This window comes from Mesorhizobium sp. P2_F8, assembly GCF_056403655.1.
Genome location: NZ_JBFUFB010000015.1, coordinates 1 through 55,436 on the forward strand (window position 1 = coordinate 1; position 55,436 = coordinate 55,436).

General features: G+C 63.2%; 57 protein-coding genes (1 of these 57 running past the window's edge). 34 read left to right on the forward strand and 23 right to left on the reverse strand.

What is annotated here, in order from left to right:
* From AC1DZP_RS28975 to AC1DZP_RS28985, 3 genes are all read left to right on the forward strand, one after another.
* On the forward strand, positions 1-255 hold a 255-nt coding region (locus AC1DZP_RS28975; RefSeq protein WP_477307141.1), incomplete at its 5' end, for an IMP dehydrogenase.
* Positions 206-829, forward strand: coding sequence for a hypothetical protein (locus AC1DZP_RS28980; protein ID WP_095085797.1), 624 nt, complete (start codon positions 206-208; stop codon positions 827-829). The genes AC1DZP_RS28975 and AC1DZP_RS28980, both read left to right, overlap by 50 nt.
* Positions 830-853: 24 nt before the next feature.
* Positions 854-1,273 (forward strand): MAPEG family protein, encoded by a 420-nt coding sequence (locus AC1DZP_RS28985; protein ID WP_477307143.1) that lies wholly within the window; start codon positions 854-856, stop codon positions 1,271-1,273.
* 213 nt (positions 1,274-1,486) lie between these two features.
* Here AC1DZP_RS28985 and rnd read toward each other — a convergent pair whose 3' ends face one another.
* The 7 genes from rnd to AC1DZP_RS29020 form a co-directional block, all read right to left on the reverse strand.
* Positions 1,487-2,638, reverse strand: coding sequence for a ribonuclease D (gene rnd, locus AC1DZP_RS28990; RefSeq protein WP_095085791.1), 1,152 nt, complete (start codon positions 2,636-2,638; stop codon positions 1,487-1,489).
* 75 nt (positions 2,639-2,713) lie between these two features.
* Positions 2,714-3,958, reverse strand: coding sequence for an MFS transporter (locus AC1DZP_RS28995; RefSeq protein WP_095085789.1), 1,245 nt, complete (start codon positions 3,956-3,958; stop codon positions 2,714-2,716).
* A gap of 157 nt (positions 3,959-4,115) precedes the next feature.
* Positions 4,116-5,123 (reverse strand): LacI family DNA-binding transcriptional regulator, encoded by a 1,008-nt coding sequence (locus tag AC1DZP_RS29000; RefSeq protein ID WP_477307295.1) that lies wholly within the window; start codon positions 5,121-5,123, stop codon positions 4,116-4,118.
* A gap of 153 nt (positions 5,124-5,276) precedes the next feature.
* Complete coding sequence (locus AC1DZP_RS29005; protein ID WP_477307145.1) at positions 5,277-6,290, reverse strand: zinc-dependent alcohol dehydrogenase family protein; 1,014 nt, start codon at positions 6,288-6,290, stop codon at positions 5,277-5,279.
* Positions 6,291-6,342: 52 nt separating this feature from the next.
* The gene (locus AC1DZP_RS29010) at positions 6,343-7,113 is read right to left on the reverse strand and encodes an L-iditol 2-dehydrogenase (RefSeq protein ID WP_477307147.1); all 771 of its coding nucleotides are present in this window, start codon (positions 7,111-7,113) and stop codon (positions 6,343-6,345) included.
* Positions 7,114-7,149: 36 nt separating this feature from the next.
* Complete coding sequence (locus AC1DZP_RS29015; protein WP_477307149.1) at positions 7,150-7,317, reverse strand: hypothetical protein; 168 nt, start codon at positions 7,315-7,317, stop codon at positions 7,150-7,152.
* A gap of 37 nt (positions 7,318-7,354) precedes the next feature.
* Positions 7,355-8,674, reverse strand: coding sequence for an ABC transporter substrate-binding protein (locus AC1DZP_RS29020; protein WP_477307151.1), 1,320 nt, complete (start codon positions 8,672-8,674; stop codon positions 7,355-7,357).
* Positions 8,675-8,985: 311 nt separating this feature from the next.
* Between AC1DZP_RS29020 and AC1DZP_RS29025 the strand changes: the two genes are divergently transcribed.
* The 3 genes from AC1DZP_RS29025 (at position 8,986) to aspS (ending at position 13,209) form a co-directional block, all read left to right on the forward strand.
* A complete protein-coding gene (locus AC1DZP_RS29025) occupies positions 8,986-9,972 on the forward strand; it encodes a tagatose kinase (RefSeq protein ID WP_477307153.1) in 987 nt (328 codons plus the stop codon).
* Complete coding sequence (locus AC1DZP_RS29030) at positions 9,969-11,252, forward strand: D-tagatose-bisphosphate aldolase, class II, non-catalytic subunit (protein WP_477307155.1); 1,284 nt, start codon at positions 9,969-9,971, stop codon at positions 11,250-11,252. The genes AC1DZP_RS29025 and AC1DZP_RS29030 overlap by 4 nt, the downstream gene beginning before the upstream one ends.
* A 166-nt stretch (positions 11,253-11,418) precedes the next feature.
* Complete coding sequence (gene aspS, locus AC1DZP_RS29035) at positions 11,419-13,209, forward strand: aspartate--tRNA ligase (protein WP_477307297.1); 1,791 nt, start codon at positions 11,419-11,421, stop codon at positions 13,207-13,209.
* 117 nt (positions 13,210-13,326) lie between these two features.
* On the opposite strand, the gene AC1DZP_RS29040 is transcribed toward aspS, so the two are convergent.
* Both AC1DZP_RS29040 and AC1DZP_RS29045 read right to left on the reverse strand, forming a co-directional pair.
* Positions 13,327-14,517 (reverse strand): hypothetical protein, encoded by a 1,191-nt coding sequence (locus AC1DZP_RS29040; RefSeq protein WP_477307157.1) that lies wholly within the window; start codon positions 14,515-14,517, stop codon positions 13,327-13,329.
* A 27-nt stretch (positions 14,518-14,544) separates the two neighbouring features.
* Positions 14,545-14,889: a hypothetical protein gene (locus AC1DZP_RS29045; RefSeq protein WP_477307159.1), complete on the reverse strand. Its 345-nt coding sequence runs from the start codon at positions 14,887-14,889 to the stop codon at positions 14,545-14,547.
* On the opposite strand from AC1DZP_RS29045, the gene parC reads away from it, so the two are divergent.
* Entirely contained in the window at positions 14,845-17,097 is a 2,253-nt protein-coding gene (parC, locus tag AC1DZP_RS29050; RefSeq protein WP_477228857.1) for a DNA topoisomerase IV subunit A, read from the forward strand. The genes AC1DZP_RS29045 and parC overlap by 45 nt on opposite strands.
* A gap of 197 nt (positions 17,098-17,294) precedes the next feature.
* Positions 17,295-18,509: an AI-2E family transporter gene (locus AC1DZP_RS29055; protein WP_477307161.1), complete on the forward strand. Its 1,215-nt coding sequence runs from the start codon at positions 17,295-17,297 to the stop codon at positions 18,507-18,509.
* A 73-nt stretch (positions 18,510-18,582) separates the two neighbouring features.
* Here AC1DZP_RS29055 and AC1DZP_RS29060 read toward each other — a convergent pair whose 3' ends face one another.
* The 3 genes from AC1DZP_RS29060 to AC1DZP_RS29070 form a co-directional block, all read right to left on the reverse strand.
* Complete coding sequence (locus tag AC1DZP_RS29060; RefSeq protein WP_095085762.1) at positions 18,583-19,479, reverse strand: DMT family transporter; 897 nt, start codon at positions 19,477-19,479, stop codon at positions 18,583-18,585.
* 118 nt (positions 19,480-19,597) lie between these two features.
* The gene (locus tag AC1DZP_RS29065; protein WP_477307163.1) at positions 19,598-20,362 is read right to left on the reverse strand and encodes an arginyltransferase; all 765 of its coding nucleotides are present in this window, start codon (positions 20,360-20,362) and stop codon (positions 19,598-19,600) included.
* 140 nt (positions 20,363-20,502) lie between these two features.
* Positions 20,503-20,973 carry an RDD family protein gene (locus AC1DZP_RS29070; protein WP_477307165.1) on the reverse strand — a complete coding sequence of 157 codons (471 nt, stop codon included), beginning with the start codon at positions 20,971-20,973 and terminating at the stop codon, positions 20,503-20,505.
* A 210-nt stretch (positions 20,974-21,183) separates the two neighbouring features.
* Between AC1DZP_RS29070 and sthA the strand changes: the two genes are divergently transcribed.
* Positions 21,184-22,572, forward strand: a complete 1,389-nt coding sequence (sthA, locus tag AC1DZP_RS29075) for a Si-specific NAD(P)(+) transhydrogenase (protein WP_477307167.1) — start codon at positions 21,184-21,186, stop codon at positions 22,570-22,572.
* A gap of 46 nt (positions 22,573-22,618) precedes the next feature.
* Here the strand turns inward: sthA and AC1DZP_RS29080 are convergent, their stop codons facing one another.
* Positions 22,619-23,281: an alpha/beta hydrolase gene (locus AC1DZP_RS29080; RefSeq protein WP_457153870.1), complete on the reverse strand. Its 663-nt coding sequence runs from the start codon at positions 23,279-23,281 to the stop codon at positions 22,619-22,621.
* 201 nt (positions 23,282-23,482) lie between these two features.
* Between AC1DZP_RS29080 and AC1DZP_RS29085 the strand changes: the two genes are divergently transcribed.
* Positions 23,483-24,685, forward strand: a complete 1,203-nt coding sequence (locus tag AC1DZP_RS29085; RefSeq protein ID WP_477307169.1) for an OpgC family protein — start codon at positions 23,483-23,485, stop codon at positions 24,683-24,685.
* A 4-nt stretch (positions 24,686-24,689) separates the two neighbouring features.
* On the opposite strand, the gene AC1DZP_RS29090 is transcribed toward AC1DZP_RS29085, so the two are convergent.
* A complete protein-coding gene (locus AC1DZP_RS29090) occupies positions 24,690-25,769 on the reverse strand; it encodes a LacI family DNA-binding transcriptional regulator (protein ID WP_477307170.1) in 1,080 nt (359 codons plus the stop codon).
* Positions 25,770-25,925: 156 nt separating this feature from the next.
* Here AC1DZP_RS29090 and AC1DZP_RS29095 point away from each other — a divergent pair, with 156 nt between their 5' ends.
* A complete protein-coding gene (locus tag AC1DZP_RS29095; protein WP_477307172.1) occupies positions 25,926-26,069 on the forward strand; it encodes a hypothetical protein in 144 nt (47 codons plus the stop codon).
* A gap of 59 nt (positions 26,070-26,128) precedes the next feature.
* Positions 26,129-26,278: a hypothetical protein gene (locus tag AC1DZP_RS29100; RefSeq protein ID WP_457154530.1), complete on the forward strand. Its 150-nt coding sequence runs from the start codon at positions 26,129-26,131 to the stop codon at positions 26,276-26,278.
* A gap of 16 nt (positions 26,279-26,294) precedes the next feature.
* Here the strand turns inward: AC1DZP_RS29100 and AC1DZP_RS29105 are convergent, their stop codons facing one another.
* On the reverse strand, positions 26,295-26,669 hold the full coding sequence (locus tag AC1DZP_RS29105; RefSeq protein WP_477307174.1) for a DUF423 domain-containing protein: 375 nt from the start codon (positions 26,667-26,669) through the stop codon (positions 26,295-26,297).
* A 41-nt stretch (positions 26,670-26,710) separates the two neighbouring features.
* Positions 26,711-27,967: a multidrug efflux MFS transporter gene (locus AC1DZP_RS29110; RefSeq protein WP_095085723.1), complete on the reverse strand. Its 1,257-nt coding sequence runs from the start codon at positions 27,965-27,967 to the stop codon at positions 26,711-26,713.
* Positions 27,968-28,150: 183 nt separating this feature from the next.
* Between AC1DZP_RS29110 and AC1DZP_RS29115 the strand changes: the two genes are divergently transcribed.
* Together AC1DZP_RS29115 and AC1DZP_RS29120 are read left to right on the forward strand one after the other, a co-directional pair.
* Positions 28,151-28,816 (forward strand): GntR family transcriptional regulator, encoded by a 666-nt coding sequence (locus AC1DZP_RS29115; protein WP_477307299.1) that lies wholly within the window; start codon positions 28,151-28,153, stop codon positions 28,814-28,816.
* Positions 28,817-28,935: 119 nt separating this feature from the next.
* Positions 28,936-29,169, forward strand: a complete 234-nt coding sequence (locus AC1DZP_RS29120) for a DUF982 domain-containing protein (RefSeq protein ID WP_244730396.1) — start codon at positions 28,936-28,938, stop codon at positions 29,167-29,169.
* A 54-nt stretch (positions 29,170-29,223) separates the two neighbouring features.
* Here AC1DZP_RS29120 and AC1DZP_RS29125 read toward each other — a convergent pair whose 3' ends face one another.
* Together AC1DZP_RS29125 and AC1DZP_RS29130 are read right to left on the reverse strand one after the other, a co-directional pair.
* Complete coding sequence (locus tag AC1DZP_RS29125; protein WP_477307176.1) at positions 29,224-29,370, reverse strand: hypothetical protein; 147 nt, start codon at positions 29,368-29,370, stop codon at positions 29,224-29,226.
* A gap of 404 nt (positions 29,371-29,774) precedes the next feature.
* Entirely contained in the window at positions 29,775-30,818 is a 1,044-nt protein-coding gene (locus tag AC1DZP_RS29130) for an aldo/keto reductase (protein WP_477307178.1), read from the reverse strand.
* Positions 30,819-31,088: 270 nt separating this feature from the next.
* On the opposite strand from AC1DZP_RS29130, the gene ppk2 reads away from it, so the two are divergent.
* Positions 31,089-32,009 (forward strand): polyphosphate kinase 2, encoded by a 921-nt coding sequence (gene ppk2 / locus AC1DZP_RS29135; RefSeq protein ID WP_095085714.1) that lies wholly within the window; start codon positions 31,089-31,091, stop codon positions 32,007-32,009.
* 99 nt (positions 32,010-32,108) lie between these two features.
* On the opposite strand, the gene AC1DZP_RS29140 is transcribed toward ppk2, so the two are convergent.
* The 4 genes from AC1DZP_RS29140 to AC1DZP_RS29155 form a co-directional block, all read right to left on the reverse strand.
* Positions 32,109-32,756 (reverse strand): dihydrofolate reductase family protein, encoded by a 648-nt coding sequence (locus AC1DZP_RS29140; RefSeq protein ID WP_477307181.1) that lies wholly within the window; start codon positions 32,754-32,756, stop codon positions 32,109-32,111.
* A gap of 203 nt (positions 32,757-32,959) precedes the next feature.
* Positions 32,960-33,991 carry a porphobilinogen synthase gene (hemB, locus tag AC1DZP_RS29145; protein ID WP_477228869.1) on the reverse strand — a complete coding sequence of 344 codons (1,032 nt, stop codon included), beginning with the start codon at positions 33,989-33,991 and terminating at the stop codon, positions 32,960-32,962.
* Positions 33,992-34,101: 110 nt separating this feature from the next.
* Positions 34,102-34,932, reverse strand: coding sequence for a DUF2066 domain-containing protein (locus AC1DZP_RS29150; protein ID WP_477307183.1), 831 nt, complete (start codon positions 34,930-34,932; stop codon positions 34,102-34,104).
* A 3-nt stretch (positions 34,933-34,935) separates the two neighbouring features.
* A complete protein-coding gene (locus AC1DZP_RS29155) occupies positions 34,936-35,427 on the reverse strand; it encodes a pyridoxamine 5'-phosphate oxidase family protein (protein ID WP_477307185.1) in 492 nt (163 codons plus the stop codon).
* A 188-nt stretch (positions 35,428-35,615) separates the two neighbouring features.
* Between AC1DZP_RS29155 and AC1DZP_RS29160 the strand changes: the two genes are divergently transcribed.
* The 4 genes from AC1DZP_RS29160 (at position 35,616) to AC1DZP_RS29175 (ending at position 38,423) form a co-directional block, all read left to right on the forward strand.
* On the forward strand, positions 35,616-36,659 hold the full coding sequence (locus tag AC1DZP_RS29160) for an enoyl-CoA hydratase/isomerase family protein (RefSeq protein WP_477307187.1): 1,044 nt from the start codon (positions 35,616-35,618) through the stop codon (positions 36,657-36,659).
* The gene (locus tag AC1DZP_RS29165; RefSeq protein ID WP_095081139.1) at positions 36,656-37,078 is read left to right on the forward strand and encodes a DUF6163 family protein; all 423 of its coding nucleotides are present in this window, start codon (positions 36,656-36,658) and stop codon (positions 37,076-37,078) included. The genes AC1DZP_RS29160 and AC1DZP_RS29165 overlap by 4 nt, the downstream gene beginning before the upstream one ends.
* A gap of 238 nt (positions 37,079-37,316) precedes the next feature.
* On the forward strand, positions 37,317-37,832 hold the full coding sequence (ldtR, locus tag AC1DZP_RS29170) for a transcriptional regulator LdtR (protein ID WP_013896002.1): 516 nt from the start codon (positions 37,317-37,319) through the stop codon (positions 37,830-37,832).
* A 189-nt stretch (positions 37,833-38,021) separates the two neighbouring features.
* Positions 38,022-38,423: a hypothetical protein gene (locus tag AC1DZP_RS29175; RefSeq protein ID WP_477307189.1), complete on the forward strand. Its 402-nt coding sequence runs from the start codon at positions 38,022-38,024 to the stop codon at positions 38,421-38,423.
* Between the two features lie 28 nt (positions 38,424-38,451).
* Here AC1DZP_RS29175 and AC1DZP_RS29180 read toward each other — a convergent pair whose 3' ends face one another.
* Positions 38,452-38,985, reverse strand: coding sequence for a hypothetical protein (locus tag AC1DZP_RS29180; RefSeq protein ID WP_477307191.1), 534 nt, complete (start codon positions 38,983-38,985; stop codon positions 38,452-38,454).
* Positions 38,986-39,359: 374 nt separating this feature from the next.
* On the opposite strand from AC1DZP_RS29180, the gene AC1DZP_RS29185 reads away from it, so the two are divergent.
* From AC1DZP_RS29185 to AC1DZP_RS29255, 15 genes are all read left to right on the forward strand, one after another.
* The gene (locus AC1DZP_RS29185; RefSeq protein ID WP_457153523.1) at positions 39,360-40,613 is read left to right on the forward strand and encodes a L,D-transpeptidase family protein; all 1,254 of its coding nucleotides are present in this window, start codon (positions 39,360-39,362) and stop codon (positions 40,611-40,613) included.
* 142 nt (positions 40,614-40,755) lie between these two features.
* On the forward strand, positions 40,756-42,396 hold the full coding sequence (locus AC1DZP_RS29190; protein ID WP_477307193.1) for a Na+/H+ antiporter: 1,641 nt from the start codon (positions 40,756-40,758) through the stop codon (positions 42,394-42,396).
* 183 nt (positions 42,397-42,579) lie between these two features.
* Positions 42,580-43,893 carry a serine hydroxymethyltransferase gene (glyA, locus tag AC1DZP_RS29195; protein ID WP_477228844.1) on the forward strand — a complete coding sequence of 438 codons (1,314 nt, stop codon included), beginning with the start codon at positions 42,580-42,582 and terminating at the stop codon, positions 43,891-43,893.
* Positions 43,894-43,965: 72 nt separating this feature from the next.
* Positions 43,966-44,604 (forward strand): hypothetical protein, encoded by a 639-nt coding sequence (locus AC1DZP_RS29200; RefSeq protein WP_477307195.1) that lies wholly within the window; start codon positions 43,966-43,968, stop codon positions 44,602-44,604.
* A gap of 159 nt (positions 44,605-44,763) precedes the next feature.
* The gene (nrdR, locus tag AC1DZP_RS29205; protein WP_095081151.1) at positions 44,764-45,243 is read left to right on the forward strand and encodes a transcriptional regulator NrdR; all 480 of its coding nucleotides are present in this window, start codon (positions 44,764-44,766) and stop codon (positions 45,241-45,243) included.
* A 2-nt stretch (positions 45,244-45,245) separates the two neighbouring features.
* On the forward strand, positions 45,246-46,364 hold the full coding sequence (gene ribD / locus AC1DZP_RS29210; protein WP_477307197.1) for a bifunctional diaminohydroxyphosphoribosylaminopyrimidine deaminase/5-amino-6-(5-phosphoribosylamino)uracil reductase RibD: 1,119 nt from the start codon (positions 45,246-45,248) through the stop codon (positions 46,362-46,364).
* A 64-nt stretch (positions 46,365-46,428) separates the two neighbouring features.
* The gene (locus tag AC1DZP_RS29215; RefSeq protein ID WP_095081155.1) at positions 46,429-47,046 is read left to right on the forward strand and encodes a riboflavin synthase; all 618 of its coding nucleotides are present in this window, start codon (positions 46,429-46,431) and stop codon (positions 47,044-47,046) included.
* Positions 47,047-47,158: 112 nt separating this feature from the next.
* The gene (locus tag AC1DZP_RS29220; protein ID WP_095081157.1) at positions 47,159-47,614 is read left to right on the forward strand and encodes a 6,7-dimethyl-8-ribityllumazine synthase; all 456 of its coding nucleotides are present in this window, start codon (positions 47,159-47,161) and stop codon (positions 47,612-47,614) included.
* A gap of 5 nt (positions 47,615-47,619) precedes the next feature.
* Positions 47,620-48,120 (forward strand): transcription antitermination factor NusB, encoded by a 501-nt coding sequence (nusB, locus tag AC1DZP_RS29225; protein WP_095081158.1) that lies wholly within the window; start codon positions 47,620-47,622, stop codon positions 48,118-48,120.
* Positions 48,117-49,334, forward strand: a complete 1,218-nt coding sequence (locus AC1DZP_RS29230) for an MFS transporter (RefSeq protein ID WP_457152669.1) — start codon at positions 48,117-48,119, stop codon at positions 49,332-49,334. Before nusB ends, AC1DZP_RS29230 begins: the two co-directional genes overlap by 4 nt.
* A 175-nt stretch (positions 49,335-49,509) precedes the next feature.
* Entirely contained in the window at positions 49,510-50,421 is a 912-nt protein-coding gene (osmF, locus tag AC1DZP_RS29235; RefSeq protein ID WP_477307199.1) for a glycine betaine ABC transporter substrate-binding protein OsmF, read from the forward strand.
* Positions 50,422-50,476: 55 nt separating this feature from the next.
* Positions 50,477-51,640 carry an ABC transporter permease gene (locus AC1DZP_RS29240; protein ID WP_477307201.1) on the forward strand — a complete coding sequence of 388 codons (1,164 nt, stop codon included), beginning with the start codon at positions 50,477-50,479 and terminating at the stop codon, positions 51,638-51,640.
* Positions 51,637-52,575: an ABC transporter ATP-binding protein gene (locus tag AC1DZP_RS29245; protein WP_457152672.1), complete on the forward strand. Its 939-nt coding sequence runs from the start codon at positions 51,637-51,639 to the stop codon at positions 52,573-52,575. The genes AC1DZP_RS29240 and AC1DZP_RS29245 overlap by 4 nt, the downstream gene beginning before the upstream one ends.
* Positions 52,572-53,321, forward strand: a complete 750-nt coding sequence (locus tag AC1DZP_RS29250; protein ID WP_477286297.1) for an ABC transporter permease — start codon at positions 52,572-52,574, stop codon at positions 53,319-53,321. The genes AC1DZP_RS29245 and AC1DZP_RS29250 overlap by 4 nt, the downstream gene beginning before the upstream one ends.
* Before the next feature lie 240 nt (positions 53,322-53,561).
* A protein-coding gene (locus AC1DZP_RS29255; protein WP_095081313.1) for a sodium-translocating pyrophosphatase crosses the window boundary here: on the forward strand, positions 53,562-55,436 show its 5' portion. Its footprint extends 267 nt past the window's final position; the window shows 1,875 of its 2,142 coding nt (coding positions 1-1,875); its start codon is at positions 53,562-53,564; its stop codon lies off the right edge, out of view.

Consider the following 55,436-nt stretch of genomic DNA (forward strand, 5'->3'; position numbering starts at 1 on the left):
GAGGTGCGCGACACGCTGAAACTGGTCCCGGAAGGCATCGAGGGGCAAGTTCCCTACAAAGGACCTGTGTCTGGCGTGCTGCACCAGCTTGCAGGCGGGCTGAAAGCCGCTATGGGTTATGTCGGCGGTCGCGATCTTGCCGATTTCCGCGAACGCGCCACTTTTGTACGCATATCCAACGCCGGACTTCGTGAAAGCCACGCCCATGACGTCACGATTACCCGCGAAAGCCCGAATTATCCCGGCGGAGCCTGATCCGTACGGGCTCTGGCGCAACCTGGCCGCAACGATCCTGCGGCTGTCGCGCCACGCGGCCGCGCTCTGTTTCCTGTCGGCGGCGGTTTTCATCGCCATGACGGTGCTGGAATTCTTCTATTTCCGCCAGTTGAGCGGCGGCCTGGCGTCACTTGATATGCGCTTTCTCGGCTTCACGCCGGACGAAGGCATGGCTTGGCTGACGGCGCTCGGCCGGCGCGGCGGCGAGATCATTCTCGTCTGGCACTATCTGACCTTTGATTTGCTGTTCCCGGCGCTGTTGTCGGTGACACTGGTCAGCCTGATCCTGGCCACCGGCCGGCGATTGAAGAATTTCCGCGTGTTGCCGGGGCAGTTGCAGTCGATCTTCGCGCTGATTCTGGTGCTGCCCTACACACTGGCCGATTATGCCCAGAACATCGCGGTGGCGAGCCTGCTGTCCGATTTCCTGTCGGCCAATCCGGATTCGCTGTCTCTTGCCTCGGCGCTGATCGTCACCAAATTCGCGCTTCTCGCCGTCCCGTTGACCGTCATCGCCGCTTTCTGGCTGGCGGGCCAGAAACACCAGGCTTGACGCCAAAACGGGGCAGGGCAGTTCATGAACCAGACCACGATCTTCTGGCCGTTGCTGGCGCAGGTGCTGCTGATCTACATCGTCTATATCGTCCTGGGCCACCGCAGATACGGGGCGGTCAGGTCAGGTGAAGCCAAGGCCGGTCAGTACAAGCTACGCTCGACCGAGCCGGCCTCCAGCATCACCGTTGCCAGCAATCTCATCAACCAGTTCGAATTGCCGGTGCTGTTCTACGTGCTGTGCCTGACGCTGCACGTGACCAACGGCGTCAACTTCCTGACCCTGGCGCTGATGTGGATTTTTGTCGCGTCGCGCTATTTCCACGCCTGGGTCCACCTGACCAGCAACAATCTGCGGCTGCGCAGCCGCTCTTTCTTCCTCGGTGCTACCGTGCTGGCGCTCGCCTGGATCTGGTTTCCGCTGCATCTGCTCGGAGCCGTGTAAGCATCGCCAGCCTCTCCTTCTCCCCCTGTGGGAGAAGGTGGCCGAGCGAAGCTCGGTCGGATGAGGGGTGTTGGACGGATCAATACCTTGAAGATGTAAGCGACTAAAAGTTCATCGATTTTTCACGCAGCGTTTCTTCCAGCACCCCTCATCCGTCTCGGCGCTACGCGCCGATCCACCTTCTCCCACAAGGGGAGAAGGGCGAGGCCGACGCTAAAGATCGAAAACCGCGATCTTGCGCTTGTCGAACTTGAAGCCGATCTCGCCGCGCACCAGCTTCAGCGCGGCCTCGCCGAACACCGCGCGCCGCCAGCCTTGCAGGGCGGGCACGTCGGCCTCCTCGCCCTCGGCCGCGATGCGGTCGATGTCATCGCTGGAGGCCAGCACTTTCGAGGCGACGCCTTCCTTTTCGGCGACGATCCTGAGCAGCACTTTCAACAGTTCCGACGCCGCGCTCGAGCCTTCGGGCGGCTGGAAATTCTTCGGCAGCTTCGGCATCTGCTCCTTGGGCAAGGCAAGCGCGGCGTTGACAGCGCCAAGCAGGGCCGTCGCCGTCGAGGAACGCTCCCAGCCTTTCGGCGTCGTGCGCAGCTTGCCAAGGGCCGCCGCGTCGCGCGGCGCCTGCTGCGCGACCTCGTAGATCGCGTCGTCCTTGAGCACGCGGCCGCGCGGTACGTCGCGTTCGCGCGCCTCGCGTTCGCGCCATGCGGCCACGGCCTGCACGATCGCCAGTTCCTGCGGTTTGCGCAGCCGCATCTTCAGCCGCTTCCAGGCGTCCTCGGGATGCGGATCGTAGGTCTCGCGCGAGGTGAGGACATCCATCTCCTCGTTCAGCCAGTGAGCACGGTTTTCCCGCACCAGCTCGGCGCTGAGGTGCTGGTAGACCTCGATCAGATGGGTGACGTCGGCCAGCGCATAGTCGAGCTGCTTGTCGGAGAGCGGCCGGTGGCGCCAGTCGGTGAAGCGCGATGACTTGTCGAGCCGCGCGCCGGTGATCCGCTGCACGAGCTGATCGTAGGAAACGCTGTCGCCGAAGCCGCAGACCATCGCCGCCACTTGCGTGTCGAAAACCGGATGCGGAACGAGATCGCCGAGATGGACGATGATTTCGATGTCCTGCCTTGCGGCGTGGAAGACTTTGACCACCGCCTCGTTGGCCATCAGCTTGAAGAATGGCGCCAGGTTGATGTCGGGCGACAGCGGATCGATCAGCGCCGTCACGCCGGGTGCGGCCATCTGGATCAGGCACAGGATCGGCCAAAAGGTCGTTTCTCGAATGAATTCGGTATCGACGGTGACGAAATCCGACTTTTCGAAAGCGGCGAGAACGGTCTCGAGTTCTTTCTGGGTGGTGATGACGTGCATCAAATCGCTTTTGACAGGAGTAAGGTCTTCCTAGATTTCAGCCGGAAGCGCTTTCGTCAAGCTGTGGCGCCATCGTCATGGGGTTCCCGGCCCATCGGAATCGCCGTTTCTTCTGGCCAGCCGCGCGAAAATCGTCGATGTGCGCAACAGCGCGGTGAAGCGGCTGCGCTTGCCCGCCGGGACGCCGGAGCGGGCCTGCATCCGGTAGAGGATGACGGCGATGAAGATCGCATAGACGACGGCGCTGAACACGAACAGCGCGCTCGGTCCGAAATACTGCATCGCCGTCGAGGCGGCGAACGGCCCGCCAATGGCACCAAAGGAATAGAACAACATCAAGGCTGCGTTGATCAGCACGAACTCGCCGGTGTCGGCGCGGTCGTTGGAATGCGCCGCCGACAGCGAATAGAGCGGCATGGCGAAACAGCCGAAGATGAAGATGATGACGAAGTTGAGCAGCGGATTGCTGCCGGCGATGAACACCAGCGCCAGTGCTGAAAGCATCGCGCAGCAGGTCGTCATCAACAGCACCCGGCGCCGGTCCCAGCGGTCGGAGAGGTAGCCGAGCGGATACTGGATGATGGCACCGCCGAAGATGCCGACGCTGACGAAGGTCACGACATCGGCAACCGACATGCCGATCTGCTCGGCATAGACCGGCGACAATGTGCGAAAGGCGCTGTTGGTGACACCGACGGCCATGCAGCCGAAGCAGCCCAGCGGCGAAATCCGCCAGACGCGCGCCAGGTCGAGCTTGACCTCCTCGGGCGGCGTCGGGTTGGAGCGGTCGCCCAGCGAGACCGGCACCAGCGAGAGCGTGATCATGATCGACATGATGGCAAAAATGGTGAAGCCGCCGGCACCGAAGATCGGGATGAGGAACTGGGCGCCGGTCACCGAACCGGTGTCGACCATCCTGTAGATCGCCAGCACGCGCGCGCGGTCGCGATTGCTGACGCCGGAATTCAGCCAGCTTTCGACGATGGTGAACAGTCCGGCAAAGCAGAAGCCGCCGGCAAAGCGCACCGCGCACCACATCACCGGATCGAGAACCAGCACCAGCAACAGGGTGCCGACAGAGGCGATTGCCGCCAGCGCCGAAAAGGCCCTGATATGGCCCACCGCCTTCATGATGCGGGTGATGGCCAGGCAGCCGAGCAGGAAGCCGGCGAAATAGAAGGTGCCCATCAGACCGATGTCGGAGGCGGAAAACCCTTCCTGCGCGCCGCGCAGCGCGATCAGCGTGCTCTGCAGCCCATTGCCGCCAAGCAGGATGCCGGCGGCGAGCAGGAGCGGGATCAGCGGGCGGATGGAGGACATGAAGGAAAACAACCGCTTGTCGTTGATCCTTCTTGAACCATCGCTTCCGTCAATGCCAGCGACAATTCCAAACGGAACTAGGCCGCGCGGATAACCACACTGCGAAAGATGGGAGATCGTCGGCTCTTGGTCTGGCGTTCAGCCAGCCTGCGCCGGCTCAAGCCGAGCTTCGCAGCATCAGTTCCGCGTTGAGCAGGATGCGTCCGCCGTCTGGTTTGGCAGAGGATTCTTCATCCAGCCTTTCCAGCAGAAGTTCGATGGCCAGGCGGCCGATCTCGTTGTAGTTCTGCGCGACAGTCGTGATCGGCGGGCAGGCGTAGCGCGACAGGGGATGGTCATCGTGTCCCGCGACCCGCATGTCGCAGTCCACCCCATGGCCCACCTTCAGGCCCAGTTGATACGCGGCCGCGATCACGCCGAAGGCAACACGGTCGTTGGCGCAAAGCACGGTCCTGGTCGGAAAACCTTGCCCCTTCAGGATACGAAGCGCTTCATCAAAGCCGAATTTCTCGAAATCCCATGACCGCGCGTCGACGACGGGCACGATTTCAGGCGTCATCTTGAACTGCTGCATGGCCTCGACATAGGCGTCCTGTCTGGCCGAGGCGTTGTTGTTGACCAGCGGCATGGCGAAATAACAAGGCGGCTCGCCTGACCTGCAGAGATAATCGACGATGAGCCTGAAGCTCTGCCTGTTGTCGGTGCCGACGAACGACGACGTCTCGTCGAGCGGCGAATCGACGTAGATCAGTGGGATGCTCGATCCGAGTTCGGCCAGGATCCGGTGATGGGACTGCACGCCGAGCGGCGCTATGATGGCGCCGGCAATGTTCATCGATTTGAACGTCTGGATCGCCTGGTCTTCCATTTCGGCGCGTCCGTCGGAAGACAGCACAAACGCGAGGAAACCGGCTTCGTTGGCGATCGTTTCGATACGGCGCGTCAGCGCCATGTAGAACGGATCCGTCGAATTCGGAATGATGACGCCGAGAATGTTGCTGCGGCGGCGATTGAGATTGACGGCGAACATGCTCGGCCGAAAGCCGGACTTCCTTTGCGCGGCCTCGATCACGTTTCGAGTGTTTTTCCGTACCGAGCTGGGGTCGTTGAAATATTTGGAAACCGTCGTGCGGGACAAGCCGACGAAGGCCGAGAAGTCCTCCATCGTCCTGATTGTCTTTGCCATTCACGGGCTCCCTGCTCGAACTGCCGTCGCCACTGTCTACTTGAGTCACCTTTTCGCGGAAAGGAGGTGGGATATTCTTTCCGGGCGCAGGAGACCGCGTGTGGTCCATGGGCGCGGCTGAACTTTTGGAAATCACGGATCCGAGGAAAACTGTACTTTCATCGTCGTTGGGTCGCCGCCGGCTTTGGCGAAGAACGGCAGCAGTTCGGAAAGCGGCAGCCGATGGCTGACAAGCCGTGCCATCGTGCCGTCGTCTTGGCTGAGAATGTCGAGCGCCTGCGGGATGTTGCGGTTCAATGAGTGCGACCCCGCCAATCTGATCTGCCGGCGGAAAATCTCGAACGGCGCGACCGAGATCCTGGCATCGGGTGCGCAGACACCGAAAATGAGCGCCGTCCCGCCATCGGCGGTGAAACCGATCATGCCTTCAACCACCTTGGCGACGCCGGTGGCGTCGGCGACGAAATCGAAGCCCCGCGCCCGCGCCGACAGCGCCTGCGATCCGGACACCAGCGGTTCCAGCCCGAGCGCCTCGGCGAAGGCGAGGCGCTGTTTGCTGATATCGGCGACCGCCACGCTGCTGATGCCCTTGGCCCGGAGCGAGAGGGCAAGCAGCAGGCCGATCGGCCCGGCGCCGAAGACCAGCGCCGTGCCGGGCGTCCTGTTGCCTGCTCCGAGCCCGGCGGCGCCGAGACCATTGAGGACACAGGCGAGCGGCTCGGCGAGTGCTGCCGTGGCGAAACCGAGATCGCCGATCCCATGCAGATGGTCGACGGCAACCATGCTGAACTCGGCGAAGCCACCGTTCTCGGTCACGCCATAGGCCTTCAGGCTGGCGCACAGATTGGTCAGGCCCTTCCTGCAGGCCGGGCAATGCCCGCACGGGATGTTGGGATCGACAGCGACCCGGTCGCCCGGCTTGACGGTGGTGACATCGCTGGCGACCGCCTCGACGGTGCCCGCATATTCGTGGCCGGGGACCAGCGGAAACGCGCCTTCGCCGTAGCGGCCATGCAGCACCTCGATATCGGTATGGCAAAGGCCGGCCGCGCGGACCCGTACCAGGGCATGCCCCGGTTTGATTGTGGGCATCTCCAGTTCCGCCATGCCGGCAACGCCTGCGGCGGTAAATCGGATGGCCTTCATTTCAGTCTCCCTGCTTGGACGACCTTGTCCCGGATGACGCGGCCCGGGCGCGTCAGCTCATCCAGTTGCCGCCGTCGACATTGTAGGTCTGCGCCAGGATATAGTCGCTGTCGGGCGAGGCCAGGAACACGGCGAGCCCCGCAATATCCTCGGGCTGTGCGAATCGGCCGATCGGAACCGATCTGGCCACGGCGGCCTTCTTTTCGCCCGGCTTGAGGCCTTCCCAGCGGGCGAAGTGCGCATCGACAACATCCCAATGCTCGCCGTCGACGACGCCGGGCGCGATCGCGTTGACGTTGATGCCGTGTTTGACCAGCGCCAGCGCCGCCGACTGCGTGGCCGAAATGATCGCTGCCTTGGAGGCGCAGTAAAGCGTCACCAGCGCCTCGCCGCGGCGACCGGCCTGGCTCGCCATGTTGATGATCTTGCCGCCGCGGCCGCGCGCGATCATCACATTGGCCACCGCCTTCATCATGAACAGCGGCGCCTTGAGATTGATGGCGAACACCCTGTCATAGCTCGCTTCGGTGATGTCGGTTATCGGTGCCATGTCGAAGATGGCTGCATTGTTGACGAGGATATCGATGCCGCCGAAATCGCGGTCGACCTCCGCCACGACCCTCTCGATCGCACCGAGGTCGGTGACGTCAAGCTGGATGGCTCTGGCCGCCGCACCGATCGCGGCGGCTGCCCGCGTGGCACGCTCGATGTCGATATCGGCAATCACCACCTTGGCGCCTTCGCGGGCATAGGCTTGCGCGAAACCCAGGCCAATGCCGCGCGCACCGCCTGTTATGAGGGCAATCTTGTTGTTCAGTTTCATCTTCAGATCCAATTCCGCGAGTTTTTGAAAACGCTGTCAGAGCGCCCGGATGGCGACCGGCGCAACGTCACGGGAGACGTGCCCCATCGGACCCTTGACGCCGCCTGAGAAACGCACGGACCCGCTGTGGCGGATCCGTGCATCCTCCAGGCCTGCTACAATGGGAGGCTTTTCAGGCCCGGATTGCCAGGAGGCTGTGCTCATTCCGCCTCCTGGCTCACCTGTCTGGGCTTGAACCCGCCTATTTGATGTAGCCTGCCTCCGTCATCGTCTTCTCCACGGCGGTCTGGGCGCCGTTGAGTACATCGTCGACCGACTGCTGACCGGTGACCGCGGCGGCAATCGCCTGGCCGACCTCGGTGCCGATGCCCTGGAATTCGGGGATGGCGACGAACTGGATGCCGGTATAGGGAACCGGGTCCTTGGTCTGCTTGGTCGGATCGGCGGATTCGATCGCCGAAAGCACCGTCGCGGCGAAGGGGGCTGCTTTCTGGTAGTCCGGGCTGGCATAGGTGGATTTGCGCGTTCCCGGAGGTGCGGCGACCCAGCCCTCGGTCTCGCCGACGCGCTGGACGTAGGCTTTCGAGGTCGCCCATTTCACGAACGACTTGGCGGCATCCGCCTTGGTGGAACTCGCCGGGATGGCGAGACTCCATGCCCAGCCCCAGGCCGAACCGTTGGGCGTGACCGCCACCGGTGCCTTGGCGAAGGCGACCTTGTCGGCAACCTTGCTCTGCTTCGGATCATAGACACGACCCGCCGCCGACGTAGCGTCGATCCACATGGCGCAATGGCCGGAGGCGAACAAGGTCTGGTTCTCGTTGAAGCCGTTGGAGCTTATTCCGGGAGGTCCATCCTTCTTCATCGTGTCGACATACCAGCCGATCGCCTTCTTCCATGCATCCGAATTGATCTGCGGCTTCCAGTCCATGTCGAACCAGCGGCCGCCGAACGTGTTCACCAGCGTGCCGACTAAGGCCATGTTCTCGCCCCAGCCCGGCTTGCCGCGCAGGCACAGGCCGTATTGCTCCTTCGACTTGTCGGTGAGTTTGTCGGCGAATTCGGTGATCTGGTCATAGGTGGGCTGCTCCGGCATCTTCAGCCCGGCGGCGTCGAACAGGTCCTTGCGGTAGAGCGTGAACGAGCTTTCGGCGTAGAAGGGCACGGCATAGAGCTTGCCGTCGACCGTCAGGCCGCTTCGCACCGGCGCGATGAGATCGTCATAGTCATAATCGTCGCCAAGATCGTTGAGCGATGTCAGCCAGCCGCTCTTGCCCCAGATCGGCGTTTCGTAGCCGCCGATGGTCAGCACGTCGAATTGGCCGCCCTTGGTGGCGATGTCGGTCGTGACCCGCTCGCGCAGGACGTTTTCCTCCAGCACCACCCAGTTGACCTTGTTTCCCGTCGCCTTCTCCCATTCCGGCGACAGCTTCTGCATGATGATCATGTCGCCATTGTTGACCGTCGCAACCGTGATCTCCGCGGCCAGGACGGCAGTCGCCATCAGTGCGGAAGCGGCGACCGATGCGGCGAGAATTCCAATACGCTTACCAATTGGCATTTCGTCTCCTCCTTTACGAATGCGCATGTGTAAGTGAACATGCGTATATATTTTATTGCGCTTGAAAACACCCAAGTCAAGCTGCATAGGAGTTGATATTTGGTGGCCAGACCCAGCGCGGCGCACAGCTTCTTGCCATTTGGCACATCGGGCAAGGTGCGTGCGTAGCAAATAAAGTGAACGTACGTGCAGTTTGTGTTGACTTCGCTCGCGATGCGAATTACCTCGGCTACAGGTCAGGAGCGATCGTACAACCCGCACGCCGACACGATCCGCGTCCGCTCCGGCTGGGGAGAGAAGGAATTACAGCAATGAGCTTTTCCCGCCGAAGGGAGATCGCGTCCGAATCCGTGGGGCCGACGATTGCCGCCGGCGAAATCCTGGTCGAGATCATGGCGACGGAGCGGGGTCTGGGTTTCCTCGAACCGATGACGCTGGTCGGCCCTTACCCGAGCGGTGCTCCTGCCATCTTCATCGATCAGGTCGCAAGGCTGGGCGGCGGCGCCGGGCTCGTCGGCTGCGTCGGCCGCGACGATTTCGGCACGATCAATCTGGAAAGGCTTAGGCGCGACGGCGTCGACGTGTCCGCCGTGGCCGTCAGCGATCGTTACCCGACCGGAAGCGCTTTCGTTCGCTACAGACCCGATGGCGGCCGCGACTTCGTCTACAACATCGCCGAATCCGCCGCCGGGCAAATCCGCCTCACCACCGAGGCGCGCCAACTGGCGGACAGGGCCGGTCACCTGCATGTCATGGGATCCACTCTGTCCGTAGCCGGGCTGAGGGACATCGTTGCCTATGCCACGAACGCAGTGCGCGCCCGCGGCGGCTCGACCTCCTTCGATCCGAATGTGCGCAAGGAACTGATCGACGGCGCCGACGGCGCGCAATTTTCGGCCCTGGTCGACGATGCCGATCTGCTGCTTCCTTCCGGCGAAGAGTTGTTTACCGCGGCGGGGGTCGACGATGAATGCCAGGCGGTGAAGGCGTTGATCGCCAGGGGCGTCGGCGAGATCGTGCTGAAGCGCGGGGCTGCCGGCTCGTCCCGGTTCGCTGCCGATGGCAGCAGGATCGACTGCGCCGGCTTCCGGGTGGAGGAAGTGGACCCGACCGGAGCCGGCGACTGTTTCGGCGCGACCTACCTGACCTGCCGGCGCAAGGGGATGGAGCCCGACAAGGCGCTGTTCTATGCCAATGCCGCCGGCGCCCGCAACGTCACGCGGCGCGGACCCATGGAAGGCATCGCCGGCTTCGACGTGCTTGACGGCTTCATCGCCGGGACACAGAGGGCGACATGACGGCCAACCCGCTTGCAGGCCTCGCCACCGCCCGCAGAAACGGATCGCCTCACGGCATCACCTCGATCTGCTCGGCCCATCCGCTGGTCATCCAGACCGCCATCAGGCGCGCCGTCCGGGACAAGGAAACCACGCTGCTGATCGAGGCAACCTGCAACCAGGTCAATCAGTTCGGCGGCTACACCGGGATGACCCCGGACCTGTTCATCGCCTTCGTGCAGGAGATCGCCAGCAGGGAAGGCCTGGAGGCCTCACGCATCATCTTCGGTGGCGACCACCTTGGACCGAACCCATGGCGCGCGGAGCCGGCCGCACAGGCGATGAGCAAGGCCGAAGCCATGGTCACCGCCTATGTCTGGGCCGGCTTCAGCAAGATCCACCTCGACGCGTCGATGGGATGCGCCGGCGAGCCGGCGGCCCTGGACGACGAGACGATCGCCATGCGGGCGGTGCGGCTGGCCAGGGCGGCTGAAAAGGCGGCGCGCGCGAGCGGTGGTGCATTGCCGGTTTACATCATCGGCACCGAGGTTCCCGCCCCGGGCGGCGTCGATCACACGATCAGCGACCTGAGGCCCACCGAAGCGGCAGCGGCGCGCCGCACGATCGACGTGCATCGGCAGATCTTTGCCCGGGAAGGCCTGGCCGAAGCGTTTGGCCGCGTCATCGCCGTGGTCGTGCAGCCGGGCGTTGAATTCGGCAGCCAGAACGTCGTCGCCTACAGGCCGGAGGCGTCGAAAGCGCTGACCGGATTGCTTGATCAGGAACGGTCGCTCGTCTACGAGGCGCATTCCACCGACTATCAGAGCCGCGCGGCGCTGACCGCACTTGTCGGCAACGGCTTTCCCATCCTCAAGGTCGGCCCGGGCCTGACATTTGCCTTGCGCGAAGCGCTTTACGGGCTTGACCTGATCGCGTCCGAAATGGTCGCGGATTACGGCAATAGATCGCTGGCCCGCACGATGGAGCGCGTGATGCTGGCGTCACCTGGCCATTGGCACAGTCACTATCACGGCAGTGACGCGAGCCTCTACCTCCAGCGGCACTACAGCTACAGCGACCGCATCCGCTATTATTGGAGCAACCCCACTGCCGGCGTTGCCGTCGGCCGCTTGCGCGAGGTGCTCAACGGCGTCGCTATTCCCGAAACGCTGATGCGGCAATTCCTGCCGATGGTGCCGGCCGAATTCGGCCCCGCCGGGAATCCCGAGGCTATTCTTCATGCCGCGATCGGCCAGGTGCTGGCCGATTACGACGCGGCTTGCCGTGGGGACGCCGCCTGAATCCGTTGCGCTGTCGCTAGCCAAGGGGCTTGCTGCGCCTGTCGGGCGGCGCCCGGCGCCGCTTGCCTTGACAAATCCGGCCTCCCATGCGCTTTTCGCGCAAATTTTGAGGCCGGGCTGTGATGCTTCGGCCGGCAACGCAGCACCCCGGACCCTACCAATGACAATGCACCGTTACCGCAGCCATACCTGTGCCCAATTGAGGAAGAGCGACGTCGGCTCGACCGTTCGCCTGTCTGGCTGGGTGCATCGCGTGCGCGATCATGGCGGCCTGCTGTTCATCGACCTGCGCGACAATTATGGCCTGACCCAGATCGTCGCCGATCCGGATTCGCCGGCCTTCAAGGTTGCCGAGACCGTGCGTGGCGAGTGGGTCATCCGCGTCGACGGCGAGGTCAAGGCGCGCTTGCCCGAGACCACGAACGCCAACCTGCCGACCGGCGAGATCGAGATTTTCGCGCGCAAGATCGAGGTGCTGTCGGCGGCCAAGGAATTGCCGCTACCGGTGTTCGGCGAGCCTGACTATCCCGAGGATATAAGGCTGAAATATCGCTTCCTCGACCTGCGCCGTGAGACGCTGCACAGGAACATCATCGCACGGACAAAAATCATCGCCGAAATGCGCAGGCGCATGGGCGAGGTCGGCTTCACCGAATTCTCGACGCCGATCCTGACCGCTTCGTCGCCGGAAGGCGCGCGCGACTTCCTGGTGCCGTCGCGCATCCATCCCGGCACCTTCTATGCGCTGCCGCAGGCGCCGCAGCAGTACAAGCAGCTGATCATGGTGTCGGGCTTCGACCGCTATTTCCAGATCGCGCCCTGCTTCCGCGACGAGGACCCGCGCGCCGACCGGCTGCCGGGCGAATTCTACCAGCTCGACCTCGAAATGAGTTTCGTCGAGCAGGACGACGTTCTGTCGACCATGGAACCGGTCATGCGCGGGGTCTTCGAGACCTTCGCCAACGGCAAGCCCGTGACGCAGAAATTCCAGCGCATCCCCTATGATGTCGCCATGCGCAAATACGGTTCCGACAAGCCGGACCTTCGCAACCCGATCGAGATGCAGGCCGTCTCCGATCACTTCCGCGATTCCGGCTTCAAGGTGTTCGCCAACATCCTGGCCAACGACCCGAAGGCCGAGGTGTGGGGCATACCGGCCAAGACCGGCGGCAGCCGTGCCTTCTGCGACCGCATGAATTCGTGGGCGCAAGGCGAGGGCCAGCCCGGGCTGGGCTACATCTTCTGGCGCAAGGAGGGCGACAAGATCGAAGGCGCCGGCCCGCTCGCCAAGAACATCGGCGAGGAGCGCACCGAAGCGATCCGCCAACAGCTCGGCCTTGCCGACGGCGACGCCGCTTTCTTTGTCGCCGGCGACCCGAAGAAGTTCGTGTCTTTCGCCGGTGCCGCGCGCACCCGCGCCGGCGAGGAGCTGAACCTCGTCGACCGCGAGCGTTTCGAACTGTGCTGGATCGTCGACTTCCCGTTCTTCGAATGGAATGAGGAAGAGAAGAAGATCGACTTCGCTCACAACCCCTTCTCGATGCCGCAGGGCGGCATTGATGCGCTGAATGGCGAGGATCTGCTCGGCATCAAGGCGTTCCAGTACGACATGGTCTGCAATGGCTTCGAAATCGCCTCAGGCGGTATCCGCAATCACTTGCCCGAGACCATGGTCAAGGCGTTCGAGACGGTCGGGCTGGATCGCGCCACGGTCGAGGAGCGCTTTGGCGGCCTCTACCGTGCCTTCCAGTACGGCGCGCCGCCACATGGCGGCATGGCCGCCGGCGTCGACCGCGTCGTCATGTTGCTGGTCGGCGCGAAGAACCTGCGTGAGATCACCATGTTCCCGATGAACCAGCAGGCCTACGATCTGTTGATGAACGCGCCTTCGGAAGCAAGCCCGCAGCAGCTTCGCGAACTGGCGCTGCGCGTCGCCGCGCCCAAGAAAGACGCCTGATCACGCGCTTCGGGCAATGCTTTAAAGAACCGCCAGAACCGGTTCTTTCGATTCGCTAATCTCACAAAAAAGCCCGGCATCGCTGCCGGGCTTTTTCGCGTGTCGGGGTCGCTTCGATCAGTCCTCGTTCGCCTTGACGGCGACGCCGAGCGTCTTCGGCAATTCGAGCGGGTTGGACATGGCGCCCGCCATGATCAGCGCGAACGGCACAGATGCCGGCGGTTCGGCCGAGATTTCGAGGCTCTTCGGATCGTCGAGATACTTGCCGACGGCCGCGGTCACCTGCGCCGTCAGTTCCGGATTGTTGAGCTGAGCCATGCCGAACGGCACGATCGCCTTGGCCTGGTTGGCGATGTCCTTGGCCGACATGCCTTGCTGCTTGCCGACATATTCCAGCACCTTGTTGGTCAGCGAATCGTCGTCGAAACGGATCGAGGCGCTGTTGAACGAAAGCTGCTGCAACAGGCCGAGCATGGCCATGCCTTGCGCCGAATTGTCGGCACCTTCGGGCTGTGCCGCCATCTTCTTCTGCATTTCCTGCAGCGACTTGATGAAGTCCATCGTGTAGCCGCCGAGGTCGAAGGTCATGCCGAGCGTGCCGGCGTTCTCGACGGAGATGTCGTATTTCGACAGTTCCATCTTGCCGTCCGTGGGCTGCCAGGTGCCGGCCATCTCGAGATTGCCCGCGATGTTCTGGTAGCCGAGCGCGTTGATGACTTCCTTGGACTTGGGGTCGTCGACCAGCGTCAGGTCGGCATTGAACTTTTCCGTGGTTGCGGTGAATTCCATCGCCTTACCGTCCGCCGGCGGCGTGATCTCGACGGCAAGTCCGTCCATCGAGAAGGCGGTCTTGTCGGCGACCTTGACGGTCATGTTTGAGAGTTCGGCCGACTTGTACATCATCAGCGAGCCCAGTGGACCGGTGGAGCCGTCGGCCGGAACCGTCATGCCGTGGATGACGAAGGGGCTGAGGTTGAGCGTGACGCCGTCCTTTGAGTGTTCGAACGCCGATGTCGACACGGTGGCGATATCATAGCCGCCGTTTGCCTCGGTCACGCCCTCGAGCTTGACGTCGCCGATGGGGAGCGCTTCCTTTTCCGCCGCCGGCTTGATGGCAACGCCCTGCAGCACCATGCTGGTGTTGTCGCCGGTCACGCCGGTCCAGGAGATGTCGACGCCCTGGGCGGAAAGTGCAGCCTTCAGCCGGTCGGCGACCGCTGCGTCCTGGGCGAGGGCCGCGTTCAGCGGCAGCGTGAGCAAAAAGGTCGAAAAGGCGAACTTCTGGAGAGTTGAGCGGTTGATTGTCATCGCAAGGTCCCTGAGAGTGTCCTGAAATTATTTTTCAATTCTTTGCGCCATCACCATTCCGTGACGAACTGGACGGGAAAAAGGCGTGTCCCGGCACAATGGTCGAAAATCACGGTGAAAGGCAAACTCGATCCCACCGTCTTTGCGCAAACCGGTGAATTTGTAATGAAGAGCCGGTTGCCTGATATCATCACGCTTGGCCATAGAGGCCTGATGTAACAGGCTGATGTTGGTCGACATCTCTTGGCCTGCGGTTTCATGTTGCAGAAGCGCCGGTACATCTGTCGGCCCCTTGCCGCGAATCACCCGCTCGGCTAGGTCCAGCCCATGGGAAAAAGGCTTTTGCCGCCTGAAAATGGCGGTGGCGATCATGTCGAACCGGTCGATCTGAAGAAGGCGCTGGAAGAGCGCTATCTGGCCTATGCGCTGTCGACCATCATGCACCGGGCGCTGCCGGACGTGCGCGACGGACTGAAACCGGTCCATCGCCGCATCATGCACGCCATGCGTCTGCTGCGGCTAAACCCCGACCAGGGCTTTGCCAAATGCGCCCGCATCGTCGGCGAGGTGATGGGCAAGTTCCATCCGCATGGCGACCAGTCGATCTATGACGCGCTGGTGCGGCTGGCGCAGGATTTTTCGATGCGCTACCCCCTGGTCGACGGGCAGGGCAATTTCGGCAACATCGACGGCGATAACGCCGCCGCCATGCGCTACACCGAAGCGCGCATGACCGATGTGGCGACCGAGCTGTTGTCCGGCATCACCGAGGATGCCGTCGACTACCGGCCGACCTACAATGAAGAGGACGAGGAGCCGGTGGTTTTGCCCGGCGCCTTTCCGAACCTGCTCGCCAACGGCTCGTCCGGCATTGCCGTGGGCATGGCAACTTCGATCCCGCCTCACAACGCGGCCGAGCTTTGCGATGCGGCTCTTCACCTGATCGAGCATCGGGATGCGCCGGTGGCGAAGCTGATGGACTTTGTCCAGGGACCGGATTTCCCGACCGGCGGCATCATCGTCGACAGCCGCGCCGCCATCCTGGAAGCCTATGAAACCGGGCGCGGCGGCTTTCGCGTCCGGTCGAAGTGGATCCAGGAGGACCAGGGCAGGGGCACCTGGAGCATCGTCGTCACCGAAATCCCCTACGGCGTGCAGAAGGCGCGGCTGATCGAGAAGATCGCCGAGCTCTTGATGGCGCGAAAGCTGCCGCTGCTCGAGGATATCCGCGACGAAAGTGCCGAAGACATCCGCGTCGTGCTGGTGCCGAAGAGCCGCTCGGTCGACCCGGGCATCCTGATGGAATCGCTTTTCAAGCTGACCGAGCTCGAAAGCCGCTTCCCGCTCAACATGAACGTCCTGTCGCGCGGCAAGGTGCCCAACGTCCTGTCGCTGAAAGGCGTGCTGCAGGAATGGCTTGAACACCGCCGCGACGTGCTTGTTCGCCGCTCGAAACATCGCCTCGGCGAGATCGAAAGACGGCTGGAGATCCTCGCAGGCTACCTGATTGCCTATCTCAACATCGACGAAGTGATCAGGATCATCCGCGAGGAGGATGAGCCCAAGCAGGTGATGATGGCCCGCTGGTCGCTCACCGACACCCAGGCCGAAGCCATCCTCAACATGCGGTTGCGCGCTCTGCGCAAGCTGGAAGAATTCGAAATCCGCAAGGAATTCGACGGTCTGAGCGCCGAGAAGAAGCAGATCGAAGCGTTGCTTGCTTCAAACGAAAAGCAATGGGCGACGATCAAGTGGGAAGTCACCAACATCCGCGACAAGTTCGGCCCGGAGACCGAGCTCGGCAAGCGCCGCACCCAGTTCGCCGATGCGCCCGAACATGACCTGACCGACATCGCGCACGCCATGATCGAGCGCGAGCCGGTCACCGTGGTCGTCTCGGAAAAGGGTTGGCTGCGGGCGATGAAGGGGCATCTGGCCGATCTCTCGACGCTGACCTTCAAGGAGGGCGACAGCCTCAAGCTCGCCTTCCATGCCCAGACCACCGACAAGGTGCTGGTCTTCACCACGGGCGGCAAGTTCTACACCATCGGCGCCGACCGGCTGCCGGGTGGCCGCGGCCATGGTGAGCCGATCCGCATCATCGTCGACATGGACAATGACCAGGACATCGTTACCGCCTTCGTCCACGATCCGAAGCGCAAGCTTTTGCTGGCTTCGTATGACGCCAATGGCTTTATCGTGCCGGAGGAGGAAGTCGTCGCCAACACCCGCAAGGGCAAGCAGGTGATGAACGTCAAGGCGCCCGACGAGGCCAAGCGCTGCATCCCGCTCACTGGCGACCATCTGGCCATCGTCGGCGAGAATCGCAAGATGCTGGTGTTCGCGCTCTCCGACATCCCGGAGATGGGACGCGGCAAGGGCGTTCGCCTGCAGAAATACAAGGACGGCGGCCTTCTGGATCTCAAGCCGTTCACGCTCGAGAGCGGCCTGTCCTGGCAGGATTCGGCCGACCGCACCTTCGTCCGGTCGCGTGAGGAACTGGCCGAATGGATCGGCGCCCGCGCCTCTGCCGGCCGCATGGTGCCGAAGGGCTTCCCGAGGACAGGGAAGTTTGGGTAGCTGCTAATCTCCACCTCAAGGGGAGATGTCGCCGAAGGCGACAGAGGGGTCGGTCGACGTTTCATGCGCGGCGCCCCACTCTGGCGGCTGCCGGCCATCTCGCCCTCGCAGCTTCACCATCACCATTTGGACTATCGTCACGATTGCTGCACTATACCAGTGCATAAGCAGGAAAGGTGTTCGGGAGAAGCGGGCGTTTGAAGGAAACAAAAATCCAGAAACCGGAACGGCAGCAGCGCCTGTTCGGCCTGTCGACGCCGCTGCGATCGGCCGTCATTCCGCCGCTGTCGGCGGCGCGCTGGCTGCTGGTGCTGATCGTCGCCGCCGGTGTTTATTTCTTCCATGGCTTCCTGTTTCCGGTGTTGGCGGCGCTGGTCATCGCTTTTGCAAGCTGGCCGCTCTACCGGCGGCTGCTTGTCGCGGTTGGCGGCAACCGCACCATCGCCGCGACCTTTGCCATCCTGTTCATCCTTGCCTTCCTGGTGGTGCCGATCGCGCTTGCCGGCACCTACGCCATCAACGAGGTGCGCGAGTGGGTCGGCTGGGCGATCGAGACCAACCGGCACGGCGCCGTGACGCCGCACTGGATCGCCACCATGCCTGTCGTGGGCGAGTGGCTGAACGAGCAATGGACGACCAATTTTGGCCATCCCGGCGGCATCGGCGAACTGATCCAGTTGGTCAGCGGTGCCAATATCGGCAGCATCTATCGCGGCGTCCTTGCCGCCGGCGGCAGCGCCTTCGGCCTGCTCCTGACGCTGCTGTTCATGATGATCGCGCTGTTCTTCGCCTATCGCGACGGCGAGCATTTTGCCGGCCAGATCGACCGCCTCGGCGAGCGCATCCTGCCGACCAGATGGGAGCGGATCTCGCGCGTCGTGCCGGCAACGATCTCTTCGACCGTGACCGGCATGACCGTCATCGCCATCGGTGAGGGGCTGGTGCTGGGCATTGCCTACTGGCTGGCCGGCGTGCCGTCGCCGGTGACGCTCGGCGCCCTGACCGGCGTCATGGCGCTCATCCCCGGCGGCGCACCGCTGTCCTTCACCCTGGTCTCGATCTACCTCGCCGCCAGCGGGTCGCCGATGGCTGGGCTCGCGCTGTTCCTATGGGGTGCGGTCGAGCTGTTCATCGTCGACAAGACGCTGCGCCCGAAGCTCGTCGGCGGGCCGATAAAGCTACCTTTCCTGCCGACTTTTTTCGGCCTGATCGGCGGCGTCAAGACCATGGGGTTCCTCGGCCTGTTCATCGGCCCGGTGCTGATGGCCCTGCTAGTCGCGATCTGGCGCGAGTGGCTGCGCGAGGTGGAACTGACCGACGAAATCATGTCGGGTTCGCCGGCCGAAATCGAAGCTGGCCCGCAGATCGAGGTTCTGCCTGAACCCAGCGTGGTGAAGAAAGCCAGCGCCTGATTCTGCGATCCGGTTCGCGTTGAGGGATGTTGAGTTTCAGGTTAGGCCGGCATCACCTGAATATCGACGTACCTTAGGCCGGGTGATGCACCGCAAGGTCGCCACGGCGCTTGCGTCCGTCGTGCAGTTGCCACAGCGAATGGGCTATCAGCGTGACGATCAGGATCACGCCGCCGATCAGGCTGTTGCGGGTCGGTGTCTCGGCAAAGATCATCCACACCCAGACCGGCGCCAGCACGGTTTCGAGCAGGTAGAACATCGCCACTTCGGGACCTGAAATGTATTTCGGACCGTTGGCGAGGCAAAAGAACGAGATCGGCATGATGACGGCGCCGTTGAAGATGATCCACCATGGCGCGTTGACCTGAAAACCTTCGCCAGTGACCATGAAAGCCGCCAGCGCCAGTGGAAGAAGGACGCCGACAAGGGCCGTGAATCCCATATCCTTGCCGCTGGCGTGCGAGATGGTGATGGCGACCGCGATGAAGAATGCCGAGCACAGCGCCATGAAATCGCCGAACAGGTGCCCGGTGCCGACCGAGCCGCCGACGATGACCAGCACGCCGAGGATCATCACCAGCATCGCCACGATTGTCACCAGCCGTGGCTTCTCCTTCAGGAATATCCAGGACAGCAACGCGGCGAAAACGGGGTTGAAGGCCAGGATGAACACCAGATCGGCGGTCGAGGTGTGGAAGACGGCGGTGACGAAGGTGATCGATGTCAGCCCGTAGCAAATCGCCACCACAAGGCCGGACCAGCCGGGGATGAGTTGCGGGGCGTTCCGGCTGAGCGCGCGCCAGATCGACCAGATGATCATGGCCGCGACGAAGGTGGTGCCGGTGCGCAGCAGCAGGATCGTCCACGCACCGCCATCGGCGAGCCGGATCAACGGAATGTCGACGGTCAGCGTCAGGCCGCCGATGGCGGTGATCAGAAGGCCTTTCTGGTGGTCGTTGTGGGAGGACATGCAGCAACTTTCGCAATGAAATGCAGGTGGACCGGCGCAATGGCGCACTCTCCAGCCAAGCGGCTGAAAGACCAGCATCCCCCGCCTTGAAACAGTTATGGGTGGATCGTGGGAAAACTCAGCGTAAAACCGCTTCGTTGGTGTAGCGCTCCCAGCCTTTCGGGCCGAGATGCTCTTGCGGCATGAAGCGCATCTTATAATTCATCTTGCGCGAGCCGTTGACCCAGTAGCCGAGGTAGACATGGGGCAGGCCCATGGCCCTGGCGCGGGCGATATGATCGAGGATCATGAACGTGCCGAGCGAACGATCCTCGAAATCGGGATTGAAATAGGAATAGACCATCGACAGGCCGTCGGCCATCTTGTCGGTCAGCGCCACCGCGATCAGTTCGCCCTGTCCCTTGCCGGTGATGAAGGTGTCGGGCCCGCGCCGCCGGTACTCGATCACCTTGGTGTCGACATGGGTGTCCTCGACCATCATGGCGTAGTCGAGCACCGTCATGTCGGACATGCCGCCACGGCGGTGGCGGGCGTCGAGGTAGCTTCGAAACAGCGAATACTGTTCGGTCGAGGGCTCGGCATTGTGCATGTGGCCGACGAGGTCGGAATTGTGCTGCAGCACCCGCTTCATGTTGCGGCTGGCGCTAAATTCCTGGGCGAGGATGCGTACCGAAACGCAGGCGCGGCAGGTCTCGCATGCCGGCCTGTAGGCGATGTTCTGCGAGCGCCGGAAGCCGCCTTGCGTCAGCAGGTCGTTCATCTCCGCCGCCTTGTCGCCGACCAGATGCGTGAACACCTTGCGCTCGAACTGGCCGTCAAGATAGGGGCACGGCGACGGCGCGGTCAGGAAGAACTGCGGCGACTGGGTCGGATGCTGCGTCATCGAGCCTTGGAAACACTCCTTCGAATCGCTCTACCTTTGGCGCGGATGGCGAAAAATTCAACAGGATTGTGAGGGCGTGGTTGACTAGACGCCTTCACATTTACACTCAATCGGCTGTGACTGCGCTCGAGGGGGGCGTTTCAGCGGTCGGTGCGGCTGACCACGGTGCCGAGCAAAAGGTCATGCAGCGTGCGCTTGCGATCGGCAAACAAGGTCACCAGAAGGACCAGCGGCGACAGGATGACGTTGCCGGCCCAGAACAGCACCGAATGGACGACGKCGGTCAAACCGTCGATCGGCCTGCCATCGAGCCGGTCGAGCCGGATACCCATCATCTTCATGCCCGTGGTGGCCTGGTCGGCACTGCCCAGCGTGTTCCAGATGTAGAGAATGGCGACGGCCGGCACCAGGGCGCCAAACAGCATCCAGCCAAGACCAAGCGTCAAAAGGCCGAGGAAGAACACCAGGATGGCGAACGGAATGGTGAGCAGCGCGACGATGATATAGTCGATCACGAAGGCCAGGATGCGCCGGGTGCGCACGCCGTCATAGGCCCTGACATCGTCGAGCCTGGTCGGGATGATTTCGCCGTCGAGAACGCGCGCGTTCATGTCATTTCCTCGTAACAAGGCCCGACATAGGGTGCGAGCCGCTCGGTAATGAAATGGTGAAGGCCCGCGGCGGAATCAAGATCGAGCTTTTTGCGGCGCGCAAGGCGCGAGCTGCATAAGACGCAATCCGAATCGGTTGAATTTGCGGCGCGGATGGCATTAGCTTGCTGCGGCGCAACAAAGCGCTCAGGGGCAGAGGGACGGGGCAATATGGACTACGACATGCTGGTCATCGGCAGCGGCCCCTCGGGGCGGCGCGCTGCGGTGCAGTCGGCCAAGCTCGGCAAATCGGCGCTGGTGGTCGACCGCGGGCGGCGTCTCGGCGGCGTCTCGGTCCATACCGGCACCATTCCATCGAAAACGCTGCGCGAAACCGTGCTCAACCTCTCGGGTTGGCGCGAGCGTGGCTTCTATGGGCGCGGCTACCGGGTCAAGCAGGATATTTCGGTCGGCGATCTTGTCGAGCGCCTGCACAAGACGCTCGACCACGAGGTCGAGGTGCTCCAGCACCAGTTCATGCGCAACACGGTCAAAAGCGCCCGCGCCGACGTGAAGTTTCTTGGCTCCAACAAGGTGAGCCTGACCACCGACACCGGAGACTACAGCGAGGTTGGTTTTGCCAATGCGCTGATCGCGGTCGGCACAAGGCCGCACAGGCCGCGCGATGTGCCTTTCGACAGGACCCGAATCTTCGACAGCGACGAGATGCTGGAGCTCGACCGTTTGCCGCGCACACTGACCGTGATCGGCGCCGGCGTCATCGGGGTCGAATATGCGACGATCTTTTCCGCGCTAGACGTGCCGGTGACATTGGTCGAGCCGCGCAACTCTATCCTCGATTTCGTCGACCGCGAGATCGTCGACGATTTCATCCATCAGATGCGCGATCGCGGCATGACGATCCGTCTGGGCAGTGCCGTGAAGGAGATCCGGTCCAAGCCAGACGCCGCCGAGGTCGAACTGACCGATGGTCGCACCATTCGCTCCGAGGTGGTGCTCTACGCCGCCGGCCGAACCGGCAATGTCGGCAGCCTGGGCTTGGATATCGTCGGCATCGAAGCCGACTCAAGGGGGAGGATCAAAGTCGATCCGCAGACCTTCCAGACCAGCGCGCCCAACATCTACGCCGCCGGCGACGTCATCGGCTTTCCGAGCCTGGCCTCGACCTCGATGGAGCAGGGCAGGGTGGCGGCCTGTCATGCTTTCGGCGTGCCCTTGCCGCCGCCGCCCGAAACCTTTCCCTATGGCATCTATGCGGTGCCGGAAATCTCGACGGTCGGCCAGTCCGAGGAACAGGTGCGTGAAAGTGGGGCTGCCTATGAGGTCGGCGTGGCGCGTTTTCGCGAGACCTCGCGCGGCCACATCATGGGCGTCAACACCGGCTTTCTGAAGCTGTTGTTCTCGATCGAAACGCGCCGCCTGCTCGGTGCGCACATCATCGGCGAGGGCGCCACAGAGCTCATCCACATTGGCCAGGCGGTGATCAATCTCGGCGGCACCGTCGACTTCTTCGTCAACAACACCTTCAACTATCCGACGCTCGCCGAAGCTTACAAGATCGCCGGGCTGGATGCCTGGAACCGGATGGGGCGAGGGTAGGCTGGTCGGCGCCGTCGGCATGCTGGTCAGCAACGGCAGCCAGCAGCTAGGCGGCCGTTGCCGTCACCGCCTTCAGCCATTGCCTTACGATTGCCGCGTCGGCGCTGCCGAATTCATGACCCGATGGAACAATCCTCGCGTCGAGGTCGGCGCCATGTTGGCTGAGCAATGTCACCAGAGCCGGCGCGAAGGGCGCATAGGTAAGGTCGGCAGCACCGGCGACGATCAGCACCCGCACGCTTGACAGATCCGTAGCCGGCACGTCGTCGAGCACCGGCATCGGCCGCAGCAGCGCGGCGCGTTCGACGAGGCCCGGATGCAGCAGCATCAGGCTCGAAACCAGATTGGCGCCGTTCGAATAGCCGAGAAAGATCGTGCGGGAGAGATCGAGATTGTGGCGTGTGGCCACATCCGTGACGACCCCTGCAAAAGCGTTGGTTTCGGTGCGGATGCTGTGCTGTTCGAAGCGCGTCGGCGTGATGCGCGCGAACCAGCGGAAACCATCCTCCTGGACAATGCGGCCGCGCACGGCGACCAGCGTGGCGTGCGGCGCGATCTCTCGTGCCAGCGGCACCAATGTCGTCTCATCGACACCCGACCCATGCAGCAGGAAGAAGCATTGACCAGTTGAATCCGCAGGCCTGTAAATGCGGTAGCAGAAGGCGAGATCACGCCGTAACGCACCATCTTGTGAGGTCTCTTCGGTCATGGCCTCATCCTTTTGATTTCATGACGGTTCCGGTCAGTTTGCCGGCTTCAAAACGCAATATTTTCAAGCTCCGCGAAAGTTGATTGAACCGGGCGCATTACTGTCCGTTTCTTCGCCGATATCATTCCTATGGGAGGAATCGAAGCGGTGCGCCGGGGTCGCATTGCCGGCATGAACAACCAGCTTTGAGGCCTTTTGTCGATGACCACCCAACTTTCCCCGGACCGCGATACGCGCGTCTCGGAGCGTGACACGCGCATAGATGTGCTTCGCGCTCTCGCCTTGCTGACCATCTTTGTCGACCACGTGCCGGGTACCGCCTTCGAGTATCTGACCTACAAGAATTTCGGCTTTTCAGACGCGGCAGAGGTCTTCGTGCTGATTTCCGGAATCTCGGTCGCGCTTGCCTATGGCAAGAAATTCCAGCCTGGAAACCGGCTGCTGGCAACGTTGAAGATGTGGCGCCGCGCTGGCGTGCTCTATGCCGCTCACATCGTCACCACCATGGTGGTGATGGCGATCTTTTGCGCGGCGGCGGTGTTCGCCCGCCGACCTGAGCTGCTGACGATGATCAACATCGAGCCGTTGATCAAGAATACGCCGCAAGTGCTGGTCGGCATCGTGACGCTCGGCCACCAGCTCGGCTACAACAACATCCTGCCGGTCTATGCGGTGCTGCTCCTGCTGGCGCCGGTCTTCCTGCTCTTCGTCAGCTACCGGCCATTGCCGGCGCTGGTCGCATCCGGTGCGCTGTGGCTGGTCGCCGGGATCTACCAGATCGCGCCGCCGAACTATCCCGAGCCCGGCTTCTGGTTTCTCAACCCGCTGTCGTGGCAGTTCCTGTTCAACATCGGCCTGGCAGGCACGCTGCATGTGCGTCGCGGTGGCACCATCCCGGTCAATCGCTGGCTGGTTGGCGCCGCTTTGGCCTACACCGCCACGGCGCTGGTCTGGGTGCACAGTCCGCTCTGGGGGCAGATCTCCTGGCTGGGCCTGCCTCCGGTGCTGACCGGCTTCGACAAGACGTTCCTGGCACTGCCGAGGCTGCTGCATATCCTGGCGGTGAGCTACCTGATCGTGGCATTCCCCGCCGTCTCGAACCTGTTCCGCACCGGGCGCGATCATCCGCTTGCCATATTGGGCAAGCGATCGTTGCCGGTTTTCATTGCCGGCACGATGCTCGCCCTGACGGCGCAGGTGCTGAAGCTGATCAACCCGGGCGGGCTGGCCTATGACAGCCTGTTGATTGCAGCCGGCATCGCCATGCAGTTTGCGCTTGCCTACTATCTCGAATGGCTTTCGAGCCTTGGCAGGGCCGGGAAAAGCAGACCGGCTCAAAACGCCGCACTGCCGGTCCAGGCGTCCTTCGTCATGTCGTCGATGGCAACAAGAATGGGGCGTTAAGGCGTCAGGCGGGCGAGGGGCCGGATGAGGCCCGCACCACGAGGTCGACCGGCAGCGATTGCCGACTGAATGTGCCGTCGTTTTCGAGGATCGCCTTGACGGCAAGGCGGCCCATCTCGGCGATCGGCTGGACGATTGTGGTCAGCGGCGGCTTGGAAACCGCTCCTTCCGGGACGCCGTCGAAACCGACGATCGAAATGTCGCCCGGGACAGTGATGTCGTGCTGGCGCAGCCAGTCCAACGCATGCAAGGCGATCCTGTCCGACATTGCCAGGATGGCGGTCGGTGTCTCGGCGCCGGCAAAAATATGGTCAAGGCCCGCCCAGACGCTCTCCTCGTCATTGACGGTTTCGTAGATCGGCACCTTCGAGACGTCGAGGCCGACGCGCGAGAGTTCGGCGAAGTAGCCGCGCAGGCGATCACGCGTCCCGGAATAGAGGGCCTTCTCCACCTGCGCCTGCGTGGTTGGGCCGAAGCCGGCGTCGGCACAGGGCAGGGCAAGCACGGCAAAGCGACGATGCCCGAGCTCGGTCAGATGGCGCGCCGCGCGACCGGCGCCGGCGATGTTGTCGACACCGATCGCCGCGACCGCCCCGTCGTCGTCCGAATCAAGATCGAGTGCGACAAACGGGAGTTTGCGTTCGCGCGCCAGTTCGACCAGCCTTGAGCCGCCTTCGATGCAGAATACGATGAAGCCGTCGACCAGCGCGCTCTGGATGTTCCAGGCGAGCTGTTCGTTGTTGGCGGCGGAGACCAGCGAGATCCCCGCACCAGTCGCGTCGCAAGCCTGCGAGATGCTTGCCATCATGACCCGGGCGAAAGGGTCGTTGAAGAAATAGGACAATGGTTCCGCGGTCGCGACACCGATGGCATTGACCTTGCCGGCGCGCAGCAGCCGACCCTTGGGGTCGGGTCCGCCATATCCCATTGCCTCGGCTGCCGCCTTGACCCGTTCGCGGACCTCCTCGCGCACGATCTCCGGGCGGGCGAACACGTTGGACGCGGTGCCGTGCGACACGCCGGCCGCTTTGGCAATGTCTGCCAGCCGGACCGGTCTTGTCTTTCCAGAGCTCAATGGGGCCATCTTCGTCTCCTGAATTCATCCCATCTAACACTTTCGTTGGATCGGTTCAAATTCTGCCTTGAACAACGACCCGGCGAGGTGTAGCTTTGAATCGATCCAAGGGAACAAAGGTCCATATGATTGGATCGATTCAATATCAGCAAAGGGAGAGGTGTCATGCATCCCGTCAACTATCTCTTCCAAGACATCTGCCGCAACGACTGGAGCATCGGTTCGACCGCCACGAAACAGAGGCGCCACGAGAGTGACAGCCCATGGGTTCGCGAACTGCGGTTCTTCGCCGAGCGCAGACGGAGCTGATCGGGATAGCTTTTTTTGCGTACAGATTGGATCGATTCAATCATTGAAAGGAGTGCATCATGCATCCCGTGAGCTATCTGTTCGAAGACATCTACCGCAACTACTGGGGCATCGCGCCGGCGTCCAAACGGCCGGAAAGGCGTCTACTGGCGAAGTTGCGGCGGCACGGTCGCGAAGTGCTCGATAAGCCCGAGCGCCGGCAGGATTGATCGGAATCCGGTCCGATCAGGAACGCGCGCGCACCAGCGCCGAGCCGGCGATCGCCAGCCAGCCGGCGATGAGCAAGGTGCCGCCGATCGGCGCCGACAGCGGGAACAGCCGCGAACCGAGGAAATCGCGGGCCAGCAGGTCGCCGCAGAACAACAGCAGCCCAACCAGCAGGATCAGGCTGCCGATGCGCACCGTCCGGTTCGCGCCAAGCAGTCCGGTCGCGAGGAAGACCGGCGCGTGCATGAGCAGGAAGGATGCGGCAGTGCCGACAAAGGCACCGCCCAGATGCGCCGCCGCGGCCGAGAGCGCCACGCCGGCGGCGCCACAGAGGCCACCGGCCAGGATGAGGATCCGGCCGCTGTTGACGGAAGATTGCTCGGCCGTGCTCATGTCTGGGGCTCCGTGACGTTCAAGGCATACGACCCAACTAGTCAGGGCTTGCCGGCATTGGCGAGCATGTCCTGCTCGCGGCGCGATTGCGCCAGCCAGTTATAGACCGCGCCGCCGGCCATCAAGATGGATGTGCCCAGAAACACCGAGCGCATGCCGAAATGGCCGCCGGCAAATCCGCCAAGCAAGGGGCCGGCGACCTGTCCGACATATTGAGCGGAGATCGAGAGCCCTAGCACATTGCCGCCGACGCCATCGGGAACATTGTGGCGGATGACGCTGGTGATGCAGGGCAGGAGCCCGCCCAGCGCCAGGCCCATCAGGAAGCGCAGGCCGATGAGTTGCCAGCTCTGCGTGACGAAGGCCTGCGGAATCAGCAGCAGCGCCGAGACGGCAAGCGCGCCGATGATGACGTTCCAATGGCCGATGCGGTCGGCGAGCTTGCCGAGGCGTGAAGCCGACAGGATGGCGCCAAGCGCCGCCGCCGACATGACGACGCCGGAGATCAGCGTGACGCGGCTCTGGTCTTCGATCAATTGCTGCACATAGACGGTGATGATCGGCTCGATCGACATGGTGGCGAAACTCAACAGCATGCCGGTCGCCAGCATGGCGATGACAGGCCGTTTGTCGGGGATTTGTGCCCAGCCGCCTTTCGGCTTGCCCTTCGATGCGGCGTCCGTCGCTTTCGGCCGGGGGTTCTCCTTGATCAGAAACGTGGTCGCCAGGAATGCCAGGAAGATGACGCCGCCGGACAGCAGGAACGTGGCGCGGATGCCGATCAGCGGCGGCAGGGCGCCACCAACCAGCGGGCCGACCAGTGCCCCACCGGTGATACCCGCCGACAGCAGGCCCAATGCCCAGCCCGAACGCTCCTTGGGCGTCTGCATGGCAACCAGGATGGTTGATCCCGAGGAATAACCGCCGGCAAAGCCAATCAGCAGCCGCAGCAGCACCAACTGCCAGACGGTCTGCACCATGCCGGTCAGCGACATGCATATGGCCATGCCAAAGCTGGCGCGAACCAGCATCACCTTGCGGCCGTAGCGGTCGCCGAGACGTCCCCACAGCGGCGCCACAAGCGCCGCCGCGAAAAAGGTCGCGCCATAGGCGATCCCCGACCATTGCACGATCGCCGCGTGGCCTTCAGCGCCGAGCTGCTCGATATAGAGCGGCAGGAACGGTAAAAGCAGCGTCATGGCGATAAGTGTCGAGAACGAACCGGCAAAGCACACGAACAGATTGCGCCGCCAATGGATGTTGTAGGTGCTGTCGGTCGGCGGGGGCGTGTTCTGCATATCATGCGTCCTGTCCGAGCAATGCCGTGTTGGCGGTTGCTGCGGATACCATTTTGGGATACCAAGATGTTATCCGTCATGGACGCAAGCGTGGGTGCTGTCAATGCGCCCCTCTCAAACGTGATCGGAAAACGCGGCCAGAAAACCGATCGACAGCCAACGGTCAGAAAAGCGGGAATGACAATGTCGCAGATGCAGAGCGTCGAAAAACAGCTTCGGCAGATGATCCTCGGGCTCGAGATCGGTCCCGGCGAGAAACTGACCGAGCGCTGGATCGAAAGCCGTTTCAGTGCGTCGCGAACCCCGGTCAGGGCCGCGCTGCTGCGGCTCGAGACCGAGGGCCTGGTCGGCAGGGACGGCCGTGGGTGGACCGTGTCGCCGATCAACCTGGCTGAGCTCGAGCAGATCGCCGTCTATCGGGAGGCGGTCGAGGTTGCGGCCCTTCGCCTTACATGTGCCCTGGCGGACCGCAGCGCGGTCGATGTGATCGAGGCGATGCTCGACTCCTGCGACACCGACACGCCACGCGAGGAATGGCATCGTATCGGCATGGATTTCCACATCGAGCTGGCGCGCTTGTCTGGCAACGAATTCCTGTTCCGGGCGGTCCGCGATGCCATGACGCGCTTGTCGCGAGCCCGCTGGCTGGAGGTTCGCGACGAGGCCGCCCTTGCTCGCGCCTGGGCCGAACATCGCGCCATTCTGGCGGCGGCACGCCTCGGCGACGCCGATGAAGCCGCGCGCCTGCTTTCGGCCCACATCGTCGGCAGCCGTGACCGCCTGGTGACGTCGCTCGCCAACGACCGGCGCGGTCTTCGCGCCAGGGGTTTTGCCGTCATCGCCGCCTAAGGCATGCGGTACGCGCTGCGCAAAAGGCGACGTCCGGGCGCGCCGTGCACTTTCGGCCTCGCTTCGCGGACACCGATGGCGTAAGAGCGGCGATGGAAAACAACCGATTTGAAACACCCGTGACCGTCAAGTCAGTCACGGCAGGGAGCACTCAGCTCTTGCGTACGGCTCGTGAGGCTTCCGATTACCTGCTCAACAGCTGGCCCGGAAAACGCAGCCCCAAGCATCGCGCGGCCCTGCAGGCCTGTCACGATGCGCTGGCCGGCGACAAGCCGGCGATGAACGCCAGGCGCGCCTTCATTGCGGCGGCGCGCGAAGTGGACGTCTTCGTCAGCGACAAGGCCCCAGCCTGATCCAAGGCGACAATCTGGAATGAGGCACGGCCCGCATGCGCGGGCCTTTTGCCGTCACTTTGCCGTTTCGGTTTCAGTCTCGTCTTCGGGCTTCGAACGCTCGCGCGCGGCAACCTTGGCCGCCAGCTTTTCAGCCTTCTTGGCCGCCTTCTGGCGGTCGCGTTCCTTGCGTTCCTGATCGTAGTTTGGTGGTCGCGCCATATCGGCTCCTTTTCACTGCCTTGCGGCTCTGACCCTGCCTAGGAGCATTAGCCGTCAAACACAACAGCTGAAGCGATCGTGCCCGGCCGTTCGCGTCGATGATGGCCCGGGCTTGCAAGATGCACGGCACAATGGTGTAGGGGGCCGGGGCACCAACGCATCGCGATCCGCGCGTTCGTTTTGATCAAGTGAAACCATGGCCACCATACAACGAACGACGCCAAGGGTTCTTTATTATGCGCGAAACGTCGTGCGCGATATCGCTCCGCAGGCGCTTTTCCGCCGGCGGCCTTGTGGGTCGCCTCGAAAAAGCCCGGCGATCGAGCCTGATGCCGAGGTCTGGCGCTATATCACGGGTTAAGTGCGGGCTTCGTCCGCCGAGCCCCGCCGCAACCCTCCCGTGGTCACACGCCGCTGCGGTCAATCACCAGATCGGCGGGACCAAAACGGTCCTTTGCCGTCAGTTGCTGGTGCCAGTAGGGATAGAGCAAGGGTGGCCGGCTGACCGTGTCTAGGCGGTCTCGCTCTTCGCCGGTCAGCACCAGGCTTGCCGCGGCGATGTTGTCGCGGAACTGCGTTTCGGTCCTGCCGCCGATCACCAGCGAACTGACCGCCGGCCGGCCGAGCAGCCAGGCCAGCGCCACCTGCGCCGCCGACACGCCGCGCTGCGTGCCGATCTCGACAAGAACATCGACGATCCGCCAGAGGCGGTCCTCGTCGCGGATCGGCGGTTCCGACCAGCCGGCAAGCTGGCGGGCAGTCGGGCTGTCGCGGCGGTATTTGCCGGACAGCAATCCGCCGGCAAGCGGGCTCCAGACCAGCACACCGAGGCCCTGGTCGACAGAAATCGGCAGCAGTTCATATTCCGCCTCGCGCGCTTCCAGCGTGTAGTGGATCTGCTGGGTGACGAAGCGCGGCTGGTGGTGGCTGTCGCTGATGCCGAGCGCCTTCATCATCTGCCAGCCGGAATAGTTGGAGCAGCCGACATAGCGGACCTTGCCCTGGGCAACCAGCGTATCGAGCGCGGCGATGGTTTCCTCGAGCGGCGTCGTACCGTCCCATTCGTGCAGGAAGTAGATGTCGATGACATCGGTCTTCAACCGCTTCAGGCTCTTCTCGCATTCGCGGATCAGGTGATAACGCGACAGGCCTTCATCGTTGGGACCTTTGCCGATCCGCATCCGCGCCTTGGAGGCGATCAGCACGTCGCCCTTGCGCTTGCCGCCGAGCGCCTCGCCGATGATCTCTTCGGAGATACCGTTCGAATAGACATTGGCGGTGTCGATCACATTGATGCCGGCATCGATGCAAAGATCGATCATCCGGCGCGCCTCGTCGAGGTCGGTCTTGCCGACAGCCGAAAATGCGCCGGCACCGCCGAAGGTCATGGTGCCCATGGTCAGGGTCGAAACTTTCAAGCCGGAACGGCCGAGGGTGCGGTATTCCATGTCAATCCTCGCGATTTGTTGTTGAAAGGCAGTGCCCGGGCGGGCCTGCCACATTTGTAGGACAATTCGAGCCGCTTGTCGCCATGCCACGACGATGGATCGATCATGCCTCGCGGAATTTGCAGTGGTGGTAGTCTCGCCCCAGGCTGCAATAAAACCGTCATTGCCGGCCTATATTGAAGTCGGCTCAGGTGTTGCCACTCCGGGACGCAGGCCAGGGGTTTGGGCGCCGGAGGTGGATCGACAGGGCTTGCAAGCGGAGCAGTTGATATGACGGAGCTAAAACAGAATTCTCCTGCAAGGGACTGGCTTGAGGCCGAGCTCGCCGACACGCTCGACGAGGACTATGAGCTCGAAATGTCGGAGCCGGCTCTGTCGATGGAGATCGCCAAGATCTACAAGAACTCGCATCCGCCATCGATCGATCGCATGCAGTATTTTCGCGACCTGATCACCTTGCAGTCAGAGCTGATCAAACTGCAGTCCTGGGTCGCCTATCACAAGAAGAAGCTGGTGGTGATCTTCGAGGGCCGCGACTCCGCCGGCAAGGGTGGCGTCATCAAGCGCATCACCCAGCGGCTCAATCCGCGCATCTGCCGCGTCGTCGCACTCCCGGCACCGACCGAGCGCGAGAAGTCGCAATGGTATTTCCAGCGCTATGTGCCGCATCTGCCGGCTGGCGGCGAAATCGTGCTGTTCGACCGCTCCTGGTACAACCGCTCCGGTGTTGAAAGGGTGATGGGTTTTGCAGAGCCCGATCAGGTCGAAGAATTCTTCCGCGACGTGCCGGAGTTCGAGCGCATGCTGGTCCGCTCGGGCGTCACCGTGGTCAAATACTGGTTCTCGATCACCGACGAGGAGCAGCAGATGCGCTTCCTGATGCGCATCCACGATCCGATGAAGCAGTGGAAGCTGTCGCCGATGGACCTGCAGTCGCGCGTTCGCTGGGAACAGTACACCAAGGCCAAGGAAGAGACCTTCGCCCGCACCAACATTCCCGAGGCGCCCTGGTTCATCGTCGAGGGTAACGACAAGAAGCGGGCGCGGCTGAACTGCATCGACCATCTGCTCAAGCAGTTGCCGTATGAAGAGGTGCCGCACGAGGAGATCACGCTGCCCGAACGCGTCTTCAATCCCGAATACGAGCGCCAGACGCTGCCGCGCGAACTCTACGTGCCTGAGAAGTATTGACTGTCTGGGGTTGCCAGATCTCCCCCCTCTCGTGGGGGAGATGTCCGGCAGGACAGAGGGGCACGCGAAGGATCGCGGCGTAGGTTACGCGTCTGAAACCTAAACCCGCTTAATGATCACATGCGTGGCGAGTGCTGTCGCCACCTGCTCGCTGCACTGATAGCCAAGCTTGGGCATGTCCAGGCCGGCAAAGAGATTCTCGCCCGCACCGAGCAGCAGCGGCGAGATCGCCAGATGCATCTCGTCGATCAGTTTCTCCTGCAGATATTGCCGGATGGTGGCGACACCGCCGCCAACCCGCACGTCCCTGCCATCCGCCGCCGCCTTCGCCTGTTCAAGCGCCGAATGGATGCCGTCGGTGACGAAGTGGAAAGTAGTACCTCCCTCCATCGTGATCGGCGCCCGCTCGTGGTGGGTCAGCACGAAAACCGGCACATGGTAGGGTGGGCTATCACCCCACCAGCCCTTCCAGCTATCGTCAGGCCATTCGCCCCGAATCGGCCCGAACATATTGCGGCCGAGGATCCAGGCGCCGACATTCTCGAAGCTTCGCGCTGCAAAGTCCTCGTTGGTGTCGGTGGTGCCGCCCTCCTGTCCGAGCACCATCTTGCGGAAGGTGCGGGTGTCGACAAACCATTTATGCAGATATTCGCCACCGACGCCGAGGGGATTTTGCAGAGTCTGATCGGGACCGGCTCCGTAGCCGTCGAGCGACAGTGTGAAAGCATTGACGCGAACTTTGGACATGAAAGCCTCCTCCATAACCAATCGTGCAAAGGAGTAGCAAACTGATTGCGAAATGCAAGCGGTTTATATGGATGCAGCAAACCCCGGCGATTGGTCCAACGACCTTCGCTCGGGCTCCCGTCCGGAAGCCGGAAAATGTTCATGGATATCGAGGAGGTCGCCGGCATTGCCCGCCGCGACCGGCCATCGGTGGGAAGAGAAAACTATCCCTTCAGCATCGTTGCCACTTCGGGCGCGAAATAGGTCAAAATGCCGTCGCACCCGGCGCGCTTGAAGGCCAGCAGGGATTCCAGCATCGCCTTCTCGCCATCGATCCAACCATTGGCGCCGGCGGCCTTGATCATCGAGTATTCGCCTGACACCTGGTAGGCGAAGGTCGGCATCTGGAATTCATCCTTCAGCCGCCGGATGATGTCGAGATAGGGCAGGCCGGGCTTGACCATCAGCATGTCGGCGCCCTCGGCGATGTCCTGTTCGGCCTCGCGCACCGCCTCGTCGGAATTGGCGTGGTCGATATAATAGGTCTTCTTGTCGCCCTTGAGCAGGCCGGCGGTGCCGACCGCCTCACGATAGGGACCATAGAAGGCCGAGGCGAACTTGGTCGCATAGGACATGATCGCCACGTCCTGGAAACCGTTGGCGTCGAGTGCGTCGCGGATGGCGCCGATGCGGCCGTCCATCATGTCGGACGGCGCGATGATGTCGGCGCCGGCTGCCGCCTGGATGACGGCCGCGGCGGTCAGTTGTTCCACCGTCTCGTCGTTGACGATGATGCCGTCGCGCAGGATGCCGTCATGGCCATGGCTGGTGAACGGATCGAGCGCGGCATCGGTTATGATGCCGATCTCAGGCACCGCGTCCTTTATCGCCCGGGTGGCGCGGTTGATGACGTTGTCGGGGTCGAGAATGTGCGAACCGGTCTGGTCGCGCAGGGAGATATCGACATTGGGGAAGGTGGCGAGTGCGGGAATGCCGAGCTTTGCCGCGCGTTCGGCCTCCTTGACAGCGAGATCGATCGACAGGCGGAAGACGCCCGGCATGGCGGCGATCGGCTCGCGCACTTGTCTGCCGTCGACGACGAAGATCGGCCAGATCAGGTCGTCGACCGTAAGCCGGTTCTCCTGCACGAGTCGGCGCGACCAGTCGGCCTTGCGCATACGGCGCAAGCGGCGGCTGCCGGTGATGTCGTCGACGCTGCGCGCGCCGGCTGGCTTTGCCGGTGTGAATTTGTTCATCGCCGTCGGGGTGAATTTGTTCATCGCCAAAACTCTCGTTCGGCGGCTTTTACCACGAGCCCTTGCCGCTGACCAATGCGACACGTTTGTGCCAACGAGCAGGTCGAGGTCTATTCCGGTTGCCCATTGCCCGACAGGATCTGCGCCGCACCCCTCATGGCGACGCGGAAAGCCTCGTCGAAGGAAACGCCGCGCACTTGCCAGGTGTAGGTCTTGCCGGCCATGGCCAGCCGCCAGTCGGCAATCCAGCCGAACTCCTTGTCGCTCCACACGATGCTGCCGGAAAGTGCTTGATCGGCGCCGGCCTTTTTCGCAACCATGTCCAGCACTGCCATGTCCGCGTCGCGCAGTGTCCTGTCGTCCAGTCCAGCCTGCGACAGCAGCGCTGCGGTGGGAAAAGTCACCCGCATGGCGAGCGGCGCAGCGGCATTGGTGAACGATTCGCGCATCAGCACGCTGCGCTCGTCATCGGCATCGAGCACGAAATGCCTGATGTCGCGCTCGGTTGCCAAAAACACCGCCAGTCGTGGCCGCTCGGTCAGCCACGGCCTGCTGCCGAGCGAAGCCAGCACCGGATCGATCACCTCCGGCCTGTACTGGCAATAGAGATTGTGAGGCCGGTCGTACGTGCCTTGATCATCATGGTTGGGAATGCCTTCCATTCGGTCGCGGTAGCGGAAGCTGGCGACGAAGCTGCCGGCCTTGTCGCGCAGTGCCGTCATCTCCGGTTTCGCCGGCAGGCGCTGATCGCCGGAAACCCGGACCAGGACCGCGTCGAGGCAGAACTTGAAGCCGACCTCGCGATGCTTTTCATACTTACCGTTGACGATGGTCTGCGACTGATAGAGATCCTCGAGATCGGCCGCCCTGGCCAGGCCATTGATGGCCCAGAAGGCCAGCAGGCCACCCAGAACAAGTGCGAGGCGCAAAAACTGCGGCATGGCTCACCGTTCGCTTCTAGACCCGTCGTCGATATTTGGCGGCCATGCAAGGTCAGGGCCGGTTCTGAAGAACGATACGTTGTTGGTGAAAATGCTGACTGGGGCAAGCCTGATCATGCGCCCGTCTGGATGTTCGATCTGGGCCACGTTGTCGATGAACCACTCGTTCCAGCTTGCTTCGGGACCGAGATATTTGTGCAGGAGCCGTTTGAAGCGGTCTGGCGACATCGGTTCGATGGTTGCGGTGCCGCGCAGTCCGAGGTGCAGCAAGATGCCGCCATTGTTGTCGAAGTGAACAATTTCCACCGCGCAGCGCGGGTCTCTTTCAAGATGCTTTACAGCACTTCCATCCGATGACCCGAGAAGCCAGATCGCACCGTCCTCCCAGATGAACCACACTGGCGCGTTGCGCGGCGCGCCGTCCGCGCTAACGGTCGCCAAATTCGCCATCAGCGGGCGACTGAGAACATCGTCCGGGTCGAACTCTCGCGGCATCGCCAAATAATCTCCCAACAGGCTCACAGACGGATGGTTGCACCCATTCGGCCGCGACGCAAAGGATGGCGCCTTGCCTCTCTTGAAATGCAAACTGACCCGACATCGACCGGGCTTGGCATTGACGCACCCATGCGCCACGCTTTAGCACTTCAATCCCGGCGGCGCGGGGGAGGGATTCTTTCACGATGGATTTTGGCGGAGGCGACGAGATCCGCTTCGAACATCTGGGCCGGGCCGGCGTCGTCACATTGACGCGACCGCAGGCGCTGAATGCCGTCACGCACCGCATGATCCGGGCGCTCGACGCTGCTCTTTGCGCCTGGGAGACCGACCAGGGCGTCGATGTCGTTATCGTCAAGGCCGAGGGCAGGGCGTTTTCAGCGGGCGGCGACATCCTGCATATCTACGAGGCTGGCCGGGCTGGAAAGCCGCCGGTCGAGTTCTTCGCCGACGAATACCGGCTCAACGCCCGCATCAACAGCTTCAAGAAACCTTACGTCGCGCTGATCGACGGCATCGTCATGGGCGGCGGCGTCGGCATCTCCTTCCACGGCTCGCACCGGGTGATGACCGAAAATGCCCAGTTCGCCATGCCGGAAGTCGGCATCGGCTTTTTCCCGGATGTCGGCGCCAGCCACCTGCTACCCGATCTCGGCGGCTCCTTCGGCATGTATCTGGCGCTGACCGGCAATCGCATCCGCTATGGCGACGCGCTGTGGTCAGGGCTCGCCACCCACACCATCAAGGCCGCCGACCAGGGCGGCTTCCTCGACCGGCTGACGCTGACCGGCGATCCGGAATCGGTGTTGCGCGGTTTCTTCGTCCAGGCAAAACGGGAAACCGACAGGCCGACGCTGGAGGCGATCGTGCGTCATTTTTCGCAACCATCCCTCAAGGCTGTCATCGGCAGCCTGGAACAGGCGGCAGGCGCCGACGAGTTCGCGGCCAAGACGCTGGCGACGATCCGGACGCGTTCGCCGACCAGCCTGCGCGTCGCCTGGCGCCAGATCAGCGCCGGGCTGACCATGTCCATGGACGCCTGCATGAAGATGGAGTTCCGCATCCTCAACCGGATGCTGGCCGGCCACGATTTCTACGAAGGGATCCGCGCCGCCATCATCGACAAGGGCTCGAAGCCGCAATGGCGGCCGGCGAGCCTCGGCGCGGTCAGCGAGGCGGACGTCGACGCCTATTTCGCCTCGCTCGGCGAGCGGGAGCTCGACCTGTGAGCGAGGTGACCTCCAGACGCGTCGTGCTGCAGCCCTCGGGCGTGGAGCTGATCTTCGCCTGGTTCCAGCGCGTCGTCGCCGGCTACTGCCTGCTGTTCGGCATTCTCTACTGGATCAGGCTGATCGGCTTCTATCCGGGCTCGTTGTGGCGCTTCGACCTGATGCCGGTGCACTGGCAGGTGGCGGCGGTGATGCTTGCCGTGTTTTTCCCCTTCGCCGCGGCCGGCCTGTGGATGCTGGCGTCCTGGGGGCCCGTGATCTGGTTTATCTGCGCGGTGACCGAGACGGTCATGTATGCCGGTTTTCCCGAGCTTTTCGGCCACCGCATGCTCATCGTCGTCTCACATGCGGTCGTGGCGCTGCTTTATATCGCTTTCCGCGTGATTATCTGGCTGCAGAAACGACCGGTGCGGCACTAAGCCATTGAGCCTATTGGCACCCTGGCGGCTGCCTCAATTCGGCCCCGCAATTGTTGGCTAAATCTTTAGGTTAATTATCCTTACTCGGGAGACCGTTCGTTAAGCCTCTTTCGAAACCTCTTACCGGTAAGCTCTTGTTAGCCCTAGCGTTTAAGTCGAATTTTATGAGTATTCGATAGTGTCGCGATCAAGGTGAAAAACAAAAAATCACCAGGGCGACAAACGAGAGGCAAAGACAATGATCAATTCGCGTCCGGCGGCGAAGACCGCCAACGTATCCGACGACCGCCGCGAGGCTATCCGCTCGCTGTACATGGAATCGCTGCAGCTTGTAGAGCGGCTGCACCGCCGCCTGCTTGACGTGATCAAGGACGAGTTCGACCGCAACGGCCGCTCCGATATCAATGCCATCCAGGCGCTGCTGCTGTTTAACATCGGCAATTCGGAGCTGACCGCCGGCGAGCTGCGTTCGCGCGGCTACTATCTCGGCTCCAACGTCTCCTACAATCTGAAGAAGCTGGTCGATCTCGGCTTCATCAACCACCAGCGCTCGCGCATCGACCGCCGGTCGGTCCGCGTCTCGCTGACGCCGAAGGGCAACGAGGTGGCGGACGTCGTCGCCGGTCTTTATGAGCGCCATGTCGGCTCGATCGAGCAAGTCGGCGGCATCAACACCGACGAGTTCAAGCAGATGAACCGCGCGCTGCAGCGGCTCGATCGCTTCTGGAACGACACAATCGCCTACCGGATGTAAGCCGGCGCATCGGATCTGGCCCGCGCCACAGAAGCGCGGCCGAAATGTCGACCTCTGGTCAAGGCCGGTGCCGAAAGGCATCGGCCCTTTTCTTTTCCTGATTCCGAAGCCCAGGCGCCCGGTCGACACTAGTCCGCCAGGTTTGCTTTCGCCACAGCAGTGCCTAATGTCACGGCCCGGAGGGGGCGCATGATGGGTTTGGGAAAACGCTCGAAGATCTGCTCGGTTGCCGCAGTGCTTTTGTTGGTCCCGCAAATGGCTTTTGCCGAGGAGTGGTGGAAGGATTCTTTCGCCTCGGAAGGCAGCGCTCCATGTGACAACAATGACTCGATCGTGACGTTTACCGACAAGGCAGTCGAGATGTGGGAGGTCGGCTGCACATTGGACAAAATTCAGAAGATCAACCGCCTGGATGTCGTCATCCTGGACATGTCGTGTACGGATGGTGAAAGCACAGACAAGAGGCGGGAACTGTTGCTCAAACTGGAGGACAACAAGGTTCTGCGCTATCCCCAGCAGGAGGTGTTGCAAAGATGTTCGGAATTGAGGGCGCAGCCAAGTCCGGCCCCAAATGTTGAAAATCCGCACTGAGATCGTGAGATAGCCAGCCCAGATAGCATCACGGCTTCAGCTGGCAGAATTTCTCGTGGAAATAGGCAAGCGCCTGTTCGGCCTGGACGGGCTCGCCGAAGAACGGACCGATTGCTTCGGGCTCCCGCGTCAGGTCGCAGCTGCCCTCGGTGTCGGTCGTGCATGTCTTCACCAGCCCCTTCAGCGCGATGGTTGCCGGCGGATTGTCGAACGACAGGCCGGTTACGCCGCCAAGCCGCAGTTCATAGGTCAGGCGGTAATAGATGTCGCCGTCCTCCTCGAACTGCTGTTCGGCTCTGTAGGTGCAGTCGTCCAGCCGGGTTACGATGAACCTCAGCGTTTCGGTCTTGTCGCCGACCTCGTTCGGGCCAGTGCTGGTGAAGATCGCCGGCGATCGGGACACCTGCTTCAGCGGTTCGTCGGTCTGCTGCCCGTATTTGGGGATCGCGCCCTGTTCCAGGCCGTGCACGAAATAGGCAACCGCTTCCTCCGATGTCGGGGTGCTGCCGTTCGGACCTCCGGCCAAGGCAAAGGCCGCGACGATTGAAAGGACGCCAGGCATGGTCTCGTTCCCCGCGTTGGACTAGTATGTCAGTGTAGCATCAAGGGCTCGTAGTAACCGGTCGTTATCGTGGCCGGCCATCACGGATCGGTACCGAAAAAGCACKGGCTTTTCATTTCGCCGCGTCGCCCGACGCAAATCGCGGGCCAAGGCCACGTTGCCGCCATATTCCAATGGAACCGAGGATGCCGGTGATGCTGTGGTGAAGGCCGTGCGTTCACCCGGAACCCGTGTCGCGGCTCAAGCGTTTGTGGCCGAACTGATACGGACATGGTTGGCTAATTGTTAAGATTGCCAACTCTAGAGTGCGGGCAACATCGCCCTGAAAACCGAATGCAGCAAGATCGAACGCTACAAGAATGTCTGGAACGTCCATGAGAACCAGCCGCCGTTTTTTCCTTTCCGGAGCCTCCGCGCTCGCAGCCGCGATGGTCGCCGGCGGCGCCAATGCGCAGGATGTCATCGGTGATATCCTGAAATCCTCGGCGCGCGGCAATTGGGACGACCAGTTCGACGCCCGGGCCAGCGAGGGCGGCAAGGTGGCCTCGACGCTGCCGATCTTCAGCCCGCAGACCGTCGCCTTTACCGAGCAGGCGGTGGCGCAATACCAAAACATCGTCAGCCAGGGCGGCTGGGTAGAGGTGCCCGCGACCAAGAAGTTGCAGCTCGGCGTCGATGATCCCGATGTCGTGCCGTTGCGCAAGCGGCTGATGGTCTCTGGCGACCTGTCGCAGAGCGCCGGCATTTCGACGGCCTTCGATTCCTATGTCGACTCGGCGGTCAAGCGCTTCCAGTTGCGTCACGGCCTGCCCGCCGACGGCTCCATGGGCAAATACACCTACTTGGCGATAAACGTTTCGGCGCAAATCCGGCTTGGCCAGCTACAGACCAACCTGCAGCGGCTGAAGGAGAAGGCTGGCACGCTTGGCAGCCGCTACGTGCTGGTCGACATTCCGGCGGCGCAGATCGAAGCGGTCGAGAATGACCGCGTCGTGCTTCGCCACACCGCGATCGTCGGCAAGATCGATCGCCAAACGCCGATCGTCAATTCCAAGATCAACGAGATCATCGTCAATCCGTACTGGAATGCGCCGGTCTCGATCGTCCGCAAGGACATCATTCCGCTGATGCGGAAGGATCCCAACTATTTGAAGGACAGCCATATCCGGCTGTTCGCTCCGGACGGCAGCGAGGTCGACCCGCTCAATGTCGACTGGTCGACCGACGACGCCGCCAAGTATCGCTTCCGCCAGGATCCAGGCGCGGGCAACGCCATGGCGTCGGTGAAGATCAATTTCCCGAGCCCGGACGGCGTCTACATGCACGACACGCCGCAGCAGAGCCTGTTCGGCAAGATGATGCGTTTCGATTCCTCGGGCTGCGTGCGCGTGCAGAATGTGCGCGACCTCGTCACCTGGATCCTGCGCGACACGCCCGGCTGGGACCGCCAGCATTTCGAGGCGACGATCAAGACCGGCGAAAACACGCCGGTCGAGGTCACCAACCCGGTGCCGGTACATTTCCTCTATCTCTCGGCCTGGTCGACGGGCCCGGGCGTCGTGCAGTTCCGCGACGACGTCTACGCGCTCGACGGTGCCAACGAGCTGCAGATCACGTCTTCGCTTTAACTAACTGATTTTTTTACCAGAAGAGGCCGCCGGTTAAGGCGGCCTTTTCGTTGCTCGGATTGCCTGCGCCTTTTCGCGGGAGGGCGGCTGGACGGATCGGCCGGCTTTGCGCATGGTCGGCGGACAAGTCTGGAACCGGACCATGGATGTCGCCGTCTTCATTCTGGTTGTGCTCGTCTTCGTCGCCGTTTCCGGCGCGCTGGTGCGCCTGGTGCGGGTGCCGTTGCCGGTGCTGCAAATTGCCATAGGTGCCGCACTCGCCTGGCCGGTGCGCGGCATCCATGTCGAGATCGATCCGGAACTGTTCCTGCTTGTGTTCATTCCACCGCTGCTGTTCGGCGATGCCTATGGTGCGCCGAAGCGTGAATTGATTGCGCTGCGCGGACCGATACTGGATCTCGCCATCGGGCTGGTGTTCTTCACCATCGTCGGCTTCGGCTATGCCTTGCACTGGCTGGTGCCGAGCATCCCGCTGGTCGTCGCTTTCGCGCTCGCCGCGGTGCTGTCGCCGACCGACGCGGTGGCGGTGTCCTCGATCGTCGACAGGAACCAGGTTCCGGCGCGGCTGATGCACATTCTGGAAGGCGAGTCGTTGCTCAACGACGCTTCCGGCCTGGTCATGTTCCGCTTCGCCGTGGCGGCGGCGCTGACGGGCAGCTTTTCCTTGGCCGCCGCATCGCTGAATTTTCTCTATGCCGTCGCTGCCGGCATCCTGATCGGCGTGGCGGCGTTGTTCGTCGCCGCCAAGGTGCTGCAATTGCTCAACCGCATCGGCGGCGTGCCGGCCGAGGCGCAGGTGCTGGTGATGATCCTGCTGCCGTTCATCGCCTACCTCGGCGCCGAGCACATCGGAGCGTCCGGCATCCTTGGGGCGGTCACCGCCGGCCTCCTCACTGGTGGCTCCGGCGTGTTTCGGTTCCTTGGCGTCTCTGCCCGCATCCAGACCATGTCGCTATGGACGACGCTTTCCTTCATTTTCAACGGTGCTCTCTTCATCGTGCTCGGGCTGCAGCTTCCCGACATCATCCGTCATGTGCCACCGGAACTCATGAGCATGCACCCGATCATCCAGCCGGTGGCGACCGTCATCACACTGACGCTGTGCCTGATCGCCCTGCGCTTCCTGTGGATATGGGTCGGCGATATCGCGGCTGGCATCGCGGCACGTCTGGGCAAGCGCAGGGTTGAGCCGTTCGGTCTGCGCGTGCGGCTCGCCGGGTCGGTGGCCGGCGTGCGCGGCGCGATCACGCTGGCCGGCATCCTGTCGCTGCCGCTCGCCATGCCGGACGGGTCGCCGTTTCCGGCGCGCGACCTCGTCATCTTCCTCGCCGCCGGTGTCATCATCTGCTCGCTGGTCTTTGCCAGTCTCGCCTTGCCGACGATCGCCAGCGGGCTGGTCGAACCGGTTGAGGATGCCGGTGCCGCGGAGGAACGCCTGGCGCGTGTCGGCGCGGCCAAGGCGGCAATCGCCCGCATCGAGTTACTTGCTGCAACCGATACCGAAGAGGGAGGCGAGGTGCCCGGCGCCCGGCTTGCCRCGGCCGATGGAATTGTCGCAACCTATCGGCGCCGTATTGCCGCTTCCGACGGAGCCGACGAGGCGCGGGGCGAAGCGCGGGAGGCCGGCCGGCTGGAACTCGAGCTCAGGCTCGCCGGCATCGAGGCCGAGCGCGGAGCCGTGCGCGCCATGCTGCGCAGCGGCGAGATCAACGACCACGCGGCGCGGGCGCTGTTCACCGAGATCACGCTTACCGAGGCCTTGCTGAAGGGGCGGCAGGCGTGAAAATAGCACGCTCGTTGCCTCGCTGGCGCAAACCGGCCAGCAAATTTCGCGCCGCAAACGTGGCGGGGCGAAAACAACTGTGTTAATGGCGCGGCGAATGCATGTCGCCCAAAAGTGTGCAGCGGTTTTGGGACAACGACATGCATAAATCAAAATTGCCCCCGAACCCAAGGATTTCAGGCCATGGCATCAGCAGCGGCAGTGTCGAACAAATTTGAATCCTTCTTCGAAACCACGCTGGAAGATGCCGACCCGGAGATTTTCGGCGCCATCCGCAACGAACTCGGTCGCCAGCGCCACGAGATCGAACTGATCGCCTCTGAAAACATCGTCTCGCGCGCCGTGCTCGAGGCGCAGGGCTCGATCATGACCAACAAGTACGCCGAAGGTTATCCGGGCAAGCGCTACTATGGCGGCTGCCAGTTCGTCGACGTCGCCGAGGAACTTGCCATCGAGCGCGCCAAAAAGCTGTTCGGCTGCAATTTCGCCAACGTCCAGCCGAATTCCGGCAGCCAGATGAACCAGGCGGTGTTCCTGGCGCTCTTGCAACCCGGCGACACCTTCATGGGGCTCGACCTCAATTCGGGTGGCCACCTGACCCACGGTTCGCCGGTCAACATGAGCGGCAAATGGTTCAAGGTCGTGTCCTATGGCGTGCGCCAGGACGACCATTTGCTCGACATGGACGCCATCGAGAAGACCGCCCATGAGACCAAGCCGAAGCTGATCCTGGCCGGTGGCACCGCCTATTCGCGTGTCTGGGACTGGAAGCGTTTTCGCGAGATCGCCGACGCGGTTGGCGCCTATCTGATGGTCGACATGGCGCACATCGCCGGCCTCGTCGCCGGAGGCGTGCATCCGTCGCCGCTGCCGCATGCCCATGTGGTGACCACCACCACGCACAAGTCGCTGCGCGGCCCGCGTGGCGGCATGATCCTGTGCAACGACGAGGACATCGCCAAGAAGATGAATTCGGCGGTGTTCCCCGGCCTGCAGGGTGGCCCGCTGATGCATGTCATCGCCGCCAAGGCGGTGGCCTTCGGCGAAGCCCTGAAGCCGAGTTTCAAGGTCTATGCCGAGAGCGTCGCCGCCAACGCCAAGGCGCTCGCCTCCAGCCTCAAGGAAACCGGCCTCGATATCGTCTCCGGCGGCACCGACAACCATCTGATGCTGGTCGACCTGCGTCCCAAGAACGCCACCGGCAAGCGCGCCGAGGCAGCGCTCGGCCGCGCCAACATCACCTGCAACAAGAACGGCATTCCGTTCGACCCGGAAAAGCCTTTCGTCACCTCGGGCGTGCGCCTCGGCACCCCGGCGGGCACAACGCGCGGCTTCGGCCAGGCCGAGTTCCGCGAAATCGGCAAGCTGATCGCCGAAGTGCTGGATGGTCTGAAAGTCGCCAATTCCGACGAGGGCAATGCCGCTGTCGAAGCGGCGGTCAAGGCCAAGGTTGTGGCGCTGACCGACCGCTTTCCGCTCTATCCTTATCTCGGCTGACGAGATAGGACGTCTCACCGCCTTGCCGCGACGGACAAGCGTCGTCGCGGCAAGGCTGCGACAGGAGCCTTGATGATGCGAATTGTCCGTCTCGCCGACCTTGCCATCGCCGGCGTCCTGGCTGCTTCGATTGTCTTGCCGCTCTCCGGCATCGCCTCGGCGCAAACCGCGCCTGCGCAACCGGCACCCGCCCAGGCCGCACCCGCGGCACCCGTCCCGGCGGCGCCCAAGCTTGAAACCTTCGGCAGATGGTCGACCCTGGTCGACGAGGTCGATACTGGCGAGGATATCCGCAAGACCTGTGCAGCCTCGACCGCCTTTATCGGCGCCCGCGGCGAAAGCGGCACTCTGACGCTAATCATCACGAACGGCGATGCGCTGCCGCCGACTGCCTACCCGTCCGTGACCATTGCGGTCGACAGCACGGCGCTGCCAACGGGCAAGTCGGTCGCGGTAACCTTTGGCGATGACAAGGGCCACGTCGCCGCCAAGCTCCATTCCGACGCCACCGTGGGCGGCCGGCTCAGCTGGACCGTGGACAATCAGGCCAAGACCAGCCTGGCGCTCTTGCGCGTCATGCGCCGCTCATCGGTGCTCGATGTGTCCTTTGGCGACGCGCCGGTTGGAAGCATCGCCATGGACGGCTTCACCAAGGCCTATCGCAGCCTCGGCGCATCATGCGGGTTTGCGACCACCGACGTCGCCCCCTGACGGCATCGCTGTCCAGCCGCCTGGCGGCGCTGGCAATCTTGCTTGCAGCTCGCTATCTCTCAGGGCGAGCGGCTCTGAGGGGCGAGGGGCTGCTTTGCCATCGTTGCAAAAACCTCTAAGCCTTTCGCTTCACCAGATTCGCCAACCAAAGGCTTCTCCATGCGCTGTCCCTATTGCCAGTCAGAAGATACGCAGGTGAAGGATTCGCGCCCCGCCGAGGATGGCGCCGCGATCCGCAGGCGGCGCGTTTGCCCCGATTGCGGCGGCCGCTTCACGACTTTCGAGCGCGTGCAGCTGCGAGACCTCGTCGTGGTCAAGAAATCCGGTCGCAAAGTGCCGTTCGACCGCGACAAGCTGCTGCGCTCGGTGGAGATCGCCGTTCGCAAGCGCAATGTCGATCCCGAGCGGATCGACCGCGCGGTAACCGGCATCGTGCGCCAGCTCGAAAGCTCCGGCGAGACCGAAGTGGCCTCCGGCGAGGTCGGCCGGCTGGTCATGGACGCGCTGAAGTCGCTCGACGATGTCGCCTATGTCCGCTTCGCCTCGGTCTACCGCAATTTTCGCGAGGCCAAGGATTTCCACGAATTGCTCGGCGAGCTCAAGGGGGACGAAATCAAGGGCGAAGAGGACGCCGGCTGAGCATGACTGCAAGCGACAGACAGGCCGGCCTTGATCGCCGTTTCATGGCAGCGGCGCTCCGCCTTTCGCGAAAGCATGCCGGGCGCACCGCGACCAACCCATCCGTGGGCACGCTGATCGTGCGCGACGACGGCGATGGCCCAATGATCGTCGGCACCGGCGTCACCGCTGTCGGCGGCCGCCCGCATGCCGAGACCGAGGCGCTGGCCGAGGCCGGCGCGCTGGCGCGCGGCGCCACCGCCTATGTCACGCTGGAACCTTGCGCCCACCATGGCCGGACGCCGCCCTGTGCCAACGCGCTGGTCAACGCGGGTGTCGCGCGTGTCGTCGGCGCTGCCAGCGATCCCGATCCGCGCGTGTCCGGCCAGGGCTACGCGATCCTGCGCGCCGCCGGGATCGAAGTGGTCGAGAAGGTGTTGGCGGCGGAAGCTGCCGAACAGATGGCCGGCTATTTGATCAGGTCGTTGAAAAAACGCCCCGAAGTGATTCTCAAGCTTGCGCTTTCCAGCGATGGCAAGATCGGCAGGGAAGGCCAAGGGCAAGTGTCGATCACCGGCGATGTCGCCCGTCGCGAAGTGTATCTGATGCGGGCCGAGGCCGACGGCATATTGGTCGGCATCGGCACCGCCCTTGAGGATGACCCGGCATTGACGGTGCGCTTGCCGGGGCTGGAGAACCGGTCGCCGGCGCGCATTGTCCTCGACCGGCAGATCAGGCTGCCGGAGACCTCGAAGCTGGTTTCGGGCGTGGACCGGGTGCCGCTTTACGTCGCCGCCTGCCTGGAGGCCGATCCGCTGCGGCGGACCATGCTGGAGCGCGCCGGGGTGCGCTTCATCGGCACCGAAACGCATGAGGGCGGCGTTGCGCTGCCGGAACTGCTCGAGGATCTGGCCGCGCTCGGCATGGCCAGTGTTCTGGTCGAGGGCGGCGCCAAGGTTGCCGGCGCTTTCCTGGCCGAGGGGCTAGTCGACCGCATCGTGCTGTTCCAGGGATCGGAAGCGATCGGCGCCGACGGCATTGCATCGCCCATCGATGCCGACCATATCCCGGCAGGATTTCGAAAGCTCCGCGATATGCGTTTCGGTGAAGACAGCTACGCCGAGTGGATCAGGAACATTTAGAGCACGATCCCGAACAGTGGGACCGGTTTTCGGACAGGATCATGGTCAAACGGAAGGATCACCGATGTTTACTGGAATTGTCACCGATGTCGGCACCGTCGCGACCGTCAAGCCGCTGAGGGAAGGGGTGGGGCTACGCATCGACACCGCCTACGATCCCGAAACCATCGCCATCGGCGCCTCGATCTCCTGCGGTGGTGTCTGCCTGACGGTTACCGCCTTGCCCGACAGCGGCACGAACGCGCGCTGGTTCGAGGTCGAGGCCTGGGAAGAGGCGCTCAGGCTGACGACGGCGACGAATTGGAAATCGGGCACGCGGATCAATCTGGAGCGAGCGCTGAAGATCGGCGACGAGCTTGGTGGTCACATCGTTTCGGGCCATGTCGACGGCATGGCCGAGATCATCGAGCGCAGGGATGAAGGGGACGCGGTGCGTTTTACCCTCGAAGCACCGCGCGATCTGGCGAAGTTCATTGCACCGAAAGGCTCGGTCGCGCTCGACGGCACCTCGCTCACCGTCAACAAGGTGGAAGGCACGCGCTTCGACGTGCTTTTGATCCACCACTCGCTGACCGTGACCACCTGGGGCGAGCGCAGGGTTGGCGACCGCGTCAATCTCGAGATCGACACCATGGCCCGCTACGCGGCGCGGCTGGTGGAGGCCGCAAAAGAGGGGCTTTGACGGTCACAGTCGGACGGACTTCCGCGGCAAACTGGGCACGTGCAACATCTTCTGCTTGCGATCAAACGGGCTTCGGCCTAAGTCACCGGCTCCGCCGGAGACGTGACGCAAAATGCCCAGGAACAAGAAACTCAAGCTGCTGATCATCGAAGCCCGCTTCTATGATGATCTGGCGGACGCGCTGCTCGAAGGCGCCAAGGCTGCGCTCGACGAAGCCGGCGCCAAGTACGATGTCGTCACCGTGCCGGGCGCGCTGGAAATTCCGGCCGTGATCTCCTTCGCGCTCGATGCCGCCGAGGGTGAGGGCACCGACTATGACGGCTTTGTCGCGCTTGGCACCGTCATCCGCGGCGAGACGCATCATTTCGATATCGTTGCCAATGAATCCGCGCGCGCCCTGATGGACATGTCGGTGCAGGAATCGATCTGCATCGGCAACGGCATCCTGACCACCGAAAACGACGAACAGGCCTGGACGCGCGCCCGGCGCACGGAAGGCGACAAGGGTGGCTTTGCCGCCCGCGCCGCGCTGACCATGATCGCCGTCAAGAAACGGCTCGGAGCCTGACCGGCGTGACGCAATCCGGAGACAACGACCGACCACCGGTACGCCAGGCCAACAAGCGCGGCGCTGCCCGGCTGGCCGCCGTGCAGGCGCTCTATCAGATGGATGTCGCCGGCAGCGGCGTCTTCGAGATCACCGCCGAATACGAGGCCTTTCGCCTCGGCAAGGAAGTCGACGGCGCGCTCTATCGTGAAGCCGACGCACAATGGTTTCGCGCTATCCTCGCCGGTGTCGTCGAGAACCAGAAGACGGTCGATCCGATCATCCGACAGGCACTGACCGAGGACTGGCCGCTGTCGAGGCTCGATTCGACGCTACGCGCCATTCTGCGCGCCGGCGTCTACGAGTTGATGAAGCGCGAGGATGTTCCCGTCGCCGTCATCGTCTCCGAATATGTCGATATCGCCAAGGCTTTCTACGAGGAAGACGAGCCGAAGCTGGTCAATGCTGTGCTTGACCGTGTGTCTCGCCGGGTGCGTGGCGAGGGGCGCGGCAAGGACGCATCATGACGGCAATCGCCGTCGAGGCAGGCAAGGATGCGCGGCGCACCGCTTTGATCCTTGCCGCATCGCAGGCGATCATCGGTTCTGCTGCCCCCATCGCCATCTCCATGGGGGGGCTGGCCGGGCAATATCTGCTTGGTCCCGACAAGTCGCTGGCAACAGCGCCGATCACCGGCTTCAACATCGGCGTGGCGCTCGGTGCGCTACCGGCAGCGGCCATCATCCGCGCGATGGGCCAGCGCGGCGGCTTCATGACCGGCACGATCGTCACTGCGCTTGGCGGGCTGGTTGCCACAGCAGCGCTTTTCCACGGCAGTTTCTGGCTATTCGCCTTCGGCCTGTTGGTGATCGGCATCGGCGGCGCCTTCGTCCAGCAGTTTCGATTTGCCGCCGCCGACAATGCGCCGCCGCAGTTCAAGGCTCGCGCCATCTCCTTCGTGCTGGCCGGTGGCATCGTCACCGCCGTCCTCGGGCCGCAGATCGTCATCTTCACCCGTGAATCGTTCGCGCCGGTGATGTTTGCCGGTTCGTTCGCAGCCATCCTGCCGCTGGCGGCCGTTGGCGCCATCATCCTGTCGTTCCTGCGCTTGCCGGAGAAGGTATCGGGCAAGGTGGAGATCGCCGACAGCGACGCCAGACCATTGGTCGAAATCGTCACCCACCCGCGCTTCGTCGCGGCGCTGTTCTGCGCCGTCGGCAGCTATGCGCTGATGAGCTTCGTGATGACTGGCGCGCCGCTGGCGATGGTTGGTTGCGGCCTGTCGGAGGACGATGCGACGCTCGGCATTTCTTGGCACGTCATGGCGATGTTCGCGCCGAGCTTCTTCACCGGCTCGCTGATCCATCGCTTCGGCGCCGAACGGATCGTCGCCACCGGGCTGGTCCTGCTCATCGGCTGCGCCACTGTCGCTCTATCGGGCCTGGCGCTGTGGCAATTCTGGACGTCGCTGATCCTGCTCGGCCTTGGCTGGAATTTCAGCTTCATCGGCGCCACCGCGATGGTGGCGGCCAGCTACCGGCCGTCGGAAAAGGGCAAGGTCCAGGGCTTCCACGACTTCGTCCTGTTCGGCTCTGTCGCTTGCGCGTCGCTGATGTCGGGCATGGTTTACAACGCCTGGGGCTGGACCATGCTTAACTGGATGGTCTTCCCTGTCACCGTTCTGTGCTTCGTCGCCCTCGGCGCGCTCAAGCTGACGGGACGGCGCAAAGCAGACGCCTGACCCGGTCGCCGCATGCCTGACACGCCCTGTCAGCATGGTGTCGGTCGAATACGCAGCGCCCGAACAAAATTATTGCGTCTGTGCCAGATGTTATGAAACCGTGTGCCCCGACTGGCCGTTGAAGCCATGCTCATATGCGGCCGCCGCATTCCGGTTCACAGCAAGGGATTTCACAATGTTTTCAGTCAAGGTTCTGGCCAGCGCGGCATTGGCGCTCGGCATCACGGCGGTTTCCGCCAGTGCCCAGGTCGTTGTCTCCTCGAAGATCGACACCGAGGGCGGTGTGCTCGGCAACATCATCCAGCTCGTTCTCAACGCCAACAACATCAAGACCACCGACCGTATCCAGCTCGGCGGCACGCCGGTGGTCCGCAAGGCGATCACCGCCGGCGAGATCGACATCTATCCCGAATACACCGGCAACGCCGCCTTCTTCTTCGAGAAGGCCGACGACCCGGTCTGGAAGGATGCCGCCAAGGCCTACGAGACGGCCAAGAAGCTCGACTACGACGCCAACAAGATCGTCTGGCTGTCGCCGTCGCCTGCCAACAACACCTGGGCGATCGCGCTGCGCAAGGAGGTCGCCGAGACCAACAAGCTCGCCACGCTCACCGACTTCGGCAAGTATGTCACGGGCGGCGGCCGGGTGGTGCTGGCGGCATCCGCCGAGTTCGTCAATTCGGCGGCCGCACTGCCGGCCTTCCAGACCACGTATGGTTTCACGCTGAAGCCGGACCAGCTGATCACACTCTCCGGTGGCGACACGGCGGCAACCATCGCAGCCGCCGCCAATCAGACCAGCGGGGCGAATGCCGCCATGGTCTACGGCACCGATGGCGGCATCGCACCGTCCGGCCTGGTCGTGCTCGAGGACGACAAGGGCGTGCAGCCGGTCTACCAGCCGGCGCCGATCATCCGCGAAAAGGTGCTGAAGGAACATCCCGAGATCGAAACGCTGCTGAAGCCGGTCTTCGCCAAACTCGACCTCGTCACACTGCAAGAGCTGAACGGTCGCGTGCAGGTCGGCGGTGAGCCGGTCAAGGGCGTGGCCGAGGACTTTTTGAAGAAGAACGGCTTCCTGAAGTAGGACGATTCCGGCGCGCCGCATCCGTTGCGCGCCGGATCGACTGACGGGGGAGGGCGTGCAGATCCGGTTCGACAAGCTCGGCGTGGTCATCGCCGCGATAGTAGCTTACGCGGCTTTCGCTGCGCCCTTTGCCACGTTCCGCGCCAACCGCATCGTTCCCGGCCAGGCGCGCTCGATTCTCGAGGCGCTGCCGACGGCGACCGGGACGCTGCTGCTCGCCATCATTGTTGCCGCCGCACTTGTCGCGCTGTTCAGGACACCGCTTGTCCTGCGCCTCGTCGCCAGCGTGGTGGTGCTTGCAGCGCTGGCGCTGCTGATTGGCGTCGCCGGAACATTTCTGACGCCGGCCGGCAACACCCTTGCGAGAGTGTCGCCTGCTTCCGGTTTCTGGATACTGATGTTCGCCTTCACGCTTCTGCTGGCCGATGTGCTGACACGGCTGAACCTGTCGCCATTGGCACGGGTCGGCGTGCTTGTTGTGGCGGCTTTGGCGATCGGCCTGCTGTTGATTTCGGGAAGCTGGGATAATCTGTCGATCCTCAAGGAATACGCCAACCGCGCCGACAGTTTTTGGGCCGAGGGCTCCAAGCATGTGACGCTGGCGCTCGGCTCGCTGGCCGCGGCTGTGATCGTCGGCCTGCCGCTCGGCATCCTCTGCCATCGCGTCGAAAGGCTGCGCGCCGGCGTGCTCAACGTGCTCAACATCATCCAGACCATTCCCTCGATCGCGCTGTTCGGCCTTCTGATCGCGCCGCTCGGCTGGGTCGCCACGCACGTGCCGGGAGCCGCCGCGCTCGGCATTCGCGGCATCGGCACGGCACCGGCTTTCGTCGCCCTGTTCCTCTATTCGCTGCTGCCGGTTGTGGCCAACACCGTGGTCGGTCTCGCCGGCGTGCCGCGCGCCGCCAACGACGCGGCGCGCGGCATGGGCATGACCGACCGGCAGCGCTTGTTCGGCGTCGAGTTTCCGCTGGCATTTCCGGTGATCCTCACCGGCATCCGCATCGTTCTGGTGCAGAACATCGGCCTCGCCACCATTGCCGCGCTCATCGGTGGCGGTGGTTTCGGCGTGTTCGTTTTCCAGGGGGTTGGCCAGACGGCGATGGATCTGGTGCTGCTCGGCGCCGTGCCGACGGTCGCGCTCGCCTTCGCCGCCGCCATCATCCTCGACGCAGTGATCGAAATGACCGCCACCAAGCGCAGGGTTGAAATGGCATGATCGAGATCGAAGGCATTACCAAGCGCTACGACGCGACAACGGTCGTCGATGACGTCTCGATGGTCATCGAGCCGCGCACGGTTTGCGTCATTGTCGGCACGTCGGGTTCTGGCAAGACGACGCTGCTGCGCATGATCAACCGGCTGGTCGAGCCGACGGCTGGCGTCATCAAGCTCGATGGCGCGGACAATCGCTCGCTGCCTGGTTACGAACTGCGCCGCAGCATCGGCTACGCCATCCAGGGCCACGGCCTGTTTCCGCATCGCACGGTGGCGCAGAATATCGCCACAGTGCCGGTGCTGCTCGGCTGGGACAAGGCCCGCATCAAGGCCCGCGTCGACGAGTTGATGACGCTCTACCAGCTCGATCCCGACGCGTTCGGGCCGCGCTACCCGCACGAACTGTCCGGCGGCCAGCAGCAGCGCGTCGGCGTTGCCCGCGCGCTCGCCGCCGAGCCCAACGTGCTGTTGATGGACGAACCGTTCGGCGCGCTCGACCCGATCATCCGCACCAAGGCACAGGAAGATCTGCTGGCGATCCAGAAACGCTTCGGCACCACAATCATCTTCGTCACCCACGATATGGAAGAGGCCGTCCACATGGGCGACAAGATCGCCGTCATGGATGCCGGCAAGCTTGTGCAGTACGCCAAACCCGCGGAGATCCTGGCAAATCCGGCCAGTGCCTTCGTCGAGACCCTGGTCGGCGCCAGCGAAAGGCCGTTTCGGTTGCTTTCGCTCGGCCGCGTGCGCGACGCCGTGGAGAGGGGCTCCGCCGAAGGCGAGGCGATCCCGGGCGACGCCAGCCAGCGCGATGCGCTGGCCGAATTGTTGTGGTCGGGCCGGCCGGCGCTGCCGGTCAAAGGCGCCGACGGCAAGCCGCTTGGCCGCGTCACCGTCGACGGCCTGGTCAAGCGCGCCGCGAGGCCGGCATGAAGGCCTGGCTTCCCTCGCTGCTCAGGCTGGCTTTGGTGGTGCTGCTGGTTGCCTTCGTCACCAATCCCGGCTGGTTCGAGCCGCTGCTGAAGCCGCTGACCGAGAACAATGCGCCGGTGATCTACAATCAGGGCAGCCTGCTGACGCTGACCTTGCTGCATTTACGCATCGTTCTGATCGCCACTGTGGCTGCAACCATCGTCGCTGTCGCGCTGGCCATCCTGGTCACGAGGCCGGCCGGCGCCGAGTTCCTGCCGCTGTCGCGCAGCCTGGTCAACATCGGCCAGACCTTTCCGCCGGTTGCGGTGCTGGCGCTTGCCGTGCCGGCGGTCGGCTTCGGCGAAAAACCGACGCTGATCGCGCTGTTTCTCTATGGCCTGCTGCCGATCTTCGAGAATGCGCTGACCGGCCTGACGACATTGCCGGCCAATGTCATGGAGGCGGCGCGCGGCGCCGGCATGACCGGTTGGCAAAGGCTCACCAAGGTCGAACTGCCGCTCAGCGCCCCGATCATCCTTGGCGGCATCAGGCTGTCGGTGGTGATCGGCCTTGCCACCGCCACCATCGGCTCGACCGTTGCCGCCAAGACGCTGGGCGAGGTTATCATCGCCGGCCTGTTGTCCAACAACCTTGCCTTCATCCTGCAGGGCGGGCTGATCGTGGCCGCCCTTGCCGTGCTGATCTATGACGGTCTTTCGGCGGTCGAACGCTACACGGCGCGCCGCATGGGCCGCGAAGTCGAGTAGCCAAGGGTCCCCGTCGAGATCGATTTCAATCGATCTAATAGGACAATGCCGATGGCCGCGGTCTCGTGGCCCTATGCCTTTTGGGCGAAAGCCGGGCAAAAACCGAACAATATCTTGACGTTCGCAGCCCTGTTTCGCATACACCGCTGCGAAGAGGCGGATTCCGTGCACGGGTCCGGTCTTTGTCTCAACGGCCCAGGGAGGGGTTCTTTTGGGCCATCAATCGAGGAAAATCCGGCAATGACAATTATTTCCGCCGTCATCGCCTGCGGTCTGCTTTCTGTCCTCTACGCCATCTGGGCGACACGTTCGGTCCTCGCGGCCGATCAGGGCAATGCACGCATGCAGGAAATCTCCGCGGCCATCCGCGAGGGCGCGCAGGCCTATCTGGCGCGCCAGTACACCACGATCGCCCTCGTCGGCGTCGTCGTGCTCATACTCGCCTGGTGGCTGCTTTCCATCACCGCCGCGGTTGGCTTCCTGATCGGCGCCGTCCTGTCGGGCGCCGCCGGCTTCATCGGCATGCACGTTTCGGTGCGAGCCAATGTGCGTACCGCGCAGGCGGCCTCCAACAGCCTCGCCGCCGGTCTCGACATCGCTTTCAAGTCGGGCGCCATCACCGGCATGCTGGTCGCTGGCCTGGCCCTGCTCGGCGTGTCGATCTACTACCTCATACTCACCCACTTCATGGGCCTTCAGCCCAATGACCGCATCGTCATCGACTCGCTGGTTTCGCTGGGCTTCGGCGCCTCGCTGATCTCGATCTTCGCCCGTCTCGGCGGCGGTATCTTCACCAAGGGCGCCGACGTCGGCGGCGATCTGGTCGGCAAGGTCGAAGCCGGTATTCCCGAAGACGATCCGCGCAACCCGGCCACCATCGCCGACAATGTCGGCGACAATGTCGGCGACTGCGCCGGCATGGCCGCCGACCTTTTCGAAACCTACGCGGTGACCGTCGTCGCCACCATGGTCCTCGGCGCCATCTTCTTCGGCGGCACCGCCGTCCTGGGGGCGGCGATGCTCTATCCGCTCGCCATCTGCGGCGCCTGCATCCTGACCTCGATCGTCGGCACTTTCTTCGTCAAGCTCGGTTCCAACGGCTCGATCATGGGCGCGCTCTACAAGGGCCTGATCGTCACCGGCCTGTTGTCCATCGTCGGCCTCGGCGTCGCCACCTCGGTTACCCTGGGCTGGGGCGAGATCGGCGTGGTTGCCGGCATGGCCATCACCGGCAAGAACCTGTTCATCTGCGGCCTGGTCGGCCTCGTGGTGACCGGTCTGATCGTGGTGATCACCGAATACTACACCGGCACCAACAAGCGCCCGGTCAACTCCATCGCCCAGGCGTCGGTGACCGGTCACGGCACCAACGTCATCCAGGGCCTTGCAGTCTCGCTGGAATCGACGGCGCTGCCGGCGATCGTCATCGTCGCCGGCATCATCTCGACCTATCAGCTCGCCGGCCTTTACGGCACGGCGATCGCGGTCACGACGATGCTCGGCCTCGCCGGCATGATCGTTGCGCTCGACGCCTTCGGCCCGGTCACCGACAATGCCGGCGGCATTGCTGAAATGGCCGGTCTGCCCAAGGAAGTGCGCCACTCCACCGACGCTCTCGACGCGGTCGGCAACACCACCAAGGCGGTGACCAAGGGCTACGCCATCGGTTCGGCGGGTCTCGGCGCGCTGGTGCTGTTTGCCGCCTACTCGAACGACCTGAAGTTCTTTGCCGCCAATGGCGACAAGTATCCGTACTTCCAGGGCATGGGCGAGATCTCCTTCGATCTCTCCAACCCCTACGTCGTTGCCGGCCTGATCTTCGGCGGCCTGATCCCGTATCTGTTCGGCGGCATCGCCATGACGGCCGTCGGCCGTGCGGCCGGCGCCATTGTCGAGGAGGTGCGCAAGCAGTTCCGCGAGGATCCGGGCATCATGGCCGGTACGTCGAAGCCGAACTACGCTCGCGCTGTCGATCTGCTGACCAAGGCGGCGATCCGCGAGATGATCATCCCGTCGCTGCTGCCGGTGCTGGCGCCGCTCGTCGTCTATTTCGGCGTGCTGCTGATCTCGGGCTCGAAGGCGTCCGCCTTTGCCGCCCTCGGCGCCTCGCTGCTC

Bases quoted from the DNA above. Each gene is read 5' to 3' on its own strand.
- AC1DZP_RS29090 (WP_477307170.1), bottom strand. From the start codon at position 25,769: ATGGCCCCATTGAGCTCTGGAAAGACAAGACCGGTCCGGCTGGCAGAC.
- AC1DZP_RS29185 (WP_457153523.1), top strand. From the start codon at position 39,360: ATGAGAACCAGCCGCCGTTTTTTCCTTTCCGGAGCCTCCGCGCTCGCA.
- AC1DZP_RS29215 (WP_095081155.1), top strand. From the start codon at position 46,429: ATGTTTACTGGAATTGTCACCGATGTCGGCACCGTCGCGACCGTCAAG.
- nrdR (WP_095081151.1), top strand. From the start codon at position 44,764: ATGCGCTGTCCCTATTGCCAGTCAGAAGATACGCAGGTGAAGGATTCG.
- AC1DZP_RS29125 (WP_477307176.1), bottom strand. From the start codon at position 29,370: ATGGCGCGACCACCAAACTACGATCAGGAACGCAAGGAACGCGACCGC.
- AC1DZP_RS29005 (WP_477307145.1), bottom strand. From the start codon at position 6,290: ATGAAGGCCATCCGATTTACCGCCGCAGGCGTTGCCGGCATGGCGGAA.
- AC1DZP_RS29175 (WP_477307189.1), top strand. From the start codon at position 38,022: ATGATGGGTTTGGGAAAACGCTCGAAGATCTGCTCGGTTGCCGCAGTG.
- ppk2 (WP_095085714.1), top strand. From the start codon at position 31,089: ATGACGGAGCTAAAACAGAATTCTCCTGCAAGGGACTGGCTTGAGGCC.
- AC1DZP_RS28995 (WP_095085789.1), bottom strand. From the start codon at position 3,958: ATGTCCTCCATCCGCCCGCTGATCCCGCTCCTGCTCGCCGCCGGCATC.
- ribD (WP_477307197.1), top strand. From the start codon at position 45,246: ATGACTGCAAGCGACAGACAGGCCGGCCTTGATCGCCGTTTCATGGCA.
- AC1DZP_RS29130 (WP_477307178.1), bottom strand. From the start codon at position 30,818: ATGGAATACCGCACCCTCGGCCGTTCCGGCTTGAAAGTTTCGACCCTG.
- rnd (WP_095085791.1), bottom strand. From the start codon at position 2,638: ATGCACGTCATCACCACCCAGAAAGAACTCGAGACCGTTCTCGCCGCT.
- AC1DZP_RS29155 (WP_477307185.1), bottom strand. From the start codon at position 35,427: ATGCCGCGAGAGTTCGACCCGGACGATGTTCTCAGTCGCCCGCTGATG.
- AC1DZP_RS29230 (WP_457152669.1), top strand. From the start codon at position 48,117: ATGACGGCAATCGCCGTCGAGGCAGGCAAGGATGCGCGGCGCACCGCT.
- AC1DZP_RS29140 (WP_477307181.1), bottom strand. From the start codon at position 32,756: ATGTCCAAAGTTCGCGTCAATGCTTTCACACTGTCGCTCGACGGCTAC.
- AC1DZP_RS29115 (WP_477307299.1), top strand. From the start codon at position 28,151: ATGTCGCAGATGCAGAGCGTCGAAAAACAGCTTCGGCAGATGATCCTC.
- AC1DZP_RS29245 (WP_457152672.1), top strand. From the start codon at position 51,637: ATGATCGAGATCGAAGGCATTACCAAGCGCTACGACGCGACAACGGTC.
- glyA (WP_477228844.1), top strand. From the start codon at position 42,580: ATGGCATCAGCAGCGGCAGTGTCGAACAAATTTGAATCCTTCTTCGAA.
- AC1DZP_RS29150 (WP_477307183.1), bottom strand. From the start codon at position 34,932: ATGCCGCAGTTTTTGCGCCTCGCACTTGTTCTGGGTGGCCTGCTGGCC.
- AC1DZP_RS29015 (WP_477307149.1), bottom strand. From the start codon at position 7,317: ATGAGCACAGCCTCCTGGCAATCCGGGCCTGAAAAGCCTCCCATTGTA.
- AC1DZP_RS29010 (WP_477307147.1), bottom strand. From the start codon at position 7,113: ATGAAACTGAACAACAAGATTGCCCTCATAACAGGCGGTGCGCGCGGC.
- AC1DZP_RS29200 (WP_477307195.1), top strand. From the start codon at position 43,966: ATGATGCGAATTGTCCGTCTCGCCGACCTTGCCATCGCCGGCGTCCTG.
- parC (WP_477228857.1), top strand. From the start codon at position 14,845: ATGGGAAAAAGGCTTTTGCCGCCTGAAAATGGCGGTGGCGATCATGTC.
- sthA (WP_477307167.1), top strand. From the start codon at position 21,184: ATGGACTACGACATGCTGGTCATCGGCAGCGGCCCCTCGGGGCGGCGC.
- AC1DZP_RS28980 (WP_095085797.1), top strand. From the start codon at position 206: ATGACGTCACGATTACCCGCGAAAGCCCGAATTATCCCGGCGGAGCCT.
- AC1DZP_RS29025 (WP_477307153.1), top strand. From the start codon at position 8,986: ATGAGCTTTTCCCGCCGAAGGGAGATCGCGTCCGAATCCGTGGGGCCG.
- AC1DZP_RS29085 (WP_477307169.1), top strand. From the start codon at position 23,483: ATGACCACCCAACTTTCCCCGGACCGCGATACGCGCGTCTCGGAGCGT.
- AC1DZP_RS29250 (WP_477286297.1), top strand. From the start codon at position 52,572: ATGAAGGCCTGGCTTCCCTCGCTGCTCAGGCTGGCTTTGGTGGTGCTG.
- AC1DZP_RS29095 (WP_477307172.1), top strand. From the start codon at position 25,926: ATGCATCCCGTCAACTATCTCTTCCAAGACATCTGCCGCAACGACTGG.
- ldtR (WP_013896002.1), top strand. From the start codon at position 37,317: ATGATCAATTCGCGTCCGGCGGCGAAGACCGCCAACGTATCCGACGAC.
- AC1DZP_RS29110 (WP_095085723.1), bottom strand. From the start codon at position 27,967: ATGCAGAACACGCCCCCGCCGACCGACAGCACCTACAACATCCATTGG.
- AC1DZP_RS29080 (WP_457153870.1), bottom strand. From the start codon at position 23,281: ATGACCGAAGAGACCTCACAAGATGGTGCGTTACGGCGTGATCTCGCC.
- AC1DZP_RS29060 (WP_095085762.1), bottom strand. From the start codon at position 19,479: ATGTCCTCCCACAACGACCACCAGAAAGGCCTTCTGATCACCGCCATC.
- osmF (WP_477307199.1), top strand. From the start codon at position 49,510: ATGTTTTCAGTCAAGGTTCTGGCCAGCGCGGCATTGGCGCTCGGCATC.
- AC1DZP_RS29065 (WP_477307163.1), bottom strand. From the start codon at position 20,362: ATGACGCAGCATCCGACCCAGTCGCCGCAGTTCTTCCTGACCGCGCCG.
- AC1DZP_RS29220 (WP_095081157.1), top strand. From the start codon at position 47,159: ATGCCCAGGAACAAGAAACTCAAGCTGCTGATCATCGAAGCCCGCTTC.
- AC1DZP_RS29100 (WP_457154530.1), top strand. From the start codon at position 26,129: ATGCATCCCGTGAGCTATCTGTTCGAAGACATCTACCGCAACTACTGG.
- aspS (WP_477307297.1), top strand. From the start codon at position 11,419: ATGCACCGTTACCGCAGCCATACCTGTGCCCAATTGAGGAAGAGCGAC.
- AC1DZP_RS29020 (WP_477307151.1), bottom strand. From the start codon at position 8,674: ATGCCAATTGGTAAGCGTATTGGAATTCTCGCCGCATCGGTCGCCGCT.
- AC1DZP_RS29030 (WP_477307155.1), top strand. From the start codon at position 9,969: ATGACGGCCAACCCGCTTGCAGGCCTCGCCACCGCCCGCAGAAACGGA.
- AC1DZP_RS29045 (WP_477307159.1), bottom strand. From the start codon at position 14,889: ATGATCGCCACCGCCATTTTCAGGCGGCAAAAGCCTTTTTCCCATGGG.
- AC1DZP_RS28985 (WP_477307143.1), top strand. From the start codon at position 854: ATGAACCAGACCACGATCTTCTGGCCGTTGCTGGCGCAGGTGCTGCTG.
- AC1DZP_RS29105 (WP_477307174.1), bottom strand. From the start codon at position 26,669: ATGAGCACGGCCGAGCAATCTTCCGTCAACAGCGGCCGGATCCTCATC.
- hemB (WP_477228869.1), bottom strand. From the start codon at position 33,991: ATGAACAAATTCACACCGGCAAAGCCAGCCGGCGCGCGCAGCGTCGAC.
- AC1DZP_RS29040 (WP_477307157.1), bottom strand. From the start codon at position 14,517: ATGACAATCAACCGCTCAACTCTCCAGAAGTTCGCCTTTTCGACCTTT.
- AC1DZP_RS29000 (WP_477307295.1), bottom strand. From the start codon at position 5,123: ATGGAGGACTTCTCGGCCTTCGTCGGCTTGTCCCGCACGACGGTTTCC.
- AC1DZP_RS29180 (WP_477307191.1), bottom strand. From the start codon at position 38,985: ATGCCTGGCGTCCTTTCAATCGTCGCGGCCTTTGCCTTGGCCGGAGGT.
- AC1DZP_RS29160 (WP_477307187.1), top strand. From the start codon at position 35,616: ATGGATTTTGGCGGAGGCGACGAGATCCGCTTCGAACATCTGGGCCGG.